This is a genomic window from Allobosea caraganae (assembly GCF_003351345.1).
GTDB lineage: Bacteria > Pseudomonadota > Alphaproteobacteria > Rhizobiales > Beijerinckiaceae > Allobosea > Allobosea caraganae.
On sequence record NZ_QQTO01000021.1, the window covers coordinates 1 to 52,687 of the forward strand.

Genomic DNA, 52,687 nt, shown 5'->3' on the forward strand with positions numbered 1-52,687 from the left:
GCGCCATCCGCTCCCAGGCCGCGTCGTTCAGAACAAGGCGATCCATCACACCCAAGACTGCCTCCCAAAAGCAGTCTTGAATCACAACCCCCGGAAAATGGGAATCCTAAGAGTCCACACCACCTAGAGCATGCCGAAAAGTGGGCACCGGTTTTCGGACGACATCATGCTCTCACTCTTTGATGAGAGGCGGATTCAGATTTCAGATGGGATCGCTTGGCGATTCCATCCGAAATCATCCGGCTCTAGCGCTTCACCCGGGTGACATGGCCCATCTTGCGGCCGGGACGGGCGTCGCGCTTGCCGTAGAGATGCAGATGCGCGCCGGGCTCGGCCAGCAGCTCGCGCCAGCGCAGGGCGGCATCGCCGATCAGGTTCTCCATCTCGACCGTGCCGCGCCGTGCCGTGGAGCCGAGCGGGAAGCCGCAGACGGCCCGGACATGCTGGTGGAACTGCGAGGTCTCGGCGCCCTCGCTGGTCCAATGCCCGGAATTATGGACGCGCGGGGCGATCTCGTTGACGATCACGCGCTCCGAGGCGCCCTCGCCGACGACGAACATCTCGACGGCGAAGACGCCGATATAGCCGAGCGCCTCGCCGATCCTGCGGGCGGCCTCGATCGCCATCCCGCCGGCATCGGCTCCCAGCTGCGCGGGGATGCGGGTGAAGGCGAGGATATGGTCGCGGTGCTCGTTCTCGCAGACGTCGAAGGCGGCGAAGGAGCCGTCAGTGCCGCGGGCGGCCACGACCGAGACCTCGCGCGTGAAGGCGACATAGCCCTCCAGGATCGCCGGGAAATGGCCGATGACCTCGTAGGCCTCGGCAAGGTCGCTCTCCGCCGCGATCTTGACCTGGCCCTTGCCGTCATAGCCGAAGCGCCGCGTCTTCAGGATGCTGGGCCGGCCGAGTGTGTCGACGGCGCGCGCTAGATCGGCAAGCGAATCGACCTGGGCGAACGGCGCGACTGCGAGCCCGAGGCCGGCGACGAAGCTCTTCTCGCTCAGGCGGTCCTGCGTGACCGCGAGCGCGCGGGCGCCGGGATGGAGCGGGGTGCGCGCGGCCAAAAAGGCCGCGGTCGCGGCGGGGACGTTCTCGAACTCGTAGGTCACGACGTCGACCGCGTCGGCGAAGCGGGCGAGCGCCGCCTCGTCCTCGTAGTCGCCGACGGTGTGCCGCGCCGCGACGTCGAAGGCCGGGCTGTCGGCCTCGGGCGCGAAGACATGGGCGCGGATGCCGAGATCGGCCGCAGCAAGGGCGATCATGCGGGCGAGCTGGCCGCCGCCGAGGATGCCGAGCATGGCGCCGGGCGCCAGGCCGGTCGGATCAGGCGTGCTCATGCGTCGGTGCTCATGCGTCGTTGCTGCTCATGCGTCGTCTTTGGGGCGCTCGGCCACCGCCGAGCTCAGCTTGGCGCGCCAGGCGTCGAGGCGCTCGGCGATGCCGTCATCGGACAGCGCCAGCACGGCGGCGGCGAGCAGGGCGGCGTTGATCGCGCCGGGCTTGCCGATGGCGAGCGTGCCGACGGGGATGCCGCCCGGCATCTGCACGATCGAGAGCAGGCTGTCCTGGCCGGAGAGCGCCTTCGACTCGACCGGCACGCCGAAGACCGGCAGCGGCGTCAGCGCTGCGGTCATGCCAGGCAGGTGGGCGGCGCCGCCGGCGCCGGCGATGATGACCTTGAAGCCCTCGGCCTTGGCGCCCTTGGCGAAGGCGACCATGCGGTCCGGCGTGCGATGGGCCGAGACGATGCGGGCGTCGTACGGGATCGCGAGCGCGTCGAGCGTTTCCGCGGCGTGGCGCATCGTCGCCCAGTCGGACTGGCTGCCCATGATGATGGCGACGGGGGGGATGGACGCGCGCAGGCTGGGCTTGGCCATGAAACACTCGCTTCCGGCGAGAACAGGGAAGCGCGCGATCTAGACCGGCCGGTGCGTCCTAGGCAAGCGGCGAATCACGGCCTTTGCCCGAACTTCGTGCAAAGGCGGCTCACGCGATGATGTCGGGCGTCAGCGCGTCCTCGATCTGCGAGATGCGGTCCTTGAGGTAGAGCTTGCGCTTCTTCAGGCGCTGCACCTGGATCTGGTTGACCGCGCCCATGCGCTCGAGAGCGTCGATGGCGCTGTCGAGGTCGCGGTGTTCTTCGCGCAGCCGTGCGAGCTCGGCCGTGAAGGCCTCGATCTCCTCAGCGCCCAATTCGAATCGCATGAAGCCGTCTCATCATCGCCGCGATCGGGCGCGACTATGCTCAGACGCGAGCGGCGCGGCAAGTGCGCGACGCGATTGCCCGGAAGCGGGCGACCCGTCGCATTCGCGTCGCCAGCGTAAGGAGTCGCTCAGGATCACAGAATCTCATGGTGCGGTGCACGACTGCCCCAGAGACTTGAAGCCGGCTCTATGCCAGACTTGGCCCGTCAACTGCTCATCAGGAGGATCCAGATGTCGCTGCAGACCCATCTCGCAGAGCTCGAACGCAAGCACCGCCAGCTCGAGGAAGCCATCTCGCAGGCCGCGGCGCGCCCGTCCTCGGACACGCTGGACGTCGTCGAACTCAAGCGAAAGAAGCTGCTGCTGAAGGAAGAGATCGAGCGCGTCAAGCTGACGATCCCGAAGCCGACCCTGCATTGAGTTGCGTGGCGGGGAGGCCCGCCGAATAGCGGAATTCCGACAAGGCCGGTCCCTCACGGGGCCGGCTTTTGTTTTGGCCAGTCGTTGCGAGCGCAGCAACTCGCCGTCTCGCGCAGTTCGTTTCCAGCCCTTGTCCGCCTCTCCGCCGACCGCTGGAGATCATCCATTCGGATGATGACGCGACGAGCCGGCGCGGCGAGACTGAGGCGGCTTGATCGACGGTGCGATCCGGCAGAGCATGCGGTGTTTGGCGTTGCCCGCGACACGGCACATTCTTGTCGCGCTATCCTCCCCGCCCATGAAGAGGGACAGGCCGATGCGCAGACTTGCCGCCCTATGCTGCCTGGTCCTCCTGTCGGCTTCGGCCTCGGCTGCCGACGAATTGTCGGCGCGCATTTGCCCTATCCTTGAGAAGGCCGCCAAGGAAGGGAAGGGCAAGGATAGCGTCATGGCGCAGTACGGCCTGCTCATGGCGGTCGGCGGCGCCTACGACTTCAAGCCGGAGCCATTGAAGGCGGTGCTTGCCAATGTCGACGCCGCAACCACCGCCGCCTGCCCCGAAGCCCGTGCCGCAGTCCTGAAGCTGGTCGCGAGGGAGACGCTCGCCCAGGCGTTGCGATAGCCGAGGGCGGCCCTTTCTGCGCTTTATGGGGACGAGGATTTGCTCAGTTCACCTCGCCCCCCGCTCACAACCCTCGCGCCGTCTCCCGCAGCCTGAACTTCTGGATCTTCCCCGTCGAGGTTTTCGGGATCTCCGCGAACACCACCGTCCGCGGGCACTTGAACGCCGCGAGGTGCTCGCGGCACCAGGCGATGATCTCGGCCTCGGTCGCGCTCCGGCCGGGCTTGAACTCGATGAAGGCGCAGGGCGTCTCGCCCCATTTCTCGTCGGGCTTGGCCACTACGGCAGCTGCCTGCACGGCCGGGTGCTTGTAGAGCGCGTCCTCGACCTCGATGGACGAGATGTTCTCGCCGCCGGAGATGATGATGTCCTTGGAGCGGTCCTTGAGCTGGACGTAGCCGTCGGCATAGCGCACGCCGAGGTCGCCGGAATGGAACCAGCCGCCGGCGAAGGCGGCCTGCGTCGCCTTCGGGTTCTTGAGATAGCCCTTCATCACGACATTGCCGCGGAACATCACCTCGCCCATGGTCTCGCCATCGCGCGGCACCGGCTGCATCGTCTCGGGGTCGAGCACGTCGAGCGCCTCCAGCGCAGGGTAGCGCACGCCCTGGCGCGCCTTCAGCGCCGCCTGCTCGGGCCCCGACAGCGCATCCCAGTCGCGCTGCCAGTCGTTGACGACGGAGGGGCCGTAGGTCTCGGTCAACCCGTAGAGATGCACGACCTCGAAGCCGGCCTGCTTCATCGCCGCGAGAATCGCCTCGGGCGGCGGCGCCGCGGCTGTGAAGAAGGAGACCGTCTGCGAGAAATGCCGGCGCTCCTCCTCCGGCGCATGGACCAGTGTCGACATCACGATCGGCGCGCCGCAGAGATGGGTGACGCCATGGTCGGCAAGCGCGTCGAACATCGCCTTGGCCCGGACCTGGCGCAGGCAGACATGGGTGCCGGCGAGGATGGAGATCGACCAGGGGAAGCACCAGCCGTTGCAGTGGAACATCGGCAGGGTCCAGAGATAGACCGGGTGCTTGGCCATGCCGCAGGTGACGACGTTGGAGGTCGCGAGCAGGCTGGCGCCGCGATGATGGTAGACCACGCCCTTGGGATCGCCGGTGGTGCCGGAGGTGTAGTTCAGGGTGATCGCGTCCCACTCGTCCGCTGGCATCGCCCAGGCGTAGTCCTGGTCGCCGGTGACGAGGAAATCCTCGTATTCGATCGAACCCAGGCGCTCGCCCGGCCCGTCATAGACCGGGTCGTCATAGTCGATGACCAACGGCTTGACCTTGCACAGCGCCAGCGCCGCCTTGACCGTCTTCGAGAACTCGCGATCGGCGATCAGCACCTTGGCCTCGCCATGGTCGAGCGAGAAGGCGATGATCGCGGCGTCGAGCCGCGTGTTCAGCGTGTTGAGCACGCCGCCGGTCATCGGCACGCCGTAATGGCATTCGAGCATCGCCGGCGTGTTCGGCAGCAGGGCCGCGACCGTGTCGCCGCGGCTGATGCCGTGCTTCGCCAGCGCCGAGGCAAGGCGGCGCGAGCGGGCGTAGAACTCGGCATAGGTCCGGCGCAGCGGGCCGTGGATGATCGCGGTATGGTCCGGGAAGACGGCGGCGGCGCGCTCGAGGAAGGTCAGCGGCGTCAGCGGCTGGAAATTCGCCGGGTTGCGGTCGAGGTCGATATCGTATGCCGTGCTCGTCATCAGGGGCCCATCCCGGTTGTCCCCGCAGGATTAGCCGCTCGCGGGCAAAGGTGTAATCCATCCCTTTTTCCGATGAGGCGCAATGCGGCGCAGCATCAGGAGAACAGGTGCAGGCCGGTAAAGCCGTCGAAAACCAGCTTGAGGCCGACCAGGATCAAGAGCCAGTAGATGATCGTGTAGAAGCGCTCGGCCGGCACGCGCCGCACCAGCCAGACGCCGGCGAGTGTCGCCAGGATCGCAAGCGGGAAGAGCGCGGCCGAGGCCATCAGGTTCTCATGGGTGAACTGGCCGAGCGCGAGATAGGGCCCGACCTTCATCAGGTTGATCAGCGCGAAGAAGATCGCGCCGGTGCCGACGAAGGCCGGCGGCGAGAGCCGTTGCGGCATGACGTAGATCTGGAAGGGCGGCCCGCCGGCATGGGCGATCATGCTGGTGAAGCCGCAGACCGCGCCCCAGAACGTGCCGGGCAGGAGTTCGGCCTTCGTCACCAGTTGCTGCGCCTTGCCGTCCGCGAAGAGCCGGCGCGCGGCGAAAGCGACCGAGATGATGCCGACGGAGAGCCCGACTGCGGCATCCGAGACCCGGGAGGCCAGCAGATAGCCCGCGAGCACGCCGAGCAGCGCTCCCGGCAGCATCATCGCGAGGTTGCGCCTGTCGAATTCGCGGCGATAGGCCCAGACGCTGACGATGTCCTGCACGATCAGGATCGGCAGCATGATCGCGGCCGCCCGCACCGGCGAGAGCACCAGCGCCATCAGCGGCAGCGAGAGCAGGCCGAGGCCGGAGAAGCCGCCTTTGGCTAAGCCCACCAGAATGACGGCGGGCACCATGGCGGCGAGATAGGCGGGGTCGAAGATCATGGCCGGGTACGGGATTCCGGCCTGAGAGGCCGCAAGAGGGCTGGCGAAAGTCTGACGCGCATGCGCTTGCGCCCGCAGGGGAGAGTGCGCACGATCCGCCCAAAATCGCCCCGCCGGAACCGGCATGCCGCTAGGGGTTTAGGTCAGAATCCGGCGGAGAGGAACGCGTCCCATGAATGCCCCGCATGCAAGCCGCTATCATGAGGTTTACGCGCGCTGGCAGAGCGACCCCGCCGGGTTCTGGGCCGAGGCCGCCGAGGCGATCGAATGGATCAAGCCGCCGCAGCAAATTTTCGATGCGGACGCGGGGGTCTACGGCCGCTGGTTCCCCGACGCGACCTGCAACACCTGCTTCAACGCGCTCGACCGCCACGTGCGCGACGGACGCGGCGCGCAGCCGGCGCTGATCTATGACAGCCCGGTCACCGGCGCCAAGGCGAGCTACAGCTATGCCGAGATGCTCGACGAGGTCGCGACGCTCGCCGCCGTGCTGCAGGATTTCGGCGTCGGCAAGGGCGACCGCGTCATCATCTACATGCCGATGATCCCCGAGGCGGTCTTCGCCATGCTCGCCTGCGCGCGGCTGGGGGCGGTGCATTCGGTCGTGTTCGGCGGCTTCGCGGCCAAGGAACTGGCGACCCGCATCGACGATGCCGCGCCGAAGCTGATCCTGACCGCGACCTGCGGCATCGAGCCGACGCGGGTGGTCGAGTACAAGCCGTTGCTCGACGGCGCGCTGGCGCTGGCCACGCACAAGCCCGATACCTGCCTCGTGTTGCAGCGGCCGCAGGCCGACGCCTCGATGCATGTCAGCCGCGACAAGAACTGGCGCTCGCTCGTCGCTGCCGCCAAGACTGCCGGGCGCAAGGCGGGTTGCGTCGAGGTCGCCGCCACCGACCCGCTCTACATCCTCTACACCTCCGGCACGACCGGGCGGCCGAAGGGCGTGGTGCGCGACAATGGCGGCCATCTCGTCGCGCTCAAATGGACGATGGAGAACCTCTATGGCGTGAAGCCGGGCGAGGTCTTCTTCACGGCTTCCGATGTCGGCTGGGTCGTCGGCCATAGCTACATCGTCTATGCGCCGCTGCTGCATGGCGCGACCTCGGTGCTCTACGAGGGCAAGCCGGTCGGCACGCCCGATCCCGGCGCGTTCTGGCGGGTGATCGCCGAGCACAAGGTCGTGGCGCTGTTCACCGCGCCGACCGCCTTCCGCGCCATCCGCAAGGAAGACCCGCAGGCGAGGCATCTTGCCGGGCACGACCTCTCGCAGTTCCGCGCGCTCTTCCTCGCCGGCGAGCGGGCCGATCCCGACACGCTGAAATGGGCCGAGGAGGTCTTGAGGGTGCCGGTCATCGACCATTGGTGGCAGACCGAGACCGGCTCCTGCATCGTCGGCAACCCGCTCGGCCTCGGCCTGCTGCCGGTCAAGCACGGTTCGCCGACCGTGCCGATGCCGGGCTACGCGGTCGAATGCCTGAATGAGGCCGGCAAGCCGGTTCCGCCGGGTACGATGGGCGCGATCGTGATCAAGCTGCCCTTGCCGCCCGCCTGCCTGCCGACGCTGTGGCAGGACGACCAACGCTTCCGCGAGGCCTACCTCACGGCTTTCCCTGGCTACTACAACAGCTCGGATGCCGGCTATATCGATGCGGACGGCTACGTCTTCATCATGGGCCGCACCGACGACATCATCAACGTCGCCGGCCACCGGCTCTCGACCGGCGGCATGGAGGAGGTGCTGGCCTCGCACCCGGCCGTGGCCGAATGCGCCGTGGTCGGCATCAGGGACGCGCTCAAGGGCGAGCAGCCCTGCGGCTTCGTCGTGCTCAAGGCGGGCGTGAGCGAGGGCCCGGAGCAGATCGAGCGCGAACTCGTCGCGCTGGTGCGCGAGCGGATCGGCCCGGTCGCCGCCTTCAAGCTGGCTTTGACGGTGAACCGCCTGCCAAAAACCCGCTCCGGCAAGATCCTGCGCGCCACGATGAAGAAGATCGCCGATGGTGAGGATTACGCCATGCCGGCGACGATCGATGATCCGGCAGTGCTGGACGAGATCGGCGCGGCGCTAAAGGGCAGGGGGATCGGGTAGGTGGTTTACGCGGCGCGTCGACCTTATGCGTTCTTGTGAGGAATTATGAGGATTGCTATAGTCGGACCATGAAAACCGACGCCATGCGCCCCCTCACCATCTCGCTCTCGCCCCAGCAGCACGCCAGGCTGAACAGGGCCGTGGAAAGTGGGGCTTATGCCTCCAACAGCGAGGTCCTGCGCGAGGCTCTGCGCCTTTGGGAGCAGCGCGAGGAGATCCGCGAGCTGGAGTTGGCGCGGCTGAAGCAGGCCTATGAGGAGGGGCTCGCCAGCGGGCCGCCGGTGGATGGCGACGAGGCGTTCGCTCGCATGCGCGCCAACATCTTTGGCACGAAGCGTTCCTGACCATTCATGGGCTTTCGCATTCTGCCTCAGGCGATGAGCGATATCGAGGCGATTACGGCCTGGATCAAGGCCGACAATCCGGTTGCGGCGCAACGCTGGTTCGACGATCTCTACCGGCGCTTCGACAGGCTGGGCGACATGCCCGGCATGGGCGTTCTCCGCGCTGATATAAGCGAGAGGGTCAGGCTCTTCCCGATCGGTAGCTATGTCGTCCTCTATCATGAAGAAACTCATGGAGTGGACATCGTGCGGGTCTCGCACGGTAAACGCGACCCAGAGACCTGGCTGGATAAGCTCGGATAGAGCCCTTACAGCGCCAGCGTCGCACCATTCCAGCGCAGGAGCCTTTCGCCGACATCCAGCGCCATCAGGTCTTCGCCGACGACGAGCGGGCCGGCATAGCCGGCGGTCCTGATCTCGCGGGCGAGCGATGCGGTGTCGGCGCCGGGCGGTACCAGGTGGGTCAAGGCGAGCAGCTTGGCGCCCGCTCGCGCCGCAAGCTGCGCCACCACGGCCGGCGTCATGTGATAGGCCTGCACGGCCGCGACCGTCTCGGCCGAGCGGAGGCCCGGTACCACCGGCATCTGGCTATCGATGAAGACCTCGCAGACCAGCAGGTCGCAGCCTTGCGCCGCCAGCTCCAGCGAGGGCGTCAGCCTGGTGTCACCGGAGAAGACCAGGCTCGTGCCGGCCAGCACGGCCTTGAGGCCGAAGGCGGGCTCGACCGGCCGGTGGTCGACCAGGAAGGCCTCGATCGCGAGCTCGCCGAGGCCGGGGATCGTCCCTTCGCGCAACTCTTCGAACTGGACGTCGAGCCCGGTCGCGTCGGGGCGCTTCTCGAAGGCGATGCGCAACGCGCGCTCGCGGGCAAAACCCTCGTATTGCGCCCGCATGTTGGCGAGAGCGGGGGCCGGCGCGAGCACGCGCCAGGGCCGGGTGCGGCCCTGATGCCAGGATGAGACCACGAGCTGGTAGAAATCGACGAGGTGGTCGGAATGCTCGTGGGTGACGATGAGCAGGTCGATATCGGCGCCGCGATGGCCGGCCGCGACCAGTCGCTGGCTCACGCCCGAGCCGCAATCGATCAGGACCTTGCGGCCTGGGGCCTCGACGAGGTGGGACGGGCCGGCGCGTCGCAGGCTGACCGGTGGCGCGCCCGTTCCCAGAAAGGAGAAGGTCAGATCGGGCGCCAGGGCCGTTCTCCGCTATGAGCCGGCCGCGCGCTCTTCAGCTCGCTCAGTCCTCGTCGTCTTCGTCAGCAGGGCGCTTGAGCTGCTTCAGCTTGGCGAAGACGGAGTCGACGTCGATGGCGGCTTCTTCCTCGCGCTTCGGCTTGCTCATGTCGGCGAAGGGCTGGTTGGCATGGACCGGCTCCGGCGCCGTGGTCTCCTCGGCCGGCAGCAGGGTCGAGCCGACCTCGGCCATGACGGCGGGGCGGTCCTTGGCGGCGCGGCCGACCTCGAGGTCGAGGTCGATCTGCGAGCACAGGCCGAGGCTGACCGGATCGATCGGCGTCAGCGTCTGGGCGTTCCAGTGGGTGCGGTCGCGGATCTGGGCGATGGTCGACTTGGTCGTGCCGATCAGCCGGATGACCTGCGCGTCCTTGAGCTCGGGATGGTTGCGCAGCAGCCAGAGGATGGCGTTCGGGCGGTCCTGGCGCTTCGAGACCGGGGTGTAGCGCGGGCCCTTGGCGCGTTTGATCTCAGGCACCTTGACCTTGCGCTCGGCCAGGCGGAGGTGGTGGCTCGAATCCTTGGCGGCGCGCTCCAGCTCCTCGCGGGTGAGCTGGCCGGAGGTGATCGGGTCGAGGCCCTTGATGCCGGCGGCGACCTCGCCATCGGCGATGCCCTTCACCTCGAGCGGGTGCAGTTTGCAGAACTCGGCGATCTGCTCGAAGGTCAGGGACGTGTTCTCCACCAGCCAGACCGCGGTGGCTTTCGGCATCAGCGGGGGGGATTGTGACACGGGATATCTCCTGGATCTCGAATGCCGGTGGTTGAGGCCGGAACAGCGTCGCAGACAATAGCTCTCAGGCGCCGACCGGCCTCAGCGGCCGGCCATCCAAATCATCGACGATGAGCAGGATGGCGCGCGTTATAGGCAAAGCAGCGATGGCTGTCCATGAAAAGCGTGAGGCAGAATCGCGGCGTGGAAGCCAAGCGACTACCCGTGGGGTCAGGCAAGCTCGGCTTTTCCCGCAAGAAGGCCTTCCGGAATCGGCTGCGCCTCGTCAGCCCTATCCCAGGCCTGGGCCACGATCTTCCAGCGTCCGTCTTCCTTGAGGAGGAGCATCATCTCGACGTTGCGGTCGATCTGGGTCCCGTTCTCGGTACTTTCGCAGGCAGCAACCGCGACGGCGACGTTGCCGAAGACACGAACCTCAGTCCCGAGCACAGCCTCATCAAACGAGCGCAAGCTCGTCTCGGCCAGCGCCTTCATCCGTGCGGCGAAGGCCTCGGGCGATTGTGACGTCGCTGGACGCGAAGCCCCATATAGCACGGCGTTGTCATGAAAATCGCTCTGCAAGCCCGCCCAATCCGGTGATTTGGCCGGCCCCCAACTCAGGCTCGCAAATTGCCGCGTGATGAGCAAACGGATCGCTCGAACGTCGTCGTTCTGGGCCTCGTCCTGCATGACCTGCCCCTCACACGACCAGCACGATCTTCCCGATATGGGCGTTGCTCTCCATCAGCCGGTGCCCTTCCGAGGCCTGCGCGAGCGGGAAGGTCTTGTAGATCACCGGCTTGCAGCGGCCTTCCGCGAGCAGCGGCCAGACCTTCGCCTCCAGCTCGGCGGCGATCGCGGCCTTCTCAGCGATGGTGCGCGGGCGCAGGGTCGAGCCGGTATGGTTCAGGCGCTTCAGCATCAGGCGGCTGAAATTGGCCTCGGCCTTGGGGCCGTTGAGGAAGGCGATCTGGACGATCCGGCCGCTATCGGCCGCGGCCTCGTAGTTGCGGTTGATGTAGTCGCCGCCGACCATGTCGAGGATCAGGTTGACGCCGCGCCCACCGGTCGCCTCCCTGGCGGCCGCGACGAAATCCTGCTCGCGGTAGTTGATAGCGTGGTCGGCGCCGAGCTCGCGGCAGGCGTCGCATTTCTCGGCGGAGCCGGCGGTCGCCAGCACCGTCGCGCCGAAGGCCTTGGCGAGCTGGATCGCCGTGGTGCCGATGCCCGAGGTGCCGCCATGGACCATGAAGCTCTCGCCGGCCTTGAGCGCGCCGCGCTGGAAGACGTTGGTCCAGACGGTGAAATAGGTCTCGGGGATCGCCGCTGCCTCGGTCAGCGACAGGCCGGCCGGGACGGGCAGGGCGTTGCTCTCGTGCACGACGGCATATTCGGCATAGCCGCCGCCGGCGACGAGGCCGCAAACCCGGTCGCCGAGCTTGTAGCGGCCGACGCCCTCGCCGAGCGCCACCACCGTGCCGGCGAATTCGAGGCCGGGAATGTCGGAGGCGCCGGGCGGCGGATTATAGCCCCCGAGCCGCTGCAGCACGTCGGGCCGGTTGATGCCGGCAGCAGTGACGGCAACGAGGATTTCGCCCGCCTTCGGCTGCGGCACCGGCCGGGTCTGCGGCTTCAGCACCTCGGGCCCGCCCGGGGCCTCGAAGCCGATCACTGTCATGGTCTCGGGCAGGCTGGTCATGGTCGCATCCCATCGCTCGTCGCGGCCGGCTCATCGGCGGGCCGACTCTCTTCGCTGGCATAATGCTCATATGCCAGCGGCGCGACCAGAGCCGGAGCGTTTCGGATTTGCCCAAGCTGATCTGCCGATCCGCGCGGTGGCGGGTAAGGCCGGGTTGCCGCTTGGTGATTTCACTGAGGCTCGCCGTGCTCTAGTGTCGCGGCCGTCATTGACCAGAAACGAGGCAGCCATGTCGATATTCTCAGAGGATGACAGGCCGGCGCCGAAGCCGGTCCACCAGATCGGGCAGGACCTGTCGATGCTGTCGCTGGCGGAGATCGACCAGCGCATCGAGGCGCTGAAAGCCGAAATCGAGCGCCTGGGGGAGATGCGGGTGAAGAAGGATGCCTCGCGCTCGGCGGCGGATGCCTTCTTCCGCAAGCTGGATTGACCCGTAACGGGGCACAAAAAAGCGGCATGCGAATGCAGCCGTTAACGGCTGCTTAACGATTCTAAAGTATGAATCGGAGCGTCCAGTTTGTCTGGATGTCGAGTGGCTCCTGCCCACTCTGTTTGACGCCTCCCTGTTGACCTTCGAGCCGCCTTCGGGGCGGCTCTTTTTTTGTCTCCGTACGGTCGTTAAGGTTAACGACACCTTACCGTACCCTCGGCGCGCGACGGCGCTATCCTTGCGGTGTTGGCGGCATCTGGCTGTGCGGCGTCCCGGACGCGCACGAAGCCGTGCCGATTGGAGACGCCGCGATGAACGACATGACGATGCTGAAGCCGGACCAGGATGACGGCGCGATCTCCTTCGCGCGCGGCTTCGTCAAATCGGATGCGTTCATGCTGCTGTTCCGCGAGGGGATGGGGCTGGTCGAGCAGACCGCGAGCTATCTCGACGGTTCCGGCCGGGCCGATTCCGCCGCGCTGCCGCGCGAGGCCGCGCTGACCTATGCGACCGAGAGCATGCGCCTGACGACGCGGCTGATGCAGATCGCCTCGTGGTTGCTGGTGCAGCGCGCCGTCGCGGAGGGCGAGATGACGGCCGAGCAGGCCCGCACCGAGAAGAACAAGGTCAGGATCGCCGAGCCGCTGCCGACCCCGGCCCACGAGGCCGCGCGCCTGCCGGAGGGCCTGCGCGACCTAATCGTCCATTCCGTCCGCCTGCAGGACCGCATCCGCCATCTCGAAGGGCTGATGTCCGGCGCTGTCAGGGAAGAGCGGCCCAACCCGGTGCAGAGCCAGCTCGCAAGCCTGCAGGCCCGGCTCGGCCTGTTGCGCTGACCCGGTCTGCGCGAGGAGGCGGCTCGCCCGCTACGCTGCTTCGATATCCGTCTGGGGGAAGTCGCTGCCCTTGAATAGCAGCGGCAGTCCCTCTTGCCGGGCGCAGGCATAGGCGAAGCAGTCGCCGAAATTGAGCCCGGCGACGTGGCGCCCCTTGCCGTAGCGATCATAGGCGTCGATGGCGCCGCGCCGGCTCTCCGGTGCGACGCCGATCACGGCGATGCTGGTGAGCTTGAGATAATCCTCGACGGCGGCGCCGGCCTCGCTCACCGGCAAGCCAAGGATCCTGGCGACGGCGATCGTCGTTTCCCAGACCGCCAGTGGCGACGTCACGCGGATCGCGGCCGTCTGCAATCGGGCCAAAAGCTCGTGCGCATCCGTCTCGTCGGTCAACATCGCGGTCAGCGCGGATGCATCGATGAACATCAGTCGTTCTCGTAGAGGCTATCGATGAATGCCTTGTCCGCCGGCCGGGCACGCTCGGCGTCGGCGCGTGCGCGCAGAGCCCGGCAGAACGCCACGCCTTGCTCGACCAGCGTCGGATTGGCGTTCTCCCGCTCGATCTCATGCAGCAGGGCTTGCCGCACCGCTTCAGTCTTGCTGATCTTGCGGATGACGGCCAGCCGGCTGGCCAGCTTGTCGACCTCCGGGTCTTTTACGAAGAGCGCCATGGATATCCCTTTGCGGATATTCTTATATCCCTTATGGCTATCCAAAAGTCACGCGGAATCGCAACCATCGGCTGTGCGGCGCCTTCGGTTCATGCCGCGGCGCCGCGACCAATCGCCGCCCGAATACGCAAAAAGCCCGGCCGATGAGGCCGGGCTTTTTCTATGTCGAGAACAGCGATCGAAGGTCGATCGCGCCCGAATTACTTCTTGCCGAGAGCGCTCAGCGCGCCGAAGCGCGAATTGAAGCGCGAGACGCGGCCGCCGCGGTCGAGCAGCTGGGCCGAACCGCCGGTCCAGGCCGGGTGGGTCTTCGGGTCGATGTCGAGATTGAGGGTGTCACCCTCCTTGCCGAGCGTCGAACGCGTGAAGTATTCGGTGCCATCGGTCATGACGACCTTGATGGTGTGGTATTCGGGGTGGATGCCGGTCTTCATGGCGAAATCCTCAATCGTAAGCGGGCACGGTCTTAACCAGACAGGGCTGGCCGGCCCGTCGAACAATTCGTATGAGCCTGTCGTGAAGTCGCGTGCACATATCGTACGTGGGCCGGCAGCGCAAGCATGACAGGACAATGAAGCGTGGCCGACAGCCCCGAAACCGACAAAAAAGCACGACCCGATTTCCGTTCGCTCTCCTCGTTCTGGCCCTATGCGCTGGCGCAGAAGGGGCGGATCGGGCTCGCCATCCTGGCGCTGATCGTCGCCTCCGCCGCGACGCTGGCGCTGCCGCTGGCGGTGAGGCGCGTCATCGATGTCGGCTTCTCCGGCGGCGACCAGCACCTCGCCAACAGCTATTTCATCCTGCTGATCGGCGTCGTCGCCGTGCTGGCGCTGGGAAGCTCGGCGCGGTTCTACCTGGTGATGACGATCGGTGAGCGCATCGTCTCGGACATCCGCAACGACGTCTTCACCCATCTCACCAGGCTGGAGCCCGCCTTCTTCGATTCGAGCCGGGCCGGCGACCTCGTTTCGCGCCTGACCGCAGATACGACGCAGATCAAGTCGACCTTCGGCTCGACCGCCTCGATCGCGCTGCGCAACGGCATCATGGTCATCGGCGCGCTCGGGTTGATGATCTTCACCAGCCCGCAGCTCTCGGCCATCGTCATCGCCGCGATCCCGGTGATCGTGCTGCCGCTGGTGTTGTCCGGGCGCTCGGTCAGACGCCGGGCGCGGCAGGCGCAGGACCGGCTCGCCGATACCTCGGCCTTCGCCTCCGAGGCCGTCGGCGCGATCCGGACCATGCAATCCTTCGGCGCCGAGCGGCAGACGGCAGGCGCCTTCACCCGAGCCTCCGACGAGGCCTATTCCGCCTCGCGCTCCGCCACCGCCTCGCGCGCCATCCTGTCGGGCGTCGCGATCTTCCTGGTCAGCGCCAGCGTGGTCTGGGTGCTCTGGACCGGCGCGACGGAAGTCTTCGCCGGCCGGATGACCAGCGGGCGGCTGTCGCAATTCGTGCTCTACGCCGTGCTGGCGGCGAGTTCACTCGGCCAGCTCTCGGAGGTCTATGGCGAGATCTCGGCAGCCGCTGGCGCCGCCGGCCGGCTCGGCGAGATCCTCGCCACCAAGCCCGCCATCGCCGCGCCGCCGCATCCCAAGCGGATGCCGGAGCCCTCGCTCGGCGAGCTTGCCTTCGAGCACGTCTCCTTCGCCTACCCGAGCCGCACGGCCTCGGCGCTGCACGACCTCTCCTTCAGCATCCGGCCGGGCGAGCGCGTCGCGCTGGTCGGTCCGTCCGGAGCCGGCAAGAGCACGGTGCTGCAGCTGGCGCTGCGCTTCTACGATCCGGCCGGAGGACGCGTCACGGTCGACGGCGTCGCCGGGCCGGAAGCCGATCCGGAAGAGTGGCGCAAGCGCTTCGCCCTGGTGCCGCAGGAGCCGACCGTGTTCGGCGTCTCCGTGCGCGACAACATCGCCTATGGCCGCCCCGGCGCCAGCTTTGAGGAGGTCGAGGAGGCCGCCCGTCTCGCCGCCGCCGACAGCTTCATCCGCGCCCTGCCGGAGGGCTACGACACCGTCGTCGGCGAGCGCGGCGTCACGCTCTCGGGCGGCCAGCGCCAGCGCCTCGCGATCGCGCGCGCCGTGCTGAAGGACGCGCCGATCCTGCTGCTCGACGAGGCCACCTCGGCGCTCGATTCAGAGAGCGAGCGCGCCGTGCAGGATGCGCTCGACCGGCTGATGCAGGGCCGCACCACGCTCGTCGTCGCCCACCGCCTCGCCACCATCCTCTCGGCCGACCGCATCCTGGTGATGGACGAGGGCCGTGTCGTAGAGGAAGGTAGCCATGCCGAGCTCAAGGCGCGCGGCGGGCTCTATGCCAGGCTGGCTGCGCTGCAATTCGGACTGGAAGCGGCCTGACGCGCGACGAAGGGGAGAGGTCGAATGCCTGAGCTGCTCTCGGCTCTGTTCTTCTGCGCCCTGCTCAGCGCCAGCGCGATCTTCGGCCTGCTGCTGCGCGGCTGGCTGCCGGAGGAGCACCTGTCGGAGCGCAACATGGAGGCGCTCCGATTGGTCACCAGCCTGCTCGTCACCTTCGCGGCGCTGGTGCTGAGCCTGCAGCTCTCCAGCGGCAAGGCCGCCTTCGACACCGCCTATCGCGACCGCAACGCCGATGCAGGCCAGCTCGCCCAGCTCGACCAGTGCCTGCGCGGCTATGGCCCGGAGGCCGAGGCGACCCGCCAGAAGCTGCGCAGCTACACCGCCGCGGTGATCGCCAGCACCTGGCCGGAGGAGGCGAAGCCGCAGGGCGTCGCCTATCCCGACACCGCCGCGATGGCGCGCCAGGGCGAGAGTTCGGCGCTGAGCACGCTGATCCGCGAGGTCGGCCGCGAGATCAATGCGTTCGATCCGCCGGACACATTGCACAAGAACCTGGCGGCCGAGTGCCGCGGCAGCTTCGCCGAGTTCCGGGAGCGCCGCTGGACCGTGATCGAGGACGGGCAGGGCACGCAGTCGCAGCTCTTCCTCAACATCGTGATCTTCTGGCTGATGCTGGTCTTCGTCTCGTTCGGCTTGCAGGTGCCGCGCAAGCTGCTGGCGGCGATCGTGCTGGCGATCGGCGTGGTCTCGATCTCCAGCGTGATGTTCGTCATCGTCGACCTGGAAAGGCCCTATACCGGCCTGTTCGGCATCTCCAGCACCTCGATGCGCAGCGCGCTTGAGGCGATGAGCCGGTAGGGTCAGCTCGACCGGGCGAGCCGGCCCTCTTCCCTTCTCCCCCTGCGGGAGAAGGTGGCCCGCAGGGCCGGATGAGGGGTCGCGCCAACTTTCACAGCCAGCGTTTTGTTACAAAGCGCAACCTCCCAGCGTCGCGCGACCCCTCACCCCAACCCTCTCCCGCAGGGGGAGAGGGGGCGCGTCGCGGTTCCGCGCCCTCCCTCCACGCACGCCAAAACCCCGCCCGCGCTTGCGCACGACCGTCGAAACCATGAGGGGCAGCGGAGCGCCGCGAGGCGCGTGAGTGTAGGGTCCGCTTCCGTAGCCCGGAGGCGGCGCGGAGGATTGAGCCACATGCAGGTGCTGGAACGAGACGCCGTGAGATGAGCCTTGGGAGGACCTGGCTGGAGCGCGTCGGCGTTGAAAGCGTGAGGCGCTTTCTGCAATTTAGCGCCAGGCGAACCTCACGACGTCTGGTTCCCGTGTGTCGCCAGTCCAAACGCAGATCTAGGGACAAGTTGCGTGATTCATATCCTCTGTCGGCGCGCATTTCTGGCTAGCTCTGTCGCCCTGGGCTTCGGCCTGTCTCCGTGTCGCGCGGATAGCGAGGGCGGATTGAAGAACCTTGATAGGCACAGCCTCGCCAAGTTCCGCGCCGCGATCGCTGATACGCGCACCGGCATTGCAAACACCCGCGTATTGTACGAGGGCGACAGTATCACGCGCGGCGTCGGGACTGTATCGCAGTGGGGCGGCGAGGCTTATTCCAAGGCTGTTCCTCAGCGCGTGGCGGACAGGATGAACTCGGCCGACTTGAAATGGTCGCGTGAGACCATGATGGCGTTGGGCGGCCTGGCGGATGGCGACAACCGTCTCACGACCTCTGGGGCGACCCCCTTCGGTAACACCATCCGCCTTGAGGCCGGCAACACCGCCACCCATACGACCGTCATGCCCTGCACGAATTTCGATGTTTGGTACTACGCTTCTGCCGCATCGTCTTTCAGCTACGCGATCGACGGGGGTGTGGCGGTGGTGGTCCCCTTCAGCAGGACCGGCTTCCACAAGCTGAGCCTGTCCTATCTGTCAAATGCGAGGCACGCGGTCCGGTTCACGGGAATCAGCGGCACGATCCGTCTGGTCGCGCAGCATGGATACTCCGCCGCCGTCAAAGAGGTCGCCGTCTTCAATCACGGGATCAGTGGCGCGACGGCCGCCATGGCTGCAGCAGCCACATCGCCCTATTCGGTCGCCAACACGATTAGTCAGATCCAGCCGCACCTCACCGTTATCAACTACGGGCTGAATGACTGGCAAAAGAACGTCACACCGGCTGATTTCAAGGCGAGCCTGCGCACGCTTATTGGCTTTTGCACCCCCACCGGTGACGTCGTTCTTGAGACGTGCAACCCCGGAGGAGGCGGCCCCTACGCGTATCCCATAACGGCCTATTGGCAGGCGATGCGCGAGCTCTCCGACGAGATCGGCTGCCCTCTCATCGATACAGGTGCCGTGTGGGGCGATTATGGGTCTGCCCAATTGAAAGGATTGATGTACGACACCCTTCACCCACTCGCGAATGGATACGACGAAAAATCCACTCGCCACGTTGCGCTATTTCGTAAGCTGTAGCACTTTCCGCATTCAAGATATGGTCAGATATATTTCGAAATTGCGGAGAAAATCATAGTGATCGTGTTCGATGATGACGAGATACAAGGGATTTTTCACGAAGGGTCGAGCGATATATTACTTGTGACCTTTGGCCCGATGAACGCATTGGCTGACGGTGCTAACTTCTTTGGTCGCCCCCTTGCGCATCAAATGAACTTGAGCGTGCTCGGTTTCATGGGCAAGCGGCCAAATTGGTATCCAGAAGCAAATATGCGGCGCGCGCTCGATGCGACTGAGGGGCTACGATCCAAATATTCAGAAGTCGTAACGTATGGTCCATCCATGGGTGGCTACGGCGCGGCCAAATATTCCGGCCCAGTGAAAGCATCAACTACGCTTTCGATTTGTCCGCAATGGTCGATAAACCCGGCGCATTCCTCCGAATTCGATCGGCGTTACGAACATCATTTTGTAGAAGGCCGAACTGGCGACGCCATTTTATCCGCCGATGTTTCCGGCCGGATCTACGTCTTCGTCGATCCCTCATACGCTCCCGACTTTGACCACGCGAAACGCATTCCGACGGCCCAGGTAGTGCCCATTCATTCGGCCCAGCATCATGTCACTGGGATGCTCGCTGGCACCGCTGCGTTCCAGTCAATCCTCGATGCAACGAGGCGCAGAAGCGATTCAGAACTTTCAGCGGTCGTTTCTCGCCTTCGAAGGGCCAGTCTCCGCCGGCTCGTGGAAGTCATCAAGAAGGCTCGGGCGCGCCACCCCAACTGGTCTGCGGCTTTAGCTTCATCACGGAAAAGCGTCATAGCCGCGAACCCGAAGATGCTGGAAGAAGTGTCGGTTTGAGGAGGTATCATCTCGCGTGGTTCTACGGGACACCAGGGACCTATCAGGCGCTTTCGGAACCAAAACACACGGTTTCTGCAACGCGTCGGCTACTTTCAAGAACGCCCACCCCCCTGGCAACGTCCGCTCACAGGCAAGAGCGCAAGTTCTGCTCTCCCCTCCTTTGCTGACATGCCGTCAGAGTGCTGCTGCGAGCGAGCGCAAGACGTGGACGGTCGGGACAAGCGCGACCATGACGGGCGGTGATACCCCCGGGCGCGCGGGTTGGTATCTCACCGCTCCGTAATCTTGAACTCGATCCTGCGGTTGCGCCTGTACGCATCATCCGTCGTCGCCACATCCAGCGGCTGGAACTCGCCGAAGCCCGTCGCGGCGATGCGGTCGGCCGGGAGGCCGCGGGAGACCAGGTATTCCACCACCGAGACGGCGCGGGCCGTCGAGAGCGACCAGTTCGAGGGGAATTGCGGCGAGCGGATCGGGCGGGCGTCGGTATGGCCGTCGACGCGCAGGATCCACGGGATGTCCGGCGGCATCTCGCGGCCGAGATCGCCCAATATCGTCGCGAGCTTGTCGAGCTCGGTCTTGCCCTCGGGCTTCAGCACGGCCTGGCCGGCGTCGAAGAAGACCTCGGACTGGAAGACGAAGCGGTCGCCGACGACGCGGATGTCGGGGCGGGTGCCGAGCACCTGGCGCAGGCGGCCGAAGAAGTCCGAGCGGTAGCGCGCCAGCTCCTGCACGCGTTGGGCCAGCGCCACGTTGAGGCGCGAGCCGAGCTCGGAGATGCGGGCCTGCGCTTCCTTGTCCTTGGCCTCGGACGCGCCGAGCGCCTCCTCCAGCGCCGCGAGCTGGCGGCGCATCGCGGCGATCTGCTGGTTGACCATGTCGACCGAGGCCTGGGCCCGGGCGGAGAGCTGCTTCTCCTGCTCGAGGGCCTTCTGCGATTCGGCGAGCTGGACCGGGGCGTTGCCGTTCTGGGCGGCGAGCTGGTCGGAGATGCGGCCGCGCTCGGCCTGCTCGCGCGTCAGGGTCGACTGCATCAGCTGCAGGCTCTCCTGCGCCTGGCGGTTCGAGGAGCGCTCCAAAGCGAGCAGGTCGGTGAGCTCCGAGATCTGGCGGTTGAGGCGCTCCAGCGCGGTGTCCTTGCCGGTGATCTCCTGCGACAGGAAGAACTGCCCGAGCACGAAGACCGAGAGCAGGAAGACGATGCTGATCAGCATCGTCGAGAGCGCATCGACGAAGCCGGGCCAGAAGTTCAACTGCTCACGGCGATGGGCGCGCGACAGGGCCATGGTTACATCCGCTCCGAGGGATCAGCGATGAGCATCACAGGGCTCCATGGCGCGATCATGGCTCGTTGTGGTGGGTGGCGGTGAGCCGCTCGATCAGGCGCTTCAGGTCCTTCTCGCGGGCGGCCTGGGCCTCGACCCAGTCGCGGATGAGCTGCTGCTCGGAGCGCATGTGCTGCACCAGGCCCTGCACGCCCTCGGCGAGGTTGGAGAGAGCCTGCGTCGCGGCGCGGTTGTTGGGGCCGTCGCCGAGCGCGGCGGTGAGCTGGTCGAGCCGCTCGCCGAGGCGGTCGTCGATCGCGGCGGCGGGGGTGAGGGCGGCCACCGCGGTGCGGCTGCCGAGCCAGCTCTCGACCTCGTTGCGGAAGCGGCGCTGGGCCTGGCCGAGCTGCAGTTCGAGGAAGCCGAGGATGAGCGAGCCGGCGATGCCGAAGAGCGAGGCCGAGAAGGACAGGCCCATGCCGGCCAGCGGCTTGGACAGGCCGGCCTTGAGCTCGTCGAACAGCACGCCGGCCTCCGCGCCGGTGCGCAGGCCGTTGATGACGCCGCCGACCGAGCCGACCGTGTCGAGCAGGCCCCAGAAGGTGCCGAGCAGGCCGAGGAAGACGAGCAGGCCGGCAAGGTAGCGCAGCACCTCGCGGCCGTCGTCGAGCCGGACCGCGATCGATTCGAGCAAGGTCGCGGCCTGGGCCGGGGAGAGCGTGCGCTTCTCCAGCGCCGGCAGCACGGCGGCAAGCGGCGCGATGACCTCGCCGCGCTCGACCCGCGCCCGGGCGGGGTCCTGAGCGAGGATGGTCGCGGCGCCGGCCTCGCTGTGCAGGCGCCAGAGTTCGCGCAGCGCGATCAGGCAGCCGACGGCGAGCGCGCCAACGATCAGGCCGTTCAGGCCGGGATTGGCCATGAAGGCGTCGACCAGCCCGCGATGGAGGATGTAGCCGAGGAAGCCGATCAGGGCGAGGAACAGGACCGCGCGGATGACGTAACGTAGGGGACGCGAGAAACGGGTCGTGTCCCGAGCTGTCGCGACCATCTCGGCCGCGCTGTCCGCTTTCATCATGCCCCGTCTTCCGTTCGCCGCGAGCCGGACCCGGCTCTCAATCTTGGTCTCACCGCCGCGAAAGGACTGTCGCCTCCCGCCACGTCATGATCAAGCGCGAAAGAACAAAGATATATGTCAGGCGCTTGTAGCGGCGGCCTCAGGCGTCGACCTTGATGCCCTTCAGCGCCGCCCGCAGCGCCTGCTCGCCGGCCTCGTTGCCGCAGATGATGTCCTTCGCGCTGGTCGGCTGCTTGCCGTCGAGCGTGCCGAAGGTGCCGCCCGCCTCGCGGATCATCACGGCGCCGGCGGCGAAATCCCAGGTGTTGAGGCCGCGCTCCCAATAGGCGTCCATGCGGCCGGCAGCGACGTAGGCGATGTCGAGCGCGGCGGAGCCCATGCGGCGGACATTGGCGAAGCGCGGCATCACGGCGGCGAGCTCGCGCAGGAAGAGCGGGTGGCCGCCCTTGCCGATATGCGGCACGCCCATGCCGATCAGCATGTCGGCGGGCTCGCGCCGGCCGGAGACGCGCATGCGGCGGTTGTTGACATAGGCGCCCTTGCCCTTCTCGGCGATGAAGAGCTCGTCCTTGGCGGCGTCGTAGACGATGCCGGCGACGAACTGGTTGTCGCGCTCCAGCGCCACCGAGATGTTCCAGTGCGGGATGCCGCGCAGGAAGTTGTGGGTGCCGTCGAGCGGGTCGATGTGCCAGCGGTTGCTCTCGTCGGTGCCGATGACGACGCCGCTCTCCTCCATGACGAAACCGTAGCCCGGCCGCGTCTTCTCGAGCGATTCGCGCAGGATCTGCTCGGCCTTGTGGTCGGCCTTGGAGACGAAGTCGCCCGGGCCCTTGGCGAGGACCTGCAGGTTCTCGATCTCGCCGAAATCGCGCTTGAGCGAACGGGACGCCTTCATCACGGCGTCGGTCATCACGGTCATCAGGGGGGAGCGGATCATCTCAAAACCTCATGCGCATGGCGGCGCGCGATAGGGCCGGCAGATAAGCGGCCACGGAGTCAAACAGCGGCCTCGCCAGTCGGCGAGGCAATTCAGACGGTCACTTGAGCGGCTCGGCCGACGTAGTCAAGGCCGAGGTCAGCGCCGTGCTCTCGATGCGCTGGGCGGCGAGCTGGGCGGCGCGGTTGAGCTGCTCCGGCGTCAGCCGGTCGATCAGCTGGTCGAGCACCGGGTCGCTCAGCCCCTGGGCGCGGGCGGCAAGGTGCCAGGCGGCCGCCTCGGCGCTGTCGGGATTGATGCCGCGGCCGGCCTGGTAGAGCCGCGCCAGCCGGTTCTGGGCGATGGCATTGCCCTTGTAGGCGGCGCGCAGGAAGAGCTTGGCGGCGGCGACCTCGTCCTTGGCCACGCCGCTGCCGTTGAACAGCATGATCGCGTACTCGATCTCGGCCGCGATCGCGCCGTTGTCGACGGCCCTGGCCATCCAATCCGCCGCCCTGGCCTCGTCCCTGGCGACGCCGCGGCCCTGCTTGTAGAGGATGGCGAGCGCGTATTCGGCATCGCCGAGATTGGCGTTGGCGGCGATCTCCAGGCAGGCGACGGCGCGCTTGGCGTCAGGCTCCTGGCCGGTCGCCAGCAGGGCGAGCGCGAGGTTGTAGTTGGCGGCCGGGTGACCTGCCGCCGCAGCCTTCTCGAGCAGGGCGCCGGCGCGGGCCTGATTGGCCTTGTCGGGCCCTTCGAGCAAAGCGAGCGCCAGCGCATAGATCGCGTTGACGTCGCCGCGCTCGGCGGCACGCTCGTACCATTCGGTCGCGGCCTTCTGGCTCGGCGCGACGCCGAGGCCCTGGCGGTAGATCTCGCCGAGCAGGGTCATGGCGGCGGCGTCGCCGTTGTCGGCCTCGATGCGCTTCAGCGCCTCGGTCTGGGCGCGGCGGTAATGGCCGGCCTGGTAGGCGCCATAGGCGAGGTCAGGCTTCTGTGCCGCGTCGGTTTTTGGCGCGAGCTCGGGCTTGGGCGCGGGGGCGAGCTTGGGCGCCTGCGCAAGGCCGGCTTGGCCAAGCACGAGCCCGGCGAGCACGAGGGCGCGCCGCAGGCCGATCATCGCGCCGAAGCCTTGCGCGCCGCGAAGGCGGCGATGGCGGCATTGGCCTGCTCGACCAGCGCGCGGATGTCCTGGCCCTCATCGAAGGCCCAGGCGCCAAGCGCGACGAATTCGGCGCCGGTCTCGACGAGTGGCACGATGGCGTCGGCATCGGGCACATAGGCGACGCAGGGCGTCTCGAAGATCTCGGCCCACCAGGAGGCGCGCTCGATCACGGCCGGCAGCGGCGGCACGGAGCCATCCGGGCGTGGCTCGCCGAACATCACGTAGTCGACGCCGGCCTCGCCGATATCCATGGCGTCATGGCGGGCGCGCAGGCCGCCGGCGCCGATGATGCGCTCGTCGCGCAGGCTGGAGCGGGCCTCGGCCACGGCCTCAGGCCCGGTGGTGAGGTGGACGCCATCGGCGCCGCCGCGCGTCGCGATCACCGCCGGCCCCTCGACGACGAGGGCGACGTTGTTGGACTGGACGGGGCCGACCAGGCGCTTGACGCGCTCGATGCGGCTGCGCTCGTCGCCGTCTGCCAGGCGCAGCAGCACGGCTGCGACATCGCCGCCGGCGAAGGCCTGCATCAGGCGGAAGGAGATGGCCTCGGCATCCGCCACAGGGGGCGTGACGAGCATCAGGCGGGTCGGTGCGGTTGTCGTTGTCATGATCTTGCGCGCAAACGGCCTGCCACAGCGTCCAATGTCAAGACCGCAAGTCCGGCGACCAGGCTCCAGAAGGCCGAACCGATGCCGAACAGCGAGAGGCTGGAGGCCGCGACGGCGAAGGCGATGGCCGCGGCGAAGCGCTCCTTGTCCGAGGACATCGCTTGTCCGAGCGCGCCCGTGAACGAGCCGGCGAGGCCCAGGCCCGCCACCGCGACGATGAACGCCTTCGGCAGGGCCAGCAACAGCGCGATCAGCAGGCCGGTGCAGCCAGCGATGGCGAGGTAGGCGAAGCCATAGATCACGCCCGCCTTCCAGCGCTGCGCCGGGTCGGGATGCGTGTCGCTGCCGGTGCAGATCGACGCGCTGATCGCTGCCATGTTGGACATGTGTGCGCCGAAAGGAGCGGTCAGCAGCGAGACGAGCCCGGTGGCGAAGAGGGCCGGCGCCGTCGGCGGGTTGTAGCCGGCGGCGCGGAGCACGGCGAAGCCCGGCAGGTTCTGGGCGGCCATGGTGACGAGATAGAGCGGGATGCCGATGCCGAGCATGGCGGCAATATCGAAATGCGGCGTGACGAATTCGAGGCGGGTGAGCACGAGCTCTCCTGCCGGCCAATGGGCGAGCCCGCCAAGGAAGCTGATGGCGATGCCCGCGATCAACGCGGCGATGACGCCGAGGAAGGGATTGAGGAGCCGCGCGACGAGGAAGATCGCGAGCAACGGCAGCACCAGCAGCGGCGACAGGCGCATCTCGTCGAAGACGGCGACGACGAAGCGGAAGATCACACCCGCCAGCATGGCCGACGCGATCGGCATCGGGATGCGCTCGATCAGCCGGCCGAGCGGCCGGAAGGCGGCGGTCAGCATCATCAACGCGGCCGCGAGGAGGAAGGCGCCGACGGCCGAGGCGAGGTTGAAGCCACTCGCTGCGGCGATCAGCGCCGCTCCTGGCGTCGACCACGCGCAGATCATCGGCATGCGGTAGCGCCAGGACAGCCAGATGCTCGGCAGGCCGGTGCCGATGGCGAGCGCGGCGACCCATGACACGGTCTGGTCGGCGGTGGCGCCGAGCGCCTGCGCCGCAGACAGGATGACGGCGACGGAGGCGGCGAAGCCGACAAAGACCGCTACGAAGGCGGAGAAGACGATCGACATGGGCGTTCTTGTCGCTTCAAGGCTGGGCGCAGCCGGAGAGGCGGCCCGAACGGGTGTCTCGTTCAATCAGAAAAAGCCAGCGGCCGGAAGAGCATGGCTGGATTGGACCGTTGCAGCGCCGGAAAGGCGCATCGGCCGCCAAAGACTAGGGCAGGTGGCGCGTGACCTTGCTTTCGAGCAGGCGGACGAGGACGGGATCCATGAAATCGTAGTCGTCGGGGATGTCGAGGCAGACCAGCCTCGCCGATTTCAGGTGCTTGCCGAAGCGCCGCTGCAGCTTGTTGCGATGCTCGCGCTCCATCACGAAGATGAGGTCGGCCCAGGCGACCAGTTCGCTGGTCAGCGGCACGTCCGCGTCATGGTTTGTGCCGGCGGACGCCACCTCGAGGTCGCGTCGCGTCGAGAAGACCTGCTCGGCCGTGGGGCTGCGCAGGCGATTCTGGCTGCAGACGAACAGGACCTTCTTCATCGGCGGGGCGACGTGCGGGCGGAGCCTTGCTCCGCCCGCTGGAGCAGGCTGGTCACGCCGCCTTCTGCTTGCCGAAGGTCGGGTCGAGCTCGCCCTTGGCGTAGCGCTTGGCCATCTCGGCGGTGGTCGCGATGCGCTTGATCTTGCCGGCCTGACCCGCGGTGTTGAACTCCTGCAGGCGCAGGGTGCAGAGCTTGGTCATGGCTTCCATAGCCGGCTTCAGATACTTGCGCGGATCGAACTCGCCGGGGTTCTCCGACAGGATTTTTCGGATCTGGCCGGTCATCGCCATGCGGTTGTCGGTGTCGATGTTGATCTTGCGGACGCCGTGCTTGATGCCGCGCTGGATCTCCTCGACCGGCACGCCCCAGGTCTGGGGCATCTTGCCGCCGTACTGGTTGATGATGTCCTGGAGGTCCTGCGGCACCGAGGAGGAGCCGTGCATGACGAGGTGCATGTTCGGTAGCTTCTTGTGGATCTCCTCGATGATGTTCATCGCCAGGATCGCGCCATCGGGCTTGCGGGTGAACTTGTAGGCGCCGTGCGAGGTGCCCATGGCGATGGCGAGAGCATCGACCTTGGTCTCGGCGACGAACTTCACCGCCTCGTCCGGGTTGGTCAGGAGCTGGTCGTGGCTGAGCTTGCCCTCGAAGCCGTGGCCGTCCTCCTTCTCGCCCTCGCCGCTCTCGAGCGAGCCGAGCACGCCGAGCTCGCCCTCGACCGAGATGCCGCCGAGATGGGCCATGTCGGTGACGGTCTTGGTGACGCCGACATTGTAGTCCCAGTCGCCCGGGGTCTTGCCGTCGGCCTTGAGCGAGCCGTCCATCATCACCGAGGTGAAGCCGGCCTGGATCGCGGTCATGCAGGTCGCCGGCTCGTTGCCGTGGTCGAGATGCACGCAGACCGGGATATGCGGGTAGATCTCGGTGACGGCGTCCATCATGTGCTTGAGCATGATGTCGTTGGCGTAGCTGCGTGCGCCGCGCGAGGCCTGGATGATCACCGGAGCGTCGGTGCCGTCCGCCGCCGCCATGATCGCCAGCGCCTGCTCCATGTTGTTGATGTTGAAGGCGGGCACGCCGTAGTCGTTCTCGGCGGCATGATCGAGCAATTGGCGCAGGGTGATGCGGGCCATGGTCAGTCCTCTCCCAAACAAAAATCGTGCTGTTGGCGCGATTTTGGCCTGATCGGAACGATCAGCCAAGCCCGAAGGCGCGCCAGTCTCGCCAATGGCTAACGGCGAGGGCGGATCAGCTTCGCCGCAACGCCTCGACGCCCGGCAGGGCCTTGCCTTCCATCCACTCCAGGAAGGCGCCGCCCGCGGTCGAGACGTAGCTCAGGTCATCGGCCACGCCGGCATGGTTCATCGCCGCGACGGTATCGCCGCCACCGGCGACCGCGACGAGCTTGCCGGCCTTGACGCGCGCCGCCGCGGCCTTCGCCACGGTGACGGTCGCGGTGTCGAACGGGCGCAGCTCGAAGGCGCCGAAGGGGCCGTTCCAGACCAGCGTCCTGACCGTGTCGAGCTTGAGCACGACTTCGGCGATGCTGAGCGGGCCGGCATCCAAGATCATCTCGTCGGCGGCAACGTCGCCGACCGGCACGACGCGGTGGCCGGGATTGGCCTTGAACTCGCGCGCGACCAGCGCATCGACGGGCAGGAGGATCTCGCAGCCGGCGGCCTTGGCCTTCTCCTCGATCTCGCGGGCGGTGCCAACGAGATCATGCTCGCAGAGCGACTTGCCGACATCGACGCCGCGGGCGGCGAGGAAGGTGTTGGCCATGCCGCCGCCGATGGCGAGGATGTCGACCTTCTTCACGAGGTTGCCGAGCAGCTCGAGCTTGGTCGAGACCTTGGCGCCGCCGACGATCGCCATCACGGGGCGGGCGGGGTTGTCGAGGCCGGCCGAGAGCGCCTCCAGCTCGGCCTGCATGGTGCGGCCGGCATAGGCCGGCAGGACATGGGCGAGGCCCTCGGTCGAGGCATGGGCGCGGTGGGCGGCCGAGAAGGCGTCGTTGACGAAGAGGTCGCCATTGGCGGCGAGCGCGCTGACGAAGGCCGGGTCGTTTGTCTCGTCGCCGGCGTGGAAGCGGGTGTTCTCCAGCAGCAGGACCTCGCCGTTCCTGGCGGCCGAGATCGCCTTGGCGACGTCATCGCCGATGCAGTCGTCGACGAAGATCACCGGCTGGCCGAGCGCATGCGCCAGCGCCGGGACGACCTGCCTCAGGCTGTTCTTCTCGTCGCGGCCCTTGGGCCGGCCGAAATGCGCCAGCAGCACGGTCTTGCCGCCCTTCTGCGAGATCTCGCGGATGGTCGGCAGGATGCGGTCGATGCGGGTGGTGTCGGTGACCTTGCCGTCCTCCATCGGGACGTTGAGGTCGACGCGGACCAGGACGCGCTTGCCGGCGAGCTCGGCGTCGTCGAGCGTGCGGAAGCCGGTCACGGCAGCAGCTTCGGCATCACGCCCGGCACGCCGAACTTCAACACCAGGACGGTGAGGACGACCGTGAGCACCGCGGTGATGATCGCCGTGGTGAACAGGGTGGCGGCGCGCGGCGTCGCGTCGACGCGGCTGCGCAGGGCGGAGACCTCGTCGCGGATGCTGGCGAAGTCCATGGTGCCGGCCGCGGCGTCGACCTTGTGGGCGCTGCGCTCCAGCGAAGCCTCGGCGCGGGTCAGCACGGCCTCGTAGCGGGCGAACTTCTCCTCGATCCGGGCGGTCTTCTCCTCGATGCGTGAGAGCTGGTCGAGGCCGCGGGGTTCGGCGGCAGGCGCCGCGGGAGCAGGGGCGTCCTGGACGGGCACGAGGCTGGCGACGTTGGGCTGGGCGATCACGGGAACATCCTGTGGGCTGGGCGGGGTCGCGACGGTGGGCTCGATCTTCGCCATGTCGATCCGATCCTATCTGATGCAGTGGGCAAGGCCACGACCTGCGGGAGGATCGTGGCCTTGGTAAGACAGGTCAGATCAGCTTGGCCATGGCGACGGCGGTGTCGCTCATGCGGTTCGAGAAGCCCCACTCGTTGTCGTACCAGGACAGGACGCGGACGAACTTCTCGTCCATGACCTTGGTCTGGTCGAGCGCGAAGGTCGACGAGGCCGGATCGTGGTTGAAGTCCATCGAGACGTTGGGCTGGTCGGTGACGGCCAGGATGCCCTTCAGCGGGCCGCGCCTGCTGGCCTTCAGGATCGCCTCATTGATCTTCTCGACGCTGGTCTTGCGCTTCGAGATGAACTTGAAGTCGACGACCGAGACGTTCGGGGTCGGCACGCGGATCGAGGTGCCGTCGAGACGGCCCTTGAGCTCGGGGATGACGAGGCCGATCGCCTTGGCGGCGCCGGTCGAGGTCGGGATCATCGAGAGCGCCGCGGCGCGGCCCCGGTAAAGATCCTTGTGCATCGTGTCCAGCGTCGGCTGGTCGCCGGTATAGGCGTGGATCGTGGTCATGAAGCCCTTGTCGATGCCGACGGCGTCCTGCAGCACGCGCACGACCGGGGCCAGGCAGTTCGTGGTGCACGACGCGTTGGAGACGACGAGGTGGTCGGCGGTCAGGGCGCTATGGTTGACGCCGTAGACCACCGTCAGGTCGGCGCCGTCGCAGGGGGCCGAGACCAGCACGCGCTTGGCGCCGGCGGCGAGGTGGGCGGCCGCCGTATCCCGCTTGGTGAAGATGCCGGTGCATTCGAAGGCGATGTCGACGCCGAGCGCCTTGTGCGGCAGGTCCTTGGGATCGCGGATGGCGGTGACCTTGATCGGGCCGCGGCCGACGTCGATCGTGTCGCCGGAGACCGTCACCGTGCCGGGGAAGCGGCCATGGACGGAGTCGAAGCGGAAGAGATGGGCGTTGGTCTCGACCGGGCCGAGATCGTTGATCGCCACGACCTCGATATCCTTGCGCTTCGACTCGATGATCGCGCGCAGGACGTTGCGCCCGATGCGGCCGAAGCCGTTGATCGCCACCTTGACCGTCATCTCAATCCTCTCCTTCGCCGATTCACGACATCTGTCGCGGAGCCCCGTCGCTTCAAACTGAAGCAACAGGGCTCTTATTCAAAAGTTGGGCATGATGTTGTCCGAAAACCGCTTCGCAATTTTCGGCATCGGGCCCAGTCACGCGGGCAAATCGGCCAAACTAGGGCCAAGTGCAAGCGTTTCGCCAAAAACTACGCGTTGTGGCGCTTGACCGCCTCCGCAACCACCGCCTCCGGCGTGATGCCGAAATGCTTGTAGACCTCTTTGTAGGGGCCGCTGGCGCCGAAGGAGTGCATGCCGACGAAGCCGCCGTCATGGCCGATGACCGCATCCCAGCCGAAGCGGACGCCGGCCTCGATCGCGATCTTGACCGGCGCGTCGCCGATGACCGCCGCCTGGGTGGCCTCGTCCTGCTGCAGCAGCAATTCGAGCGAGGGCACCGAGACGACGCGGGCGCGCATGCCCTTCTCCGCCAGAAGCTTGCGGGCGGCGACGGCGAGCTCGAGCTCCGAGCCGGAGGCGAAGAGCGAGACCTGGGCCTTGCCGCCCTCGGCCGGCAGCAGCTCGTAGCCGCCCTTGGCCGAGCGGTTGGTGGCGGTGCCGTCGGTGCGCAATTGCGGCAGGTTCTGGCGCGATAGCGCCAGCACGGTCGGCCCGTCGGTGCGCTCCAGCGCGAGCTGCCAGGCTTCGGCCGTCTCGATCGTGTCGGCCGGGCGGAAGACGCGCATCTTCGGCATGGCGCGCAGCGAGGCGATCTGCTCGACCGGCTGGTGGGTCGGGCCGTCCTCGCCGAGGCCGATCGAGTCGTGGGTCATGACGTAGACGACCGGCAGGCCCATCAGCGCGGCCAGGCGCATCGAGGGGCGGGCATAGTCGGCGAAGACGAGGAAGGTGCCGCCGGCCGGGCGGAAGCCGCCATGCAGGAGGATGCCGTTCATCGCGGCGGCCATGCCGTGCTCGCGGATGCCGTAGCGGACATAGCGACCCTTCGGGGTCTTCGGCGTGAAGTCCTCGGCGTGGCTGGTTCGCGTATTGTTGGACGGCGTCAGATCGGCCGAACCGATCACGAGCTCGGGCATAAGCGGCACAATGACCTCGAGCGCCAGCTCCGAGGCCTTGCGGGTCGCGACATTCTGCGGGGCGGCGATCAGCGCCTTCTTGTGGGCGACGATGGCCTTGTCGAGCTTGGCCGGGACCTTGTGGGCGAGGCGGCGCTCGAACTCGGCGCGCTTGCGCTCGGAGAGGGTCTCGTAGCGGGCGAGCCACTCCTTGCGCGCGCCAGCGCCGGCGGCGCCGAAATTGCGCCAGGTCTTGAGGACGTCGGCGGCGATCTCGAAGGCGCCACCGGTGATGCCGAGCGCCTTCTTGGCGGCGGCGAGTTCTTCCGCGCCGAGCGGCTCGCCATGGGCCTTGGAGGTGCCGGCCTTCTTGGGCGCGCCGAAGCCGATCACGGTCTTGCAGGCGATCATGGTCGGCTTGCTCGACTTCTGGGCGCGGCGGATCGCGGCCTCGATCGCGTCGGGGTCATGGCCGTCGACGTGCTCGGAGCGCCAGCCGCAGGCCTTGAAGCGGGCGACCTGGTCGACCGAGTCGGAGATGGTCAGCGGGCCGTCGATCGAGATGCCGTTATCGTCCCAGAACACGATCAGCTTGTTGAGCTTCTGGTGGCCGGCGAGCGCGATGGCCTCCTGGCTGATGCCCTCCATCAGGTCGCCGTCGGAGGCGAGCACGTAGGTGTGGTGGTCGACGGTCTTCTTGCCGAACTCGGCGGCGAGCATGCGCTCGGCGATGGCCATGCCGACCGAGGTGGCGAGACCCTGGCCGAGCGGGCCGGTGGTGGTCTCGACGCCAAGCGTCATGAAGTTCTCGGGATGGCCCGGGGTCTTCGAGTCGATCTGGCGGAACTTCTTCAGGTCCGCGAGCTCCATGCCGGGCACGCCGGTGAGGTAGAGCAGGGCGTAGAGCAGCATCGAGCCATGGCCGGCCGAAAGCACGAAGCGGTCGCGGTCGGGCCAGTGCGGCTCGGCCGCGTCGTATTTCAGGATGCGGGTAAACAGGACCGTCGCCACGTCGGCGGCGCCCATGGGCAGGCCGGGATGGCCGGACTTGGCCTGCTCGACGCCGTCCATCGCGAGCGCGCGGATGGCATTGGCGAGCTTGTCGTGCTGGGCGCGGTCTAGGGTCATGGCGTCATTGACTCCGGCTGGGGTTCCGGCCTTCGGGAGGGGCGCGACCATGGCCAGGCCCTGCCGGGGAGGCAGGTTTGACAACGGTCCGAGGTCTTTTCGGGGCGTCGTTTCGTGCGGTGCTCGATTAGGCCGCCGGCTCTGCCGGAGTCAATTCGCCAGAGGCGCGCAGCGGCTGCGACCTGGGCGCCGATTCGGCGCGGGCCGCGCAGTTTCAACAACGGAAAGTCCCGATAAGCCAGTGCGCCAACAGTTACAGGCATGTACTTCGCGCAAAACCGGTTTCCACTTGTCCGGAACTTGCTCTAGGTTCACGAATCGTAAAGCCGGCTTCGATCTGGAGAGGAGAGACGACGGTGGCGAGCCTGATGCTGGATAATGCGCTGGCGCGTCTCGACGGGGCGCTGGCGCAGCTCGAGGGCGCGGCGCGGCGCCGCATCGAGGCGGAGCGGGGACGGGCCAATCTCGAAACCGAGCTGACCCTGATGCAGGACGACCGTGCCCGACTGGCGGCCGAACTCGACGGGACCATGGCGCGGCTGGGCCAGGTCGAGAGCGCTGCCGGCGATGTCGACAAGCGGCTGGAGAAGGCGATCGGCGCCGTCGGCGCAGTGATCGCGCGGGTTCAGGCGCGAGAATAACAAGAACCGGGGGAGGCGATGCCGCAAGTCAATGTCACGATCGCCGGCAAGGCCTATCGCATGGCCTGCGGCGAGGGCGAGGAGGCGCACCTGGAGGGGCTCGCCAGCCTCTACGACGCCAAGATCGACGAGATGCGCCAGGCCTTCGGCGAGATCGGCGACATGCGGCTGCACGTCATGGCCGCGCTGATGGTGGCCGACGAGGTCTCCGAGCTGAAGCAGCGCGTCTCCTCGCTGGAGAATGCGCTCGCGGCGGTGAGGGGCGATGCCGGCTCGGCCGACCAGCTCCTCGGCGAGGTCGAGGAGCGGGCGGCCGAAGCGCTCGTCGCCGCGGCCGAGCGGATTGAGAGCGTGGCGCGTGCGCTGGTGCCGGCGCCGGTGGGATAATCACATCTCCGGCCATGACCTTCCAGATCGATATCGAAGACCCGGCTAAGCCCGACATCGTTTCCCTACTGGTGGACGGCGAGGCATTGTCCGCTTCGCTCTATCCGGCCGAGAGCAACCATCATCTCCCGCTCGACGCGCTGCGCGCTGCGAATGTGTGCTTCGTCGCGGCGCGCGATCCTGACCGCGCAGCGGTGGCGACCGGCGCGCTCGTGCTGCACGAAGGCTGGGCCGAGCTGAAGCGGATGTGGGTCGTTCCCGCGGCGCGCGGACGAGGCCTGTCGAAGGCGATCCTCGTCGATCTCGAAGCCAGGGCTCGCGAGGCGGGGATAGGCCTGGTCCGGCTGGAGACCGGGGTGAAGAATCACGAGGCGCTCGGCCTCTACGAGCGCTTGGGCTTTTCGCGCTGCGGGCCGTTCGGGGATTATGGCCCCGATCCGCTCAGCGTCTTCATGCAGAAGAAACTCGTCTAGCCGCAGCATGGCTGCCACAAATCCTCCGGGATTTGCATTGATTCGCCATGCGCGAGTGGTTCAGCGGAAAGAGACTTCATGACCGACAGACTTCGGGTCGCCATTCTCCTCGGCGGGCAATCCTCCGAGCATGAGGTCTCGCTCCTCTCCGCCGGCAACGTGGTGAAGGCGATCGACAAGGCGCGCTACGACGTCGTGCCGATCCTGATCAGCCGGAGCGGGCAGTGGCGCCTGCTCGAGCTGCAGAACGGCGTCCTGCCCGACCCGATCCCCGAGAGCGGAGCCGAGATCTGCCTGCTGCCGGGAGGACGCGGCCGGCTGCTCAGCCTGACGCAGGGCGTCGCGCCTGAGGAGTTGAAGCCGATCGATATCCTCTTCCCCGTCCTGCATGGGCTGAACGGCGAGGACGGCTCGATCCAGGGGCTGGCCCAGATCGCGGGCGTGCCGCTGGCCGGCTGCGGCATCCTCGGCTCGGCCAATGCGATCGACAAGGACATCGCCAAGCGCCTGCTACGTGAGGCCGGGCTTGCGGTGGCGCGTTCGCTGACCGCGCGGCGCGGCGAGGCGTTGTCCTTCGAGGAGGCGCAAGCGGCGCTCGGCCTGCCGCTCTTCGTCAAGCCAGCCCGGCAGGGCTCGTCGGTCGGCGTCAGCAAGGCGACGAGCGCCGAAGAGTTCGCGGCTGCGCTGACCGAGGCCTTCACATACGACCAGAAGGTGCTGGTCGAGGAGTTCGTCCAGGGCCGCGAGATCGAGTGCAGCGTGCTGGAGCAGGCCGATGGCGAGACCATCGTCTCGGTCCCGGGCGAGATCGTCACCGCGGCGAGCCATGGCTTCTACACCTACGAGGCCAAATACCTCGATGAGAGCGGCGCCGAGGTCGTGGTCCCCGCCGACCTGCCGCAGGAGGTGGCGGACCGCGTGCGCGGGCTGGCGAAGCAGGCCTTCCATGCGCTCGGCTGCGACAGCATGGCCCGCGTCGACTTCTTCGTGCGGCCGGACATGAGCGCCGTGATCAACGAGATCAACACGATCCCAGGCTTCACCAATATCAGCATGTACCCGAAGGCGCTGGCGGCGACCGGCATCGCCTATCCCGACCTGATCGATCGAGTGATCCAGCACGGGCTGGCGCGAGCGAAGAGACCGCTTGCGAATTCTACTGGCGAGGCCGTCTGACGCGCCTGCCTGCGCTTCCGGTGCTCACGTACAAACGTACGCTTCGCTCCGGTTCTCGATGGCCACGCCAGCCGACTCACCCCAGCGAAGTCTCAAACGGTCTCGGGGAGGGCAGGAGCCCATGTTCCAGCCTGATCCGCTGCAATCGCCACTGGCGCTTTGCCGGCGCGCATCCTACATAGCTCTGGCGGGGCTGCCCGGTGCGTGAGAATATGTATTCCCGGGCCCATACGATCTCCTCGGGAGCTGTCCCTGACCGGGTCCCTGGACCCGGACATATGGCGCCCACCTACTCAGTAGGTGTCCCGGGATCGAAAATTCCACGGCCATGGTGGCTCCGCACTCTCCATGACACCTGACTTCCCGACCGCCGCCTCCCGCACCAAGAGCGAGTTGCGCACCGAAGCGCTTGCGCGCCGCGACGCGCTCGAGATCGACGACCGGCTGCTCTGGGACGAGGCCATCGCCGAGCGCGCCCTGGCCCTGCCGGTCTTCGACGGCGAGGGCCCGGTCTCGGCCTATTGGCCGATGCGTTCGGAGGCCGATCCGCGGCCGATCCTGGAAGCATTGCACGAAAGGGGCATGGCGCTGTGCCTGCCGGCTATCGTCGACAAGGCGATGCTGTTCCGGCGCTGGGCGCCGTGGGAGCCGATCGTGCCGGGCGGGTTCGGCACCTTGGTGCCCGAGCCGCTGCAGCCGCAGGTGAAGCCCGCCATCCTGATCGTGCCGCTCGCCGCCTTCGACCGGCGCGGCTACCGCATCGGCTATGGCAAGGGCCATTACGACCGGGCGCTGTCCGAGTTGGGCCCGGTGACCGCGATCGGCATCGCCTATGCCGCGCAGGAGATCGCGGCCGTGCCGGCGGAGCCGCATGACCAGCGGCTCGACTGGATCGTCACCGAGGCCGAGACCATTCGCTGCGGTTGATTCGGGGGCGCGTTCGCGTCACTGAAGGTCTTTGCAGTCTCGCGGGCCTCTCTCCATGCGTCTCCTCTTTCTCGGCGATATCGTCGGCCGTCCCGGACGGCTCGCGGTGCAAGATCAGTTGCCGGGCCTGCGCGAGCGCTGGAAGCTCGATTGCGTCGTGATCAACGGCGAGAACTCGGCCGGTGGCTTCGGCATCACCGAGGCGATCTGCGACGAGCTTTTGGCCGCGGGCGCCGATGTGGTGACGCTCGGCAACCATTCCTGGGACCAGCGCGAGGCGCTCGTCTTCATCGAGCGCCAGCCCGCCCTGATCCGCCCAGCCAACTATCCCGCCGGCACGCCGGGCCGCGGCGCCGCGGTGATCGAGGCCAGGAACGGCGCGCGCGTGCTGGTGGTCAACGTCATGGGCCGGCTGTTCATGGATGCGCTCGACGACCCCTTCGGCGCGGTCGAGCGCGAGCTCAACGCCTGCCCGCTCGGCGAGGTCGCGGATGCGGTGATCGTCGACGTCCATGCCGAGGCGACCAGCGAGAAGCAGGCGATGGGCTATTTCCTCGACGGCCGCGCCAGCCTCGTCGTCGGAACGCACACGCATGTGCCGACCTCCGACACGCGCATCCTGCCTGGCGGCACGGCCTATCAATCCGATGCCGGGATGTGCGGCGACTACGACTCCATCCTCGGCATGCATCGCGAGGAGCCGGTGCGGCGTTTCCTGCAGAAGACGCCGGGCGCTCGGCTGGAGCCGGCCTCCGGTACCGGCACGCTGTCCGGCGTCGCGGTCGACATCGACGATGCGACCGGGCTCGCCAAGGCGGTCTGGGCCATTCGCGTCGGCCCCAACTTGAGCGAGTCGCTGCCGACGGGCTGGGAGCGCGCCTAAGCCACCCGGCTCTGCTTCACCAGGCTCTCGAACGACTCGCTGAGGGACGAGGCCTGCTTGGCCAGCGCCTCGGCGACGCCGAGCACCTCGGTGACGTTGGCGCCGGCGACCAGCGCCATCTCGCTGACGCCGCAGACGGCCTGCGCCACCTCCTGCGTGCCCATGGCGGCGAGGTTGACGCTGCGCGCGATCTCCTGCGTCGCGGCGCGCTGCTCGTCGATCGACCCTGCAATCGTCACGGTGGTCCGGTCCATCTGGGTGACGAAGGCGACGATGCTCTCGATCGCGGCGATGGCCTCGCGCGTCGCCGCCTGCATGGCGGGGACCTGCGCGGCGATCTCGTCGGTCGCCTGCGCGGTGCGGGCCGAGAGCTGCTTGACCTCGTTGGCGACGACGGCGAAGCCGCGGCCGCTCTCGCCGGCGCGCGCGGCCTCGATCGTGGCGTTGAGCGCGAGCATGTTGGTCTGCGCCGCGATCGTCTTGATCATCTCGACGATGGAGCCGATCGTCTCGGCCGAATGGGCCAGGCTCTTGACGATGATATCGGTCTTGAGCGCGGCCGCATTGGCGTCATGGGCCATGTGGGCGGCGCGCGTGATCTCGGTGGAGACCTCGTTCAGCGCGATCGAGAGCTCCTCGGTGGCGCTGGCGACGTGCTGGACGTTCAGCGAGGCCTCGTCCGAGGCGCGGGCCGCGACGACGGCCTGCGTGCCGGTGTCCTGCACGACGCCGCTCACCGTGCGCGCCATGGTCTCGACCTTGTCGGCGCCGCTGGTGACCGTGTCGACCACGCCGCGCACCGTGCGCTCGAAGGCGGAGATCTCGGCCAGGGTCCGCTCGCGGTTCTGGCGCTGGACCTCGGCATAGGTCTCCAGCAGCAGCTCGAGGCCGAACTGCACCACCTTGTTGAGCGCGGCGCGCAGCGCGATGCGCCGGCTGAGGTCGCGCCGCTGCCAGAACCTGTTGAATTTCTGCAGGCTGTCGCGGTCGATTCCGAGCTCCGCGCCGATGCGGTTCGTCAGCACGGCATGGCCGATCGCCACCGCATAGGCGGGGACGTCGTGGCGGTGGAAGGCGCTCGCCAGACGGTGGGCCGAGTTCAGCGAGGCTTCGCCGAGATTGCCGGAGATGAGGTTGGTCCAATGCGCCAGGCGCAGCTCGTAGACCTCGCCGATCTCGATCGCGAACTTGATCTCCGGCCAGGGATTGAACTGGTCGTGCATCTCGTTCAGCAGCTCGGGCAGCCGCGCCCTGGCGAACTCGGCCTGGCCGCGGAGCAGGGCGAGATCGGCTTCCTCGATCTGGAAGGCGCGCAGCCGCAGATCCTGTTGAGCGATCGATGAGCTCGGCACGGTCGTCATGGGATCCGAGAGGTGCGGGCGCGCGGCCGGTTGTTGGCGTTACCGTGCCAATGTGGGGGATTCAGGCAAAGAATGCTTTAACGTTGCGTCAAGTGCATAGGCCGAGCGCGATGAAAATGCAGGCAATTTGCGATCGCGCCGGCGGAAGCGCGCTGCGGCTTGCCTGCCGGCGAGAGCCGCGCCTATAAGGCCCGATCTTCGCTCCGGCGCGCCCTTTCGGTCGGCCGGGCGCCATGACGGCAAGGATAGAGGCTCAAGTTTCATGGCCGGGCATTCCCAATTCAAGAACATCATGCACCGCAAGGGCAAGCAGGACGCAGTGCGCGCCAAGCTGTTCTCGCGGCTCGGGCGCGAAATCACCGTCGCCGCCAAGATGGGCATGCCCGACCCGAACATGAATCCGCGCCTGCGCATGGCCGTGCTGGCGGCGCGTGCGGAAAACATGCCGAAGGACAATATCGAGCGCGCCATCAAGAAGGCCGTCGGCAATGATGGCGAGAACTATGACGAGGTGCGCTACGAGGGCTATGGCCCGGGCGGCGCCGCCGTCATCGTCGAGGCGCTGACCGACAACCGCAACCGCACCGCGTCCGCCGTGCGCTCCTACTTCGCCAAGGCGGGCGGGGTCCTGGGCGAGAGCAACTCGGTCTCGTTCATGTTCAACCGCGTCGGCGAGGTGAGCTATCCGCCGGAGGCCGGCGATGCCGACAAGGTGATGGAGGCGGCGATCGAGGCCGGCGCCGACGACGTGATCAGCGACGAGAACGGCCACACCATCCTGTGCGGCTTCGACAGCCTGAACGAGGTCTCGAAGGCGCTGGAAGCGGCGCTCGGCGCGCCAGCCTCGGCCAAGCCGGTCTGGCGCCCGACCACGGCTGCCCCGCTCGACGAGGAGAAGGCGGCGTCGATGATGCGGCTGATGGAGTCGCTCGACAATGACGACGACGTCCAGAACGTCTTCGCCAATTTCGAGATCGCCGACGAGATCATGGCGAAGCTGAGCGCCTGAGGCGCCGGCGTCAGTCTTGCGCGGAGCGGGCGACTGCCTCCCGCGTCATGGTCGGGCTTGTCCCGACCACCCACGTCTTCCCTTCATCCGCGTCGCAAGACGTGGATGGTCGGGACAAGGGCGACCATGACGGCGAGTGCGTGTTACCGCCCCAGCAGCCCGTCCCAGAGCGGCAGGCTGACCAGCGCGCTCAAGAAGATCACCGCATAGGCGATGCGCCGGAAGGTCCGTTCCGAGGCGAGCCGGAAGCCGTGCGTGCCGATCCACAGGCCGGCGCCGTAGACCGCGAAGAGCGGCAGCGCCATCAGGGCCGAGGCCATGGTGATGATGCCCTTCAGAAAGAGCACGGCGCCGCTGATCGTGGTCGAGAGGCCGAAATAGGTCTGCAGGTTGGCGCGGGTCTTGTGGCGGTCGTTGCGCTGCGCGCCGAGCCAGAACACCGCAAGCGGCATGCCGCCGAGGCTGGCGAGCCCGTTGAACAAGCCGGACAGCGAGCCGACCGCAAGCGAGAGCGGGATGCCCGGTCGGCCATGATAGCGCCAGCCCGAGGCCAGCAGCGCGACCGCCGTGAGCACCAGCCCCGCCAGCAGCCAGCGCATCGTCAGCGGCTCCAGCCAGGTCAGCAGCGCGATGCCGGCCGGCAGGGCGAGGCTCGCTGTCAGCAGCAGCGGCAGGACCTCGCTCCATTCCGCCCGCTTGGCCGAGCGCGCCGCCAGCGGCAGGGCGAAGGGCGCGTCGATGACCCAGATCAGCCCGAGCGCCGCGACCGGGCCGATGACCAGGCTCGCCAGCGGCATGAAGACCATGGCGAAGCCGAAGCCGGTGAAGCCGCGCACCAGGCCGCCGAGCAAGGTCGCGCCGAGCAGGGTCGCGATGCCGGAGGCCGGGAGGTTGGGGAAGAGCAGGCTGAGAAGGTCGGGCATCGAACCGGCGGGACGGAGAATAATCTTCCCCACCAACTGGAAAGGCGCGGGGCGATCAACCCCCGTTATGGTGATGGCATCGATGAGCCGGGGAGATCGACGGGACGGTAACGGGACAAAAAGCTGCGAGACGCTAGAGTACAAACCATGACCATCGCGATTCGCATCCTCGGCATCGACCCGGGTTTGAGGAAGACCGGCTGGGGCGTCATCGCCTCGGAAGGCACCAGGCTCAGCTTCATCGGCTGCGGCTGCATCGAGAGCGACGACAAGCTTTCGCTGGCCGAGCGGCTGAAGCAGCTGCACGAGGGCATCGCCGGCGTGATCGCCGCGTTCGAGCCGGACGAGGCCGCCGTCGAGGAGACCTTCATCAACCGCGATCCGCAATCGGCGCTCAAGCTCGGCCAGGCGCGCGGCATCGCGCTGGTGGTGCCGGCGATCGCGGGCCTGAGCGTGGCGGAATATGCCGCGAACCTGGTCAAGAAGACGGTGGTCGGCGTCGGACATGCCGATAAGAAGCAGGTCCAGATGATGATTCGCGTGCTGCTGCCCAAGGCCGAGACGAAGAGCGCGGATGCGGCCGATGCGCTTGCGGTCGCGATCTGCCATGCGCAGCATCGCGGCATCAGGACGCTGACGGCGCAGATGCGGGCAGCCTCGTGAAAGGTTGCGGTGCAAGCATGAGAGCAGGGCAGGGCGAGCGATGATCGGCAAGCTCAAGGGGCTGATCGATTCCTACGGCGAGGATTTCGTGATCATCGACGTCCAGGGCGTCGGCTATGTCGTGCAATGCTCGTCGCGGACCTTGCAGCGCCTGCCCAAGCCGGGCGAGGCGGCGGCGCTCGCGATCGAGACGCATGTGCGCGAGGATGCGATCCGGCTCTACGGCTTCATGTCGGACACTGAGCGCGACTGGTTCCGGCTGATGCAGGTGGTGCAGGGCGTCGGCGCCAAGGTGGCGCTCGCCATCCTCTCGACGCTGGAGCCCGGTGCGCTCGCGACCGCGATCGCCACCAACGACAAGGCGGCGGTGGCGCGCGCGCCCGGCGTCGGGCCGAAGCTGGCGCAGCGCCTTTGCGCCGAGCTCAAGGACAAGGCGCCGGCCTTCGGCCATATCGATCCGGGTGTGGTGCAGCTTGCCGGCGCGCTCGAGGATCGCAAGCTGCCGCAGCCGATCGCGGATGCCGTCTCGGCGCTCGCCAATCTCGGCTATCCTCAGGCGCAGGCGGTGGCTGCGGTTGCTGCCGCCTCGAAAGCGGCGGGCGAGGGAGCCGGCACGGCGCAGCTCATCAAGCTGGGGCTGAAGGAACTGGCGAAGTGAGCGGGGAGCAGAAGCGGAAGCTTGCGCAATTCGGGCTCGCCGCGCTGTTCTTCGCCGTCCCGTGGCCGCCCGTGATGACAGTATATTACACCCTGACCCTGGCTCCGGTGCTTTATTTCAACGACGGCGATGCCATGGTTCAAGTTCTGATGTGGCTGCCCTTCACCCTGCTTTTTTCGTATCGGATCTGGTTCGTGCCCGCGCTGCTCACTGGCCTCTATGCTGCAGCCGCCGCCGCCATCGCAGGCGAGCGACGGAGCAGCGTCTTTCATGCCGCGCTCGCCGGCGGTGCCTGCGCGGCCGTCAGGGCCTGGATCGAGCCGACCGGAACATGGCCGGCCACCGCGGTTGCGCTGGGTGCCGGGGCTCTGGCCACCGCAACGCTGTGGCTTGCCCTGAAGCGCCTGCCGGCGGCCGCGTCATGATCGTCCCTGCCGACCTCGTCCTGCATGTCGTCACGGACAAGCACGAACTGCTGGCACTGATGCTGCGCGAGTGGGGCTCGCACAAGATGATGATCGACCTGCACACCTATGACGTCGCGGAGATCGACGCGCTCGGCCTCTATACGGAGGCGGGCGAGACGGCGGCTCTGGCGAGCTGGACGCTCCGCGACGACACCGCCTATCTCTGCGCGCTGCACTCGCTGATACCCGGCGAGGGCGTCGCGATCAGGATGCTCAACGAGGTGATCTGGGCGGCCAGGCGCGCCCGGGCCAAAAAGCTCAGGGCGATGCTGACCAACGACAACATCCCGGGCCTGACCTTCTACCAGCGCCGCGGCTTCCGGCTGTCGGCGCTCTATCCCGAGGCGATCGACGTCTACCGCTCGGTGATTCCGAGCATCATCAAGACGGGCTACAGGGATATTCCGGTGCATGACGCGCTGGAGCTGGAGATGGAATTGTGAGCGAACCCCGCCGCCTCGTGACGCCCGAGCGTCGCGACGACGACAGCGAGACCTCGCTGCGGCCGCTGTCGCTTGCCGATTTCACCGGGCAGGCAGCGGCGCGGGCCAATCTCCAGGTCTTCATCAACGCTGCCCGCACGCGCGGCGACGCGCTCGACCACGTGCTCTTCGTCGGCCCGCCGGGCCTCGGCAAGACGACGCTGGCGCAGATCGTGGCGCGCGAGCTCGGCGTCAATTTCCGCTCGACCTCGGGTCCTGTGATCGCCAAGGCCGGCGACCTCGCCGCGCAGCTGACCAATCTCGAAGAGCGCGACGTGCTCTTCATCGACGAGATCCACCGGCTCAACCCGGCGGTGGAGGAGATCCTCTACCCGGCGATGGAGGACTACCAGCTCGACCTGATCATCGGGGAGGGGCCGGCGGCGCGCTCGGTCAAGATCGACCTGCCCAAGTTCACGCTGGTCGGCGCCACCACCCGCGCCGGCCTGCTGACGACGCCGCTGCGCGACCGCTTCGGCATCCCGATCCGGCTGCAATTCTACACGGTGGAGGAGCTGCAGGGCATCGTCGCGCGCGGCGCCCGCGTGCTCGGCATCGGTATGTCCGACGACGGCGCGAACGAGGTCGCCCGCCGGTCCCGGGGGACGCCGCGCATCGCGGGGCGCCTGCTGCGGCGGGTGCGCGACTTCGCCATCGTCGACGGCGACCCGGTGATCACCCGCGCAGTCGCCGACAAGGCGCTGCACCTGCTCGACGTCGACGGCATCGGCCTCGACCAGATGGACCGGCGCTACCTCACGACCGTGGCGATCAACTTCGGCGGTGGGCCGGTCGGGATCGAGACCATCGCCGCCTCGCTCTCGGAGCCGCGCGACGCGATCGAGGAGATCATCGAGCCCTTCCTGCTGCAACAGGGCTTCATCCAGCGCACACCGCGCGGGCGCCTGCTGACGCCGCACGCGTTCCGGCATCTCGGCATGCCCGAGCCGAACCGCGAGGTGGCGCAGTTCGGGCTGTTCGGGGATGAGGAGGAATGATGGCTCGCGTCGCCGATCTGCTTGATCGGATGCGGCGCAATTCGGTGTCGAACTGGACGATGGCGGACATCAAGAGCCTTTGCGACGACCACGGCATATCCTGCGAACCTCCGACAGGTGGCGGGTCTCACTACAAGGTCGCCCACCCACGGATGATCGCGATTCTCACCATCCCATTTCGTCGCCCGATCAAACCCGTCTATATTCGCAAGCTCGTGAAGTTCGTCGATGAGCTGCGAGCGATGTCGGCCGGGAGCTGACCATGGATGATCTGACCTACGCCGTGCTGGTCGAGCCGCTGCCCATTTCGGAAGGAGGCGGCTATCTCGCATCCGTGCCCGATCTTCCTGGCTGCATGTCGGATGGCGAGACGCCGGAGGAGGCGATCGCCAATGTCCGGGACGCGATTGCCTGCTGGATCGAGGCCGCCAAAGAATTGGGAAGGGCTGTTCCGCCGCCAAGCCGCGCGAAGGCCGTGGCGTGAATAACATGGCGCTCAAGGTGCCCGAGGATATCGAGGTCCTGGTACAGGCACGGGTCGAGGCCGGTGGCTTCGCCAGCCCCGAAGAAGTTTTGCGCGATGCGATGAAGCCGCGGCTCGATGCCGAACAGCAGCGGCAGGAGAAACTGCGCGCTGCCAGGACCAAGATCGCCGAGGGTGACGCCGATCCAGTTGACTCGGCCGCTGCCGAGGTATCCTCCCGCCTGGATGCGCTCGCGGCGAAGCTGACTGGTCGTGCCGCATAGAAAAACATTGATCGCCTACCGCATTCAGATGACGCGCATCAGGATCGTTCGGGTCTTTTATGGCGGTCAGGACTATTCCGCCTTAATGGAGACCTGACATGCGAATTGCCAGATTGATGCGATGGGTCGCGGCCGGCGTGCTGGTCTTGTCCGCCTCCTTCGCACATGCCCAGGCGACGCCCGACGCCACGGTCAAGGCGGCCTATGCCGCGACGATCCGCAGCCTGGCCTCGACCGGGCCGAAGGCCGCGCCGCCGCCCTGGCGGCCGCCGCATCGCGACAAGCTGATGAGCAAGGGCCTGGCCGCGCTGTTCGCCCGCGACGATCTCTACTCGGAGGAGAGCGGCGAGATGGGCCATGTCGATGCCGACCCGTTCATCAGCGGGCAGGATGGCGAGGTGAAGAGCCTGCGCGTCAGCGTGACCGAGCCGCCGGCCAATGGCCGGGCGCTGGTGACAGCGAGCTTCCTCAGCTTCAAGTCGCCGGTGAGCGTGCGCTTCCGCATGGTCGAGGAGGGCGGGAGCTGGCGCATCGACGACATCGTCAACCGCGTCGAGGGCAAGGACTATGCGGTGCGCGAGTCGTTGTCGCAGCCCTATGAGTGCGGCTCGTTCATGAAGAAGCCCTGCAAGAAGTAGGGTTGCGTGGTGTGCTTTGGCGCGGCGGTTGTTCTTCGAGGCATCTCAAGGCTAAAGGTCCGGGCGACAGTCCAGCCGAAAGACCCTTATGAGCGCCGTCCACCAGCTTCCGATCCGCGTCTACTACGAGGACACCGATTTCTCCGGCGTCGTCTATCACGCCTCCTACCTGCGCTTCATGGAGCGCGGGCGCACCGAGCTGATCCGGGCGCTGGGCGTCGAGCAGCGCGAGCTGTTCGATGGCGATGCCGCGCTCGGCTTTGCCGTCAGGCACATGGCGATCGACTTTCTGAAACCTGCCGTGATGGACGACGTGCTGACGATCGAGACCCAGGCCACTGCGGCGCGCGGAGCGACCATGGACGTGGCCCAACGCGTGCTGCGCGGCGAGGAGGTCCTGGTCACGGCGCAGGTCAAAGTCGCCTGCGTCGGCGGCGGCCGGGCTCGGCGCATTCCCGATGGGCTGAGGCGCCGGCTCGGGCTGGAAATCATCTGAGCCTCGGCTGGCATCGACGCTGGCCGGCCCCCATGTTAGTGCCCGTAACATGAGCTGGAAACGCGACGAGCCCGATCAGCCGCGGGGCTACCACCACGGCAACCTCAAGGAAGCGCTGGTGCGCGCCGCGCTCGGGCTGATCGGCGAGAAGGGGCCGAGCGGCTTCACCTTCGCCGAGGCCGCGCGCATGGCCGGCGTCAGCCCGGCCGCGCCTTACCGGCACTACCGCGACCGCGACGAGTTGCTGGCGGATGTCGCGGCGCGCGGCTTCACGGCCTTCGAGGCAGCGCTGGCGCGGGCTTGGGACGGCGGCAGGCCCGATGCCGAGGCGGCGTTCCATCGCGTCGGCCGGGCCTATCTCGCCTTCGCGCACGACCAGCCCGCCTTCTATTCGGCGATGTTCGAGGCCGGCGTCCCGCTCGATGCGAGCCCCGACCTGCGCGCCGCCGCCGACCGCTCCTTCCAGCTCCTGCGCAATGCGGCGGAGACGCTGATCGCCGACCTGCCGCAGGACAAGCGCCCGCCGGCGCTCATGATGGCGCTGCATGTCTGGGCCATGTCGCATGGCGTTGCCGCCCTATTCGGCCGCGCCGATGCCGGCCGGCGCACCTTGCCGATGTCGGCAGCCGATCTGCTCGAAGCCGGAATGCTGATCTACTTCAAAGGCTTGGGCCTGCCGCCCGGCAAGGCTGGCTGAGGCTAGAGCATGGCGCGAAAAAGTGGGCGCCGGTTTTTCGCGTAAGCCATGCTCTGACTTTTGGCGAAGACCGCGATGCGATCTGGCACGCAAAAATTCACACGAGCCATCTTGAAAGGCTTGGCAGCTGGGTCCAGATATGTAAATGTGATTTACATTCACACGGTCGGCGTCGCCGATCGGGGAGGTTGGCCTGCAGCGGCTGCCAGTCGCTGTCATTCAGTTTCGAGAGGGATCGATGCCGATCGTTGCCAAACTTGATGAATACGGGAAAGGGGCCTGGCTCGCCTTCGCGGTGCTCGGGTTCGTGGTCTGGTGGCCGCTGGGTCTGGCGACCCTGGCCTTTCTGTTCGGGAGTGGACGCATGGGACATGGTTGCGGACGTGAGCGCTACGAGCATCGGATGAGCCGGTTGCAGAGCAAGATGGATTACCTGCGCGAGCGCATGGGCGGCGGTGGCCAGCCCTGGGGCCAGGGGGGCGGTTTTGGCGGCGGCTGGGGCCGCGGCCCTGCCACCAGCGGCAACCGCGCCTTCGACGATTATCGCGAGGAGACGCTGCGGCGGCTCGAGGAGGAGCAGCGCGAGTTCCAGGACTTCCTGGGCAAGCTGCGCATGGCCAAGGACAAGGCCGAGTTCGACCAGTTCATGGCCCAGCGCCGCGACGGCGGGGAGAGCCCGGCGCCCAACGCCTGATCTTCCAAGCCTCCGCTAGAATCGGCCCGCCTCGGCAACGAGGCGGGCTTTTTTCGTTCGTGCGCGCGGCGCTTGGCCAGCTTGGTGCCTGCGAAATTGTCGCAGGCGGCGGGGCATATACCCGGCATTAACCTTGCTGGGGGCTTAACTCGAACCCGAGCATGCGTTTCGCAGGAAACCCCGTTTCGGCCCATCTTTCGCCGGATTCACAGGCGATTGACGACATCGGCAAATCCCCGGATCGCGGATCGGGCGGCGGCGCGGGTCACCCGCGACGCGTGCGGCGGGGCTGTGCGGGGCTTCATCAGGAAGCGCCGGGCGCCCAGGCAGAAGGATGACAGGATGAACCCCGCCGACGTCGCGCAGGCCGCGCCGCAGATCGACATGTCGTTCTGGACGCTGTTCTGGCACGCCCATATCGTCGTCAAGCTGGTCATGCTCGGGCTGATCAGCGCCTCGATCTGGTGCTGGTCGATCATCATCGACAAGACCTTGCTCTACCGCCGCACGCGGCGCGGCATGGATGCGTTCGAGGAAGTGTTCTGGTCGGGCCGCTCGCTCGAGGAGCTCTACCGCGAACTCGCCGCCCGCCCGGTCAACGACATGGCCGCGGTCTTCGTCGCGGCGATGCGCGAATGGAAGCGCTCGTTCGAGAATGGCGGGCGCTCGGTCGCCAGCCTGTCGCAGCGCATCGACAAGGTGCTCGACGTCACCATCCAGCGCGAGACCGAGCGGCTCGAATCGGGCCTGCTCGTGCTCTCGACCATCGCTTCGGCCGCGCCCTTCATCGGCCTGTTCGGCACGGTCTGGGGCATCATGCACTCGTTCACTGCGATCGCGGTCTCCAAGAACTCCTCGTTGGCGGTCGTGGCGCCTGGCATCGCGGAGGCGCTCTTCGCCACCGCGATCGGCCTGTTCGCCGCGATTCCGGCGCTGATGGCCTACAACAAGCTCCAGGCCGAGGTCGCCAAGGCGCAGAACCGGCTCGAGGCCTTCGCCGACGAATTCTCCGCGATCCTGTCGCGGCAGATCGACGAGCGGCTGGCGGCGTGAGGAACTGAGACATGGGCATGTCCGCAGCATCCGGCGCCAAGGCCGGGGGACGACGCGGCCGGCGCGGCCGGCGCCACGGCGCCATCGCCGAGATCAACATGACGCCGTTCATCGACGTCATGCTGGTGTTGCTGATCATCTTCATGGTCGCAGCGCCGCTGATCGCGACCGGCGTGCCGCTCGACCTGCCGCAGACCGGCGCGAAGCCGATCAACGTCGACCAGAAGCCGGTCACCATCGCCATCGACAGCAAGGGCCAGATCTTCCTGCAGGATCAGCCGACGCTCGAGCCGGACCTGGTGAGCAAGCTCCAGGGCCTGGCCAAGCAGGGCTTCGACGAGCGCATCTACGTGCGCGGCGACAAGCAGGTCGATTACGGGCGCGTCGCCTCGGTGATGTCGACCATCACCTCGGCGGGTTTCAAGCGCGTCGCGCTCGTCACCGAGCCGTCGACGCGCTGATCACGACGGCTTAAGGCGAGGGCGACTCGAGCGTGAAGCTTTCTACCTCCGAACCGGGAATGGCGGTCTCAGCGCTCGGCCACGTGACGTTTCTCGTCGCGGGGCTGCTGGCGTTTGCCTCGCCTGCGCCCCTGCCGGAGAACGAGGAGGCGATCGCGGTCGAGGTGATCGATCCCAGCGCGCTGAACCAGATCACGCGCGGCGAGCGCAAGGCCGAGAAGGTGCAGGAGCAGCCGCTGCCCCGCGCCGAGCGCAAGTCCGAGATCGTCGAGCGCAAGGAGCAGGGCGAGGCCAAGCAGGACACGCCGGCGCCGCCGACGCGCCCGCCCGAGCTCAAGGTCGCCGACGACAACGCGTCGGCTCCGACGCCACCGCCGCGCCCGGCCCCGCAACCGCCGAAGCCCGAGCCCAAGCCGGCGCCGGAAGCCGCCAAGGCCCCGCCGCAGAAGAGCGAGGCCCAGGCCGCGCAGGAGGCCGAGCAGAAGCGCGAGGAGCTGGCGAAGCTCACTGAGGAGGCCGAGCTGGCCTCGAAGGCGAAGAAGGCCGAGGAAGACGCCAAGGCCGCCGCCAAGGCGAAGGCCGAGGCGGACGCCAAGAAGGCTGACGCGGCGAAGGCCAAGGCTGTCGCCGACGCCAAGGCGGCCGAGGCCGCCAAGGAGAAGGACAAGGCGGAGGCCGAGGCGGCCAAGGTCGCAGCGGCCCAGGCGGCCAAGGACAAGGCCGAGGCAGACGCCAAGGCGAAGGCCGAAGCGGAGGCCAAGGCCAAGATCGCCGCCGTCGCCAAGGCCAAGGCTGAAGCCGAGGCCAAAGCCAAGCGCGAGGCCGAGGTCGCCAAGAACTTCAACGTCAACGCCATCGACAAGCTGCTGCAGTCGAAGGAGCCGGCTCAGTCGACCGGCTCGTCCGCGCCGCAGGTCAACCGCACGGCCTCGCTCGGCACCGAGCGCGGCTCGTCGCAGAAGCTCAGCCCGTCGCTGCGGGCCCAGCTCATCGGCATTATCCAGGACCAGCTGCTGAAGTGCTGGAACGTGCCGATCGGCCTGGCCAACGCCAAGGGCTCGGTCGTGCCGGCCGTGCGCATGAAGCTGAACACGGACGGCTCGCTCGTGGGTACGCCGGGCGTGATCAACTCCTCGTCCGACCCGCTTTTCCGGGTCGCCGCCGATTCCGCGCTGACGGCGACGCGCCGCTGCGCGCCGCTGCGGATTCCGGCCCAATTCGCCTCATTTTATGACGATTGGCGCGACGTCGTCGTCAATTTCGACGCAAGGGACGTGCTGTGATCCATCGCACCGCCACCACCGCCGGGACCCACCCGGCTCCTCGCTCCGGGCTGACGCGCCGCCACGCGCTGGCGCTCGCCGGCTCGGCCGGCTCGGCCTCGCTGCTCCTGCCTGCCGCCGCGCGGGCCGAACTCGTCATCGACCTGCGCAAGGGCACGTTCCAGCCGATGCCGATCGCCATCGCCGATTTCGGCGGCGAGAGCGGCGTGCTGGTCTCCGGCGTCATCACCAACAACCTGAAGCGCTCCGGCTATTTCCAGCCGGTCGACAAGGCGCGCCATCCCGACAAGAACCCGGCCTTCGATTCCGTGCCGCAATTCGACGCCTGGAAGGCGATCGGCGTGCAGGCGCTGGTGACGGGCCGCGTCTCGCGCGACGGCAGCGGCCGGCTCAAGGCCGAATTCCGGCTCTGGGACGTGGTCACCGGCCAGCAGATCGACGGGCAGCAATATTTCACCGACCCGAACAACAGCCGCCGCGTCGGCCACATCATCTCGGACGCGATCTACACCAAGGTCACCGGCGTCGGCGGCTTCTTCGACACGCGCGTCGTCTTCGTCGACGAGTCCGGCCCGAAGGAGAACCGCCGCAAGCGCCTCGCCATCATGGACCAGGACGGCGCCAACGTGCGCTACCTGACCAATGGCGACGTCTCGGTGGTGACGCCGCGCTATTCGCCGGTGGCGCAGGAGGTCGCGTACATGTCGCAGCGGCTCGGCGAGCAGCCGCGCGTGCACGTGCTCAACATCGAGACCGGCCAGCGCCAGATCGTCGGCAACTTCCCCGACATGACCACGAGCCCACGCTTCTCGCCGAACGGCGCGCGCATCGCGCTCAGCCTGCAGCAGGGCGGCAACGCCAACCTCTACGTCATCGACATCGGCTCGCGCACCACGACGCGGCTGACCTCGACCGCGGCGATCGACACCTCGCCCTCGTTCTCGCCTGACGGCACGCAGATGGTGTTCGAGAGCGACCGCGGCGGCTCGCAGCAGCTCTACCTGATGGGCGCCGGCGGCGGCGAGGGCAAGCGCATCTCCTTCGGCCAGGGCTCCTATTCGCAGCCATCCTGGTCGCCGCGCGGAGACCTGATCGCCTTCACGCGCCAGGGCGGCGGCGGCTTCGCCATCGGCGTGATGCGGTCGGACGGCTCCGGCGAGCGCATCCTGACCGAGGGCTTCCATAACGAGGCGCCCAACTGGGCGCCGAACGGCCAGTACCTGATGTTCTTCCGCGATCCCGGCGGCCAGTCCGGCGGCAAGCTCTACATGGTGGACATCACCGGCCGCGTCGAAGTGCCTGTGCCTACGCCTGCCTTCGCCTCCGATCCGAGTTGGTCGCCGCTGCTGACCTCGGCTCGCTGACGCCTGCTCTCAACCGGGCGGGAACGATCGGCACCCAACATCGTTGACGGTATACCCGGGGCTGTGCTCCGTTCCTGCCGTTCAGGGAACCCGTATGTCTCACCCATCCAGCGCGTCCGAGCCAATGCAGCCGGGCCGCTCCCATCGTCGCCTTCGCCGCTACGCCCTCCTCGCCATCGTCCTCGCCGCGTTCGGCTACTGGATATCGCCCTATGTCGCGGTGACGCGCTTCGCGCTGGCGGCCAATGCCGGCCGCACCGAGGAGATCGTCGCCAAGATCGACGTCGAGGATTTGCGCGCCGGCTTCGCCCGTCAGATCGTCAGGGCCTATATCGCGCGCAATCCGCAGGCGCGCGACCTCGATCCGATGAGCCGGCAGGTCGTGACCAGTATCGTCGGCGGCTATGTCACGACGGTCATCGCGGACTACCTGACGCCCGACGTCATCGCCGACCTGATGGCCAAGGGCCGGCCCGCGGCGGGAGCGGCGACCCTGCTCGAGACCGGCGCGGCCGCGCCGCGGCTCGACGGCTGGCGCAATGCCTGGATGCTGTTCCGCGCCTCGGGCTTCACCGGGCCGACGCGCTTCGTGGTCGAGCCCGACCCGAGCGTGGAGGAGCAGAAGCGCTTCCGGCTGCAGTTCGCCCTGGAGCAATGGCGCTGGCTGCTGCGCTCGGTGGAGTTGCCGGAGAGCATTCTGGTCAGGCTCGCGGACGAGTTGAAGGCGAGGGTCGATCGCGAAAGCTGATGCAGGAAAGCAACAGCATCGAAATGCCGGTATTTCGCTGCAATTGGTTAACCATACGCCGCAATGCCGCCACTTCGCCTTGTTCTGGCAAGGTCTCGTTTAGGTTGACGCACCATTGATGAACCCTACGCGAGGCCTGTCGGCCCGCCCCGTCATTTGATCGCCCCGGAGAAGAATCATGCTCCCGTCCACGTTTGCCAGCGGTCGTGCCGTCCGCTTCGCCTTCGCCATCGCCGCCACGCTCGCGCTCGGCGCCTGCGCCAAGGATCAGAACGCCGATGCCGGCGGCTTCGGCGCCGGTGGCGCCGCGACCCCGGGCAGCACCCAGGACTTCGTCGTCAATGTTGGCGACCGCGTCTTCTTCGAGACCGACCAGACCGACCTGACCTCGACCGCGGTCGCGACGCTCGACAAGCAGTCGTCCTGGCTGCAGCGCTACCCGCGCTACACCTTCACCATCGAGGGCCACGCCGACGAGCGCGGCACGCGCGAGTACAACTATTCGCTCGGCTCCCGCCGCGCCCAGACCGTGCGCGACTACCTCGCCTCGCGCGGCATCCAGGGCAGCCGGATGCGCATCGTCTCCTATGGCAAGGAGCGCCCGGTCGCGGTCTGCAACGACATCTCCTGCTGGTCGCAGAACCGCCGTGCCGTAACCGTTCTCGACGGCGCCGGCGGCGGCGTCTGAGCCCGTTTGCGAATTCTGCCGGCGAGCCCAGCGAATTCTCAAAGCGGTCTCCGCTGGCGGCAGTCTTGAGATAGTGAGCAGACGCCTGCGCTTTCTTCGGTGAAAGCGCAGGCCTTTTCATATTTTGGCCGTGGTGGCGGGCTGTGATAACGCATCGTACACGGGGGCAACGCGGTTTTCATGATGGTTCGAGACGTCGTAATGTCTGATCGTTCGCGGGGCGTGCGCCGCGTCCTGGCCGCGTTGGCCTTTGGACTGGCCGCATCGGTGATGGCCGCGCCGGCATCGGCCCAGGATGCGGCCGAGCTCACGGTGCGCACCGGGCGCCTCGAGAACCAGGTCCGGACGCTGTCCGGGCAGATCGAGCAGCTGCAGTTCGAGAACCGCCGGCTAACCGAGCAGCTGCGCAAGTTCCAGGAGGATGTCGACTTCCGCCTGAACGAGCGCAGCGGTGGCGGCGCCCGTCCGGGCAGCGCTGCTCCCGGCCCGGCCGCGTTGCCGGCTCCCGGTGGCGC

Annotated in this window: 63 protein-coding genes and 1 other RNA gene (1 of these 64 cut by a window edge); 38 read left to right on the forward strand and 26 right to left on the reverse strand. The window is 67.4% G+C overall.

Going from position 1 to position 52,687, the window contains the following annotated elements; translation table 11 throughout:
- Positions 1 to 245: 245 nt before the first annotated feature.
- The 3 genes from DWF00_RS14185 to DWF00_RS14195 form a co-directional block, all read right to left on the reverse strand.
- Complete coding sequence (locus tag DWF00_RS14185) at positions 246 to 1,337, reverse strand: 5-(carboxyamino)imidazole ribonucleotide synthase (RefSeq protein WP_114832494.1); 1,092 nt, start codon at positions 1,335 to 1,337, stop codon at positions 246 to 248.
- A gap of 27 nt (positions 1,338 to 1,364) precedes the next feature.
- The gene (purE, locus tag DWF00_RS14190) at positions 1,365 to 1,877 is read right to left on the reverse strand and encodes a 5-(carboxyamino)imidazole ribonucleotide mutase (RefSeq protein WP_114832496.1); all 513 of its coding nucleotides are present in this window, start codon (positions 1,875 to 1,877) and stop codon (positions 1,365 to 1,367) included.
- A gap of 109 nt (positions 1,878 to 1,986) precedes the next feature.
- Positions 1,987 to 2,205 carry a YdcH family protein gene (locus DWF00_RS14195; protein WP_114832497.1) on the reverse strand — a complete coding sequence of 73 codons (219 nt, stop codon included), beginning with the start codon at positions 2,203 to 2,205 and terminating at the stop codon, positions 1,987 to 1,989.
- Positions 2,206 to 2,436: 231 nt separating this feature from the next.
- Between DWF00_RS14195 and DWF00_RS14200 the strand changes: the two genes are divergently transcribed.
- Both DWF00_RS14200 and DWF00_RS14205 read left to right on the forward strand, forming a co-directional pair.
- On the forward strand, positions 2,437 to 2,625 hold the full coding sequence (locus DWF00_RS14200) for a DUF465 domain-containing protein (RefSeq protein ID WP_114832499.1): 189 nt from the start codon (positions 2,437 to 2,439) through the stop codon (positions 2,623 to 2,625).
- Between the two features lie 316 nt (positions 2,626 to 2,941).
- Positions 2,942 to 3,247 (forward strand): hypothetical protein, encoded by a 306-nt coding sequence (locus tag DWF00_RS14205; protein ID WP_147283839.1) that lies wholly within the window; start codon positions 2,942 to 2,944, stop codon positions 3,245 to 3,247.
- 64 nt (positions 3,248 to 3,311) lie between these two features.
- Here DWF00_RS14205 and DWF00_RS14210 read toward each other — a convergent pair whose 3' ends face one another.
- Both DWF00_RS14210 and DWF00_RS14215 read right to left on the reverse strand, forming a co-directional pair.
- Positions 3,312 to 4,940: an acyl-CoA synthetase gene (locus DWF00_RS14210; protein WP_181832905.1), complete on the reverse strand. Its 1,629-nt coding sequence runs from the start codon at positions 4,938 to 4,940 to the stop codon at positions 3,312 to 3,314.
- Positions 4,941 to 5,035: 95 nt separating this feature from the next.
- Positions 5,036 to 5,800 carry a sulfite exporter TauE/SafE family protein gene (locus DWF00_RS14215; RefSeq protein ID WP_114832503.1) on the reverse strand — a complete coding sequence of 255 codons (765 nt, stop codon included), beginning with the start codon at positions 5,798 to 5,800 and terminating at the stop codon, positions 5,036 to 5,038.
- 172 nt (positions 5,801 to 5,972) lie between these two features.
- Here DWF00_RS14215 and DWF00_RS14220 point away from each other — a divergent pair, with 172 nt between their 5' ends.
- The 3 genes from DWF00_RS14220 (at position 5,973) to DWF00_RS14230 (ending at position 8,536) form a co-directional block, all read left to right on the forward strand.
- On the forward strand, positions 5,973 to 7,889 hold the full coding sequence (locus DWF00_RS14220; RefSeq protein ID WP_114832504.1) for a propionyl-CoA synthetase: 1,917 nt from the start codon (positions 5,973 to 5,975) through the stop codon (positions 7,887 to 7,889).
- Positions 7,890 to 7,972: 83 nt separating this feature from the next.
- Positions 7,973 to 8,233 (forward strand): type II toxin-antitoxin system ParD family antitoxin, encoded by a 261-nt coding sequence (locus tag DWF00_RS14225; protein WP_181832906.1) that lies wholly within the window; start codon positions 7,973 to 7,975, stop codon positions 8,231 to 8,233.
- Between the two features lie 6 nt (positions 8,234 to 8,239).
- On the forward strand, positions 8,240 to 8,536 hold the full coding sequence (locus tag DWF00_RS14230; protein ID WP_114832508.1) for a type II toxin-antitoxin system RelE/ParE family toxin: 297 nt from the start codon (positions 8,240 to 8,242) through the stop codon (positions 8,534 to 8,536).
- Positions 8,537 to 8,541: 5 nt separating this feature from the next.
- Here DWF00_RS14230 and DWF00_RS14235 read toward each other — a convergent pair whose 3' ends face one another.
- From DWF00_RS14235 to DWF00_RS14250, 4 genes are all read right to left on the reverse strand, one after another.
- Complete coding sequence (locus DWF00_RS14235) at positions 8,542 to 9,426, reverse strand: MBL fold metallo-hydrolase (protein WP_342769105.1); 885 nt, start codon at positions 9,424 to 9,426, stop codon at positions 8,542 to 8,544.
- Positions 9,427 to 9,469: 43 nt separating this feature from the next.
- Entirely contained in the window at positions 9,470 to 10,177 is a 708-nt protein-coding gene (locus tag DWF00_RS14240; RefSeq protein WP_425453121.1) for a DUF1013 domain-containing protein, read from the reverse strand.
- 231 nt (positions 10,178 to 10,408) lie between these two features.
- The gene (locus DWF00_RS14245; RefSeq protein ID WP_114832513.1) at positions 10,409 to 10,867 is read right to left on the reverse strand and encodes a DUF4440 domain-containing protein; all 459 of its coding nucleotides are present in this window, start codon (positions 10,865 to 10,867) and stop codon (positions 10,409 to 10,411) included.
- A gap of 10 nt (positions 10,868 to 10,877) precedes the next feature.
- A complete protein-coding gene (locus DWF00_RS14250) occupies positions 10,878 to 11,876 on the reverse strand; it encodes an NAD(P)H-quinone oxidoreductase (RefSeq protein WP_114832514.1) in 999 nt (332 codons plus the stop codon).
- A 229-nt stretch (positions 11,877 to 12,105) separates the two neighbouring features.
- Here DWF00_RS14250 and DWF00_RS14255 point away from each other — a divergent pair, with 229 nt between their 5' ends.
- Positions 12,106 to 12,306 (forward strand): DUF1192 domain-containing protein, encoded by a 201-nt coding sequence (locus DWF00_RS14255; RefSeq protein WP_114832516.1) that lies wholly within the window; start codon positions 12,106 to 12,108, stop codon positions 12,304 to 12,306.
- 311 nt (positions 12,307 to 12,617) lie between these two features.
- Entirely contained in the window at positions 12,618 to 13,142 is a 525-nt protein-coding gene (gene rcdA, locus DWF00_RS14260) for a protease adaptor protein RcdA (protein WP_114832517.1), read from the forward strand.
- Positions 13,143 to 13,172: 30 nt separating this feature from the next.
- Here the strand turns inward: rcdA and DWF00_RS14265 are convergent, their stop codons facing one another.
- From DWF00_RS14265 to rpmE, 3 genes are all read right to left on the reverse strand, one after another.
- The gene (locus DWF00_RS14265; RefSeq protein WP_114832518.1) at positions 13,173 to 13,568 is read right to left on the reverse strand and encodes a type II toxin-antitoxin system VapC family toxin; all 396 of its coding nucleotides are present in this window, start codon (positions 13,566 to 13,568) and stop codon (positions 13,173 to 13,175) included.
- Entirely contained in the window at positions 13,568 to 13,813 is a 246-nt protein-coding gene (locus tag DWF00_RS14270) for a type II toxin-antitoxin system VapB family antitoxin (RefSeq protein WP_114832519.1), read from the reverse strand. The genes DWF00_RS14265 and DWF00_RS14270 overlap by 1 nt, the downstream gene beginning before the upstream one ends.
- A gap of 200 nt (positions 13,814 to 14,013) precedes the next feature.
- Positions 14,014 to 14,247, reverse strand: coding sequence for a 50S ribosomal protein L31 (gene rpmE / locus DWF00_RS14275; protein ID WP_114832521.1), 234 nt, complete (start codon positions 14,245 to 14,247; stop codon positions 14,014 to 14,016).
- A gap of 144 nt (positions 14,248 to 14,391) precedes the next feature.
- Between rpmE and DWF00_RS14280 the strand changes: the two genes are divergently transcribed.
- The 4 genes from DWF00_RS14280 (at position 14,392) to DWF00_RS29090 (ending at position 19,443) form a co-directional block, all read left to right on the forward strand.
- On the forward strand, positions 14,392 to 16,170 hold the full coding sequence (locus DWF00_RS14280) for an ABC transporter transmembrane domain-containing protein (protein ID WP_114832523.1): 1,779 nt from the start codon (positions 14,392 to 14,394) through the stop codon (positions 16,168 to 16,170).
- A 24-nt stretch (positions 16,171 to 16,194) separates the two neighbouring features.
- Positions 16,195 to 16,989 carry a bestrophin-like domain gene (locus DWF00_RS14285; protein ID WP_114832524.1) on the forward strand — a complete coding sequence of 265 codons (795 nt, stop codon included), beginning with the start codon at positions 16,195 to 16,197 and terminating at the stop codon, positions 16,987 to 16,989.
- 594 nt (positions 16,990 to 17,583) lie between these two features.
- Positions 17,584 to 18,600 (forward strand): SGNH/GDSL hydrolase family protein, encoded by a 1,017-nt coding sequence (locus DWF00_RS14290; protein ID WP_114832526.1) that lies wholly within the window; start codon positions 17,584 to 17,586, stop codon positions 18,598 to 18,600.
- A 57-nt stretch (positions 18,601 to 18,657) separates the two neighbouring features.
- Complete coding sequence (locus tag DWF00_RS29090) at positions 18,658 to 19,443, forward strand: hypothetical protein (protein WP_147283840.1); 786 nt, start codon at positions 18,658 to 18,660, stop codon at positions 19,441 to 19,443.
- A 272-nt stretch (positions 19,444 to 19,715) separates the two neighbouring features.
- On the opposite strand, the gene DWF00_RS14295 is transcribed toward DWF00_RS29090, so the two are convergent.
- The 12 genes from DWF00_RS14295 to tkt form a co-directional block, all read right to left on the reverse strand.
- On the reverse strand, positions 19,716 to 20,732 hold the full coding sequence (locus tag DWF00_RS14295) for a peptidoglycan -binding protein (RefSeq protein WP_114832527.1): 1,017 nt from the start codon (positions 20,730 to 20,732) through the stop codon (positions 19,716 to 19,718).
- A gap of 55 nt (positions 20,733 to 20,787) precedes the next feature.
- Entirely contained in the window at positions 20,788 to 21,786 is a 999-nt protein-coding gene (locus DWF00_RS14300; protein WP_245973931.1) for a flagellar motor protein MotA, read from the reverse strand.
- Positions 21,787 to 21,925: 139 nt separating this feature from the next.
- Complete coding sequence (locus tag DWF00_RS14305) at positions 21,926 to 22,723, reverse strand: inositol monophosphatase family protein (RefSeq protein ID WP_114832528.1); 798 nt, start codon at positions 22,721 to 22,723, stop codon at positions 21,926 to 21,928.
- A 100-nt stretch (positions 22,724 to 22,823) separates the two neighbouring features.
- Positions 22,824 to 23,822: a tetratricopeptide repeat protein gene (locus DWF00_RS14310; protein WP_114832530.1), complete on the reverse strand. Its 999-nt coding sequence runs from the start codon at positions 23,820 to 23,822 to the stop codon at positions 22,824 to 22,826.
- On the reverse strand, positions 23,819 to 24,475 hold the full coding sequence (locus tag DWF00_RS14315; protein ID WP_114832532.1) for a thiamine phosphate synthase: 657 nt from the start codon (positions 24,473 to 24,475) through the stop codon (positions 23,819 to 23,821). The genes DWF00_RS14310 and DWF00_RS14315 overlap by 4 nt, the downstream gene beginning before the upstream one ends.
- Positions 24,472 to 25,626 (reverse strand): benzoate/H(+) symporter BenE family transporter, encoded by a 1,155-nt coding sequence (locus tag DWF00_RS14320; RefSeq protein WP_114832533.1) that lies wholly within the window; start codon positions 25,624 to 25,626, stop codon positions 24,472 to 24,474. Before DWF00_RS14320 ends, DWF00_RS14315 begins: the two co-directional genes overlap by 4 nt.
- A gap of 145 nt (positions 25,627 to 25,771) precedes the next feature.
- Entirely contained in the window at positions 25,772 to 26,095 is a 324-nt protein-coding gene (locus DWF00_RS14325; protein WP_114832535.1) for a low molecular weight protein tyrosine phosphatase family protein, read from the reverse strand.
- Between the two features lie 52 nt (positions 26,096 to 26,147).
- Complete coding sequence (gene fba / locus DWF00_RS14330) at positions 26,148 to 27,230, reverse strand: class II fructose-bisphosphate aldolase (protein WP_114832536.1); 1,083 nt, start codon at positions 27,228 to 27,230, stop codon at positions 26,148 to 26,150.
- A 115-nt stretch (positions 27,231 to 27,345) separates the two neighbouring features.
- Positions 27,346 to 28,539 (reverse strand): phosphoglycerate kinase, encoded by a 1,194-nt coding sequence (locus DWF00_RS14335; protein WP_114832538.1) that lies wholly within the window; start codon positions 28,537 to 28,539, stop codon positions 27,346 to 27,348.
- Positions 28,536 to 28,985, reverse strand: a complete 450-nt coding sequence (locus tag DWF00_RS14340; RefSeq protein ID WP_114832540.1) for a hypothetical protein — start codon at positions 28,983 to 28,985, stop codon at positions 28,536 to 28,538. The genes DWF00_RS14335 and DWF00_RS14340 overlap by 4 nt, the downstream gene beginning before the upstream one ends.
- A gap of 73 nt (positions 28,986 to 29,058) precedes the next feature.
- Positions 29,059 to 30,069 carry a type I glyceraldehyde-3-phosphate dehydrogenase gene (gap, locus tag DWF00_RS14345; protein WP_114832541.1) on the reverse strand — a complete coding sequence of 337 codons (1,011 nt, stop codon included), beginning with the start codon at positions 30,067 to 30,069 and terminating at the stop codon, positions 29,059 to 29,061.
- Positions 30,070 to 30,260: 191 nt separating this feature from the next.
- Complete coding sequence (tkt, locus tag DWF00_RS14350; RefSeq protein WP_114832543.1) at positions 30,261 to 32,255, reverse strand: transketolase; 1,995 nt, start codon at positions 32,253 to 32,255, stop codon at positions 30,261 to 30,263.
- 356 nt (positions 32,256 to 32,611) lie between these two features.
- On the opposite strand from tkt, the gene DWF00_RS14355 reads away from it, so the two are divergent.
- From DWF00_RS14355 to DWF00_RS14385, 7 genes are all read left to right on the forward strand, one after another.
- Positions 32,612 to 32,896 (forward strand): DUF4164 family protein, encoded by a 285-nt coding sequence (locus DWF00_RS14355; protein ID WP_342769101.1) that lies wholly within the window; start codon positions 32,612 to 32,614, stop codon positions 32,894 to 32,896.
- A gap of 18 nt (positions 32,897 to 32,914) precedes the next feature.
- A complete protein-coding gene (locus tag DWF00_RS14360; protein WP_114832544.1) occupies positions 32,915 to 33,283 on the forward strand; it encodes a cell division protein ZapA in 369 nt (122 codons plus the stop codon).
- Between the two features lie 14 nt (positions 33,284 to 33,297).
- The gene (locus DWF00_RS14365; protein WP_114832546.1) at positions 33,298 to 33,756 is read left to right on the forward strand and encodes a GNAT family N-acetyltransferase; all 459 of its coding nucleotides are present in this window, start codon (positions 33,298 to 33,300) and stop codon (positions 33,754 to 33,756) included.
- A gap of 78 nt (positions 33,757 to 33,834) precedes the next feature.
- Positions 33,835 to 34,932 (forward strand): D-alanine--D-alanine ligase family protein, encoded by a 1,098-nt coding sequence (locus DWF00_RS14370; RefSeq protein WP_114832547.1) that lies wholly within the window; start codon positions 33,835 to 33,837, stop codon positions 34,930 to 34,932.
- Between the two features lie 187 nt (positions 34,933 to 35,119).
- Positions 35,120 to 35,274: non-coding RNA, 6S RNA (gene ssrS, locus DWF00_RS14375), on the forward strand.
- 6 nt (positions 35,275 to 35,280) lie between these two features.
- Positions 35,281 to 35,859 (forward strand): 5-formyltetrahydrofolate cyclo-ligase, encoded by a 579-nt coding sequence (locus DWF00_RS14380; RefSeq protein ID WP_114832549.1) that lies wholly within the window; start codon positions 35,281 to 35,283, stop codon positions 35,857 to 35,859.
- A 55-nt stretch (positions 35,860 to 35,914) separates the two neighbouring features.
- Positions 35,915 to 36,742: a TIGR00282 family metallophosphoesterase gene (locus tag DWF00_RS14385; protein ID WP_114832551.1), complete on the forward strand. Its 828-nt coding sequence runs from the start codon at positions 35,915 to 35,917 to the stop codon at positions 36,740 to 36,742.
- Here DWF00_RS14385 and DWF00_RS14390 read toward each other — a convergent pair.
- Positions 36,739 to 38,103 carry a globin-coupled sensor protein gene (locus tag DWF00_RS14390; protein ID WP_114832552.1) on the reverse strand — a complete coding sequence of 455 codons (1,365 nt, stop codon included), beginning with the start codon at positions 38,101 to 38,103 and terminating at the stop codon, positions 36,739 to 36,741. The two genes, DWF00_RS14385 and DWF00_RS14390, sit on opposite strands and share 4 nt — an antisense overlap.
- Positions 38,104 to 38,365: 262 nt before the next feature.
- On the opposite strand from DWF00_RS14390, the gene DWF00_RS14395 reads away from it, so the two are divergent.
- Positions 38,366 to 39,112, forward strand: a complete 747-nt coding sequence (locus tag DWF00_RS14395; protein ID WP_114832554.1) for a YebC/PmpR family DNA-binding transcriptional regulator — start codon at positions 38,366 to 38,368, stop codon at positions 39,110 to 39,112.
- A gap of 143 nt (positions 39,113 to 39,255) precedes the next feature.
- Here the strand turns inward: DWF00_RS14395 and DWF00_RS14400 are convergent, their stop codons facing one another.
- Positions 39,256 to 40,035 carry a sulfite exporter TauE/SafE family protein gene (locus DWF00_RS14400; protein WP_114832555.1) on the reverse strand — a complete coding sequence of 260 codons (780 nt, stop codon included), beginning with the start codon at positions 40,033 to 40,035 and terminating at the stop codon, positions 39,256 to 39,258.
- 147 nt (positions 40,036 to 40,182) lie between these two features.
- Between DWF00_RS14400 and ruvC the strand changes: the two genes are divergently transcribed.
- The 19 genes from ruvC to ybgF all read left to right on the forward strand — a co-directional run.
- Positions 40,183 to 40,698 carry a crossover junction endodeoxyribonuclease RuvC gene (gene ruvC / locus DWF00_RS14405; RefSeq protein WP_114832557.1) on the forward strand — a complete coding sequence of 172 codons (516 nt, stop codon included), beginning with the start codon at positions 40,183 to 40,185 and terminating at the stop codon, positions 40,696 to 40,698.
- A 40-nt stretch (positions 40,699 to 40,738) separates the two neighbouring features.
- Positions 40,739 to 41,356, forward strand: a complete 618-nt coding sequence (gene ruvA / locus DWF00_RS14410) for a Holliday junction branch migration protein RuvA (protein ID WP_114832559.1) — start codon at positions 40,739 to 40,741, stop codon at positions 41,354 to 41,356.
- Positions 41,353 to 41,781, forward strand: coding sequence for a hypothetical protein (locus DWF00_RS14415; protein ID WP_114832561.1), 429 nt, complete (start codon positions 41,353 to 41,355; stop codon positions 41,779 to 41,781). The genes ruvA and DWF00_RS14415 overlap by 4 nt, the downstream gene beginning before the upstream one ends.
- The gene (locus DWF00_RS14420; protein WP_114832562.1) at positions 41,778 to 42,266 is read left to right on the forward strand and encodes a GNAT family N-acetyltransferase; all 489 of its coding nucleotides are present in this window, start codon (positions 41,778 to 41,780) and stop codon (positions 42,264 to 42,266) included. Before DWF00_RS14415 ends, DWF00_RS14420 begins: the two co-directional genes overlap by 4 nt.
- Positions 42,263 to 43,303 carry a Holliday junction branch migration DNA helicase RuvB gene (gene ruvB, locus DWF00_RS14425; RefSeq protein ID WP_114832564.1) on the forward strand — a complete coding sequence of 347 codons (1,041 nt, stop codon included), beginning with the start codon at positions 42,263 to 42,265 and terminating at the stop codon, positions 43,301 to 43,303. The genes DWF00_RS14420 and ruvB overlap by 4 nt, the downstream gene beginning before the upstream one ends.
- Positions 43,300 to 43,563, forward strand: coding sequence for a type II toxin-antitoxin system HicA family toxin (locus DWF00_RS14430; protein WP_245973932.1), 264 nt, complete (start codon positions 43,300 to 43,302; stop codon positions 43,561 to 43,563). Before ruvB ends, DWF00_RS14430 begins: the two co-directional genes overlap by 4 nt.
- A gap of 2 nt (positions 43,564 to 43,565) precedes the next feature.
- Positions 43,566 to 43,787, forward strand: coding sequence for a type II toxin-antitoxin system HicB family antitoxin (locus DWF00_RS14435; RefSeq protein ID WP_114832565.1), 222 nt, complete (start codon positions 43,566 to 43,568; stop codon positions 43,785 to 43,787).
- A 5-nt stretch (positions 43,788 to 43,792) separates the two neighbouring features.
- On the forward strand, positions 43,793 to 44,050 hold the full coding sequence (locus DWF00_RS14440; protein WP_114832567.1) for a ribbon-helix-helix domain-containing protein: 258 nt from the start codon (positions 43,793 to 43,795) through the stop codon (positions 44,048 to 44,050).
- Between the two features lie 98 nt (positions 44,051 to 44,148).
- Positions 44,149 to 44,688 carry a DUF3828 domain-containing protein gene (locus tag DWF00_RS14445; protein ID WP_114832568.1) on the forward strand — a complete coding sequence of 180 codons (540 nt, stop codon included), beginning with the start codon at positions 44,149 to 44,151 and terminating at the stop codon, positions 44,686 to 44,688.
- Between the two features lie 88 nt (positions 44,689 to 44,776).
- Positions 44,777 to 45,184, forward strand: a complete 408-nt coding sequence (ybgC, locus tag DWF00_RS14450; protein WP_114832570.1) for a tol-pal system-associated acyl-CoA thioesterase — start codon at positions 44,777 to 44,779, stop codon at positions 45,182 to 45,184.
- 49 nt (positions 45,185 to 45,233) lie between these two features.
- Positions 45,234 to 45,881, forward strand: a complete 648-nt coding sequence (locus DWF00_RS14455) for a TetR/AcrR family transcriptional regulator (RefSeq protein WP_114832572.1) — start codon at positions 45,234 to 45,236, stop codon at positions 45,879 to 45,881.
- 238 nt (positions 45,882 to 46,119) lie between these two features.
- Positions 46,120 to 46,575 carry a DUF2852 domain-containing protein gene (locus DWF00_RS14460; protein ID WP_114832573.1) on the forward strand — a complete coding sequence of 152 codons (456 nt, stop codon included), beginning with the start codon at positions 46,120 to 46,122 and terminating at the stop codon, positions 46,573 to 46,575.
- A gap of 342 nt (positions 46,576 to 46,917) precedes the next feature.
- Complete coding sequence (gene tolQ / locus DWF00_RS14465; RefSeq protein ID WP_114832575.1) at positions 46,918 to 47,628, forward strand: protein TolQ; 711 nt, start codon at positions 46,918 to 46,920, stop codon at positions 47,626 to 47,628.
- A gap of 11 nt (positions 47,629 to 47,639) precedes the next feature.
- Positions 47,640 to 48,089 carry a protein TolR gene (tolR, locus tag DWF00_RS14470; protein WP_114832577.1) on the forward strand — a complete coding sequence of 150 codons (450 nt, stop codon included), beginning with the start codon at positions 47,640 to 47,642 and terminating at the stop codon, positions 48,087 to 48,089.
- Positions 48,090 to 48,148: 59 nt separating this feature from the next.
- Positions 48,149 to 49,372 (forward strand): cell envelope integrity protein TolA, encoded by a 1,224-nt coding sequence (gene tolA, locus DWF00_RS14475; protein ID WP_114832579.1) that lies wholly within the window; start codon positions 48,149 to 48,151, stop codon positions 49,370 to 49,372.
- A 50-nt stretch (positions 49,373 to 49,422) separates the two neighbouring features.
- Entirely contained in the window at positions 49,423 to 50,736 is a 1,314-nt protein-coding gene (gene tolB / locus DWF00_RS14480) for a Tol-Pal system beta propeller repeat protein TolB (RefSeq protein ID WP_114832589.1), read from the forward strand.
- 124 nt (positions 50,737 to 50,860) lie between these two features.
- Positions 50,861 to 51,484 (forward strand): DUF2939 domain-containing protein, encoded by a 624-nt coding sequence (locus DWF00_RS14485; protein ID WP_181832907.1) that lies wholly within the window; start codon positions 50,861 to 50,863, stop codon positions 51,482 to 51,484.
- 178 nt (positions 51,485 to 51,662) lie between these two features.
- The gene (pal, locus tag DWF00_RS14490; RefSeq protein ID WP_114832582.1) at positions 51,663 to 52,172 is read left to right on the forward strand and encodes a peptidoglycan-associated lipoprotein Pal; all 510 of its coding nucleotides are present in this window, start codon (positions 51,663 to 51,665) and stop codon (positions 52,170 to 52,172) included.
- Between the two features lie 201 nt (positions 52,173 to 52,373).
- Positions 52,374 to 52,687, forward strand: the 5' portion of a protein-coding gene (ybgF, locus tag DWF00_RS14495; RefSeq protein ID WP_114853036.1) for a tol-pal system protein YbgF. 634 nt of this gene lie beyond the right edge of the window; 314 of the gene's 948 nt are visible here — the first part of the coding sequence; the start codon lies at positions 52,374 to 52,376; the stop codon falls past the right edge of the window.

What these genes read in the sequence shown, in the direction of transcription:
- DWF00_RS14215 (WP_114832503.1), bottom strand. Translation starts at nt 5,800, where the DNA reads ATGATCTTCGACCCCGCCTATCTCGCCGCCATGGTGCCCGCCGTCATT.
- DWF00_RS14325 (WP_114832535.1), bottom strand. Translation starts at nt 26,095, where the DNA reads ATGAAGAAGGTCCTGTTCGTCTGCAGCCAGAATCGCCTGCGCAGCCCC.
- DWF00_RS14245 (WP_114832513.1), bottom strand. Translation starts at nt 10,867, where the DNA reads ATGCAGGACGAGGCCCAGAACGACGACGTTCGAGCGATCCGTTTGCTC.
- DWF00_RS14460 (WP_114832573.1), top strand. Translation starts at nt 46,120, where the DNA reads ATGCCGATCGTTGCCAAACTTGATGAATACGGGAAAGGGGCCTGGCTC.
- DWF00_RS14210 (WP_181832905.1), bottom strand. Translation starts at nt 4,940, where the DNA reads ATGACGAGCACGGCATACGATATCGACCTCGACCGCAACCCGGCGAAT.
- DWF00_RS14225 (WP_181832906.1), top strand. Translation starts at nt 7,973, where the DNA reads ATGCGCCCCCTCACCATCTCGCTCTCGCCCCAGCAGCACGCCAGGCTG.
- ybgC (WP_114832570.1), top strand. Translation starts at nt 44,777, where the DNA reads ATGAGCGCCGTCCACCAGCTTCCGATCCGCGTCTACTACGAGGACACC.
- fba (WP_114832536.1), bottom strand. Translation starts at nt 27,230, where the DNA reads ATGGCCCGCATCACCCTGCGCCAATTGCTCGATCATGCCGCCGAGAAC.
- DWF00_RS14395 (WP_114832554.1), top strand. Translation starts at nt 38,366, where the DNA reads ATGGCCGGGCATTCCCAATTCAAGAACATCATGCACCGCAAGGGCAAG.
- DWF00_RS14365 (WP_114832546.1), top strand. Translation starts at nt 33,298, where the DNA reads ATGACCTTCCAGATCGATATCGAAGACCCGGCTAAGCCCGACATCGTT.
- DWF00_RS14455 (WP_114832572.1), top strand. Translation starts at nt 45,234, where the DNA reads ATGAGCTGGAAACGCGACGAGCCCGATCAGCCGCGGGGCTACCACCAC.
- ruvC (WP_114832557.1), top strand. Translation starts at nt 40,183, where the DNA reads ATGACCATCGCGATTCGCATCCTCGGCATCGACCCGGGTTTGAGGAAG.
- DWF00_RS14430 (WP_245973932.1), top strand. Translation starts at nt 43,300, where the DNA reads ATGATGGCTCGCGTCGCCGATCTGCTTGATCGGATGCGGCGCAATTCG.
- ruvA (WP_114832559.1), top strand. Translation starts at nt 40,739, where the DNA reads ATGATCGGCAAGCTCAAGGGGCTGATCGATTCCTACGGCGAGGATTTC.
- DWF00_RS14230 (WP_114832508.1), top strand. Translation starts at nt 8,240, where the DNA reads ATGGGCTTTCGCATTCTGCCTCAGGCGATGAGCGATATCGAGGCGATT.
- DWF00_RS14255 (WP_114832516.1), top strand. Translation starts at nt 12,106, where the DNA reads ATGTCGATATTCTCAGAGGATGACAGGCCGGCGCCGAAGCCGGTCCAC.
- DWF00_RS14305 (WP_114832528.1), bottom strand. Translation starts at nt 22,723, where the DNA reads ATGATCCGCTCCCCCCTGATGACCGTGATGACCGACGCCGTGATGAAG.
- DWF00_RS14200 (WP_114832499.1), top strand. Translation starts at nt 2,437, where the DNA reads ATGTCGCTGCAGACCCATCTCGCAGAGCTCGAACGCAAGCACCGCCAG.
- DWF00_RS14185 (WP_114832494.1), bottom strand. Translation starts at nt 1,337, where the DNA reads ATGAGCACGCCTGATCCGACCGGCCTGGCGCCCGGCGCCATGCTCGGC.
- tolR (WP_114832577.1), top strand. Translation starts at nt 47,640, where the DNA reads ATGGGCATGTCCGCAGCATCCGGCGCCAAGGCCGGGGGACGACGCGGC.
- rcdA (WP_114832517.1), top strand. Translation starts at nt 12,618, where the DNA reads ATGAACGACATGACGATGCTGAAGCCGGACCAGGATGACGGCGCGATC.
- DWF00_RS14440 (WP_114832567.1), top strand. Translation starts at nt 43,793, where the DNA reads ATGGCGCTCAAGGTGCCCGAGGATATCGAGGTCCTGGTACAGGCACGG.
- DWF00_RS14265 (WP_114832518.1), bottom strand. Translation starts at nt 13,568, where the DNA reads ATGTTCATCGATGCATCCGCGCTGACCGCGATGTTGACCGACGAGACG.
- pal (WP_114832582.1), top strand. Translation starts at nt 51,663, where the DNA reads ATGCTCCCGTCCACGTTTGCCAGCGGTCGTGCCGTCCGCTTCGCCTTC.
- DWF00_RS14400 (WP_114832555.1), bottom strand. Translation starts at nt 40,035, where the DNA reads ATGCCCGACCTTCTCAGCCTGCTCTTCCCCAACCTCCCGGCCTCCGGC.
- tolA (WP_114832579.1), top strand. Translation starts at nt 48,149, where the DNA reads ATGGCGGTCTCAGCGCTCGGCCACGTGACGTTTCTCGTCGCGGGGCTG.
- tkt (WP_114832543.1), bottom strand. Translation starts at nt 32,255, where the DNA reads ATGACCCTAGACCGCGCCCAGCACGACAAGCTCGCCAATGCCATCCGC.
- DWF00_RS14485 (WP_181832907.1), top strand. Translation starts at nt 50,861, where the DNA reads ATGCAGCCGGGCCGCTCCCATCGTCGCCTTCGCCGCTACGCCCTCCTC.
- DWF00_RS14370 (WP_114832547.1), top strand. Translation starts at nt 33,835, where the DNA reads ATGACCGACAGACTTCGGGTCGCCATTCTCCTCGGCGGGCAATCCTCC.
- DWF00_RS14205 (WP_147283839.1), top strand. Translation starts at nt 2,942, where the DNA reads ATGCGCAGACTTGCCGCCCTATGCTGCCTGGTCCTCCTGTCGGCTTCG.
- DWF00_RS14445 (WP_114832568.1), top strand. Translation starts at nt 44,149, where the DNA reads ATGCGAATTGCCAGATTGATGCGATGGGTCGCGGCCGGCGTGCTGGTC.
- DWF00_RS14295 (WP_114832527.1), bottom strand. Translation starts at nt 20,732, where the DNA reads ATGGCCCTGTCGCGCGCCCATCGCCGTGAGCAGTTGAACTTCTGGCCC.
- gap (WP_114832541.1), bottom strand. Translation starts at nt 30,069, where the DNA reads ATGACGGTCAAGGTGGCGATCAACGGCTTCGGCCGCATCGGGCGCAAC.
- DWF00_RS14240 (WP_425453121.1), bottom strand. Translation starts at nt 10,177, where the DNA reads ATGCCGAAAGCCACCGCGGTCTGGCTGGTGGAGAACACGTCCCTGACC.
- DWF00_RS14310 (WP_114832530.1), bottom strand. Translation starts at nt 23,822, where the DNA reads ATGATCGGCCTGCGGCGCGCCCTCGTGCTCGCCGGGCTCGTGCTTGGC.
- DWF00_RS14220 (WP_114832504.1), top strand. Translation starts at nt 5,973, where the DNA reads ATGAATGCCCCGCATGCAAGCCGCTATCATGAGGTTTACGCGCGCTGG.
- DWF00_RS14320 (WP_114832533.1), bottom strand. Translation starts at nt 25,626, where the DNA reads ATGTCGATCGTCTTCTCCGCCTTCGTAGCGGTCTTTGTCGGCTTCGCC.
- DWF00_RS14250 (WP_114832514.1), bottom strand. Translation starts at nt 11,876, where the DNA reads ATGACCAGCCTGCCCGAGACCATGACAGTGATCGGCTTCGAGGCCCCG.
- DWF00_RS14340 (WP_114832540.1), bottom strand. Translation starts at nt 28,985, where the DNA reads ATGGCGAAGATCGAGCCCACCGTCGCGACCCCGCCCAGCCCACAGGAT.
- DWF00_RS14285 (WP_114832524.1), top strand. Translation starts at nt 16,195, where the DNA reads ATGCCTGAGCTGCTCTCGGCTCTGTTCTTCTGCGCCCTGCTCAGCGCC.
- DWF00_RS14435 (WP_114832565.1), top strand. Translation starts at nt 43,566, where the DNA reads ATGGATGATCTGACCTACGCCGTGCTGGTCGAGCCGCTGCCCATTTCG.
- DWF00_RS14385 (WP_114832551.1), top strand. Translation starts at nt 35,915, where the DNA reads ATGCGTCTCCTCTTTCTCGGCGATATCGTCGGCCGTCCCGGACGGCTC.
- DWF00_RS14300 (WP_245973931.1), bottom strand. Translation starts at nt 21,786, where the DNA reads ATGATGAAAGCGGACAGCGCGGCCGAGATGGTCGCGACAGCTCGGGAC.
- DWF00_RS14390 (WP_114832552.1), bottom strand. Translation starts at nt 38,103, where the DNA reads ATGACGACCGTGCCGAGCTCATCGATCGCTCAACAGGATCTGCGGCTG.
- tolQ (WP_114832575.1), top strand. Translation starts at nt 46,918, where the DNA reads ATGAACCCCGCCGACGTCGCGCAGGCCGCGCCGCAGATCGACATGTCG.
- purE (WP_114832496.1), bottom strand. Translation starts at nt 1,877, where the DNA reads ATGGCCAAGCCCAGCCTGCGCGCGTCCATCCCCCCCGTCGCCATCATC.
- DWF00_RS14420 (WP_114832562.1), top strand. Translation starts at nt 41,778, where the DNA reads ATGATCGTCCCTGCCGACCTCGTCCTGCATGTCGTCACGGACAAGCAC.
- rpmE (WP_114832521.1), bottom strand. Translation starts at nt 14,247, where the DNA reads ATGAAGACCGGCATCCACCCCGAATACCACACCATCAAGGTCGTCATG.
- DWF00_RS14380 (WP_114832549.1), top strand. Translation starts at nt 35,281, where the DNA reads ATGACACCTGACTTCCCGACCGCCGCCTCCCGCACCAAGAGCGAGTTG.
- DWF00_RS14360 (WP_114832544.1), top strand. Translation starts at nt 32,915, where the DNA reads ATGCCGCAAGTCAATGTCACGATCGCCGGCAAGGCCTATCGCATGGCC.
- DWF00_RS14315 (WP_114832532.1), bottom strand. Translation starts at nt 24,475, where the DNA reads ATGACAACGACAACCGCACCGACCCGCCTGATGCTCGTCACGCCCCCT.
- DWF00_RS14195 (WP_114832497.1), bottom strand. Translation starts at nt 2,205, where the DNA reads ATGCGATTCGAATTGGGCGCTGAGGAGATCGAGGCCTTCACGGCCGAG.
- DWF00_RS14270 (WP_114832519.1), bottom strand. Translation starts at nt 13,813, where the DNA reads ATGGCGCTCTTCGTAAAAGACCCGGAGGTCGACAAGCTGGCCAGCCGG.